Raw genomic sequence first — 57671 nt, forward strand, 5'->3', positions numbered from 1 at the left:
CCGTCTTTTAACATCTCCCCATGTGAGGAAATGGATTATTCGGTATTAGCCCCGGTTTCCCGGAGTTATCCCAATCTACAGGGCAGGTTGCCCACGTGTTACTCACCCGTCCGCCGCTAAATCAGAAGAAGCAAGCTTCTTCGTCATTCGCTCGACTTGCATGTATTAGGCATGCCGCCAGCGTTCGTCCTGAGCCAGGATCAAACTCTCCATAATAGTTCACTTTCAGTATGCAGAGCAAATTGAAAGCGAACAAATTAGAACTAGTTTAAAAGCTCATTTTGTTTTGCTGGCATCATCATTAAATGATGTCCAAAATTGTTTTGCTATCATCCTAACAAGTTAGTTGAAAGCTATGTTTCTTAACGTTTTGCATGTTCAGTTTTCAATGTTCATGTTGTTTAAGTGTCGTCTTGTTTCAGCGACCTTTGTATCTTAACATCTTTTTAACATTAATGTCAACACTAAATCATAAAATTAATTAAAACGATTTGAAAAGGTGTGTGTCCCTTGAAAAAATTAGCTGTATTAGTTGGTTTAGTAATAGTTTTAGGATTGGTTTTATTTAATGTACCAAAACAAATGCCATCGCTGCTCCCTGTTTTTCAGCTCACAGAAAAACCTGCTGTTATTTCAAAAGGTTCGTACGGCAATACAATTACAATAGATTTAACTTTTGGAAGGGATGACGTAGAAAAGTTTGTAACCGAATTACAAGCTCCTTATCCACATTTTTTTATAAGTATCGAATGGATTGAGCGATCTGAGGAAATTATAGAAGTAATGAAAGATAAAAATATACCTATCAGCCTCTTAGGCAAAAATGGATCAACTTATATAGAAAATCCCACTTTGTTTAAAAAAGAGGTTAAACAATTCGAACAAGTAATTGGGGAAAAACCACTGTGGTTTAGAACAATCGATTATGAGTTTCCTATTGAATTACAAAAGGACGCGTGGGGACAGGAAGTAAATTTGCTTAGTTCTAGTAAGTACTGGTCCAACAAAGTTCCAAGTTTTGAAAAGGGAGACATTCTATCTATTCCTCTACACCAAAACGAACGAATTGATATTCAACAATTAACAAAGATCGTTCAATCTACAGAAATGATTACCATTGAACAAAATATATTTGGCTTAAAAGTAAAAACTAAAACCTTTCCAAATTAAAAATTAATTAGCACAAAGAAAAAAATAATAATATAAAAGTTGCTCCGACAATCAGTCGGAGCAACTTTTATTAGTTCTTAGCAGATGCTGCTTCTCTTCTTTTCTTTCTTCGTTCTTCTAATTTCAACCGATCCACTTCTGACTGAGCATTATATTTTGGCAAAGCCAGTAATTGGTATGCATTCACAGCAAGAATTGGGAATAATAAAAGTGTAACCCAACTATCGACATTATCTGCTCGTACCATTAATACCGGTAGCCACTCCAAAGTAGAAATGACAATCATAAAAAACAAAGCAGAGATGAGTGCATGCTTTTTCGTTAGATTTGCTTTAACGACTGCTACTACTACTGATGTAATGATTAAGACCGCAAGTAAGATAACGTATAGCCATATTTGAGCAGTAGTTTCTGCATTAGGTCTAAAACGGAACATGATCAAATCAAAAATAACGAATGCAATAATTAATAACTGTACCCAATTCCACAAAGTAAGAGTTCTAAAAATATTTACTCCCATTTGGTGAACGGTTAGATAGGCAAAGAAACCCATTTGAGCAATTACACTTATTGTAAAGCCCATTACTACCATAAAGGCAAAGGCAGCAAAGAATTCACTCCATTGTCCCGCTTCAAAATATACGGAAAAAGCATCATCCCAACGTATAAATAAACCAAAAATACCTGTGATTAAACCACCAATTAACAAGGCATTTAGAAAGAATTTGAACCAATTTCTAATAGTCACTGCAATATTTCCTCCATCTTTTCTATTTCCTTTATAAAGTGTAACAAGCCTTTTAGGAAAAATCTATTTCTTCCTACTGACTATACATATTTCCAAACCAAATGTGAACAATAATCGAAAGGATGGTGAACGGATATATGAAATACTTCGCACTATTATTAATGAGTATTGGATTTCTTGCTAGTTGTAGTTCTCCCGCTGCTCAGCCTTCTTATGAAGAAAACAAAAAAATGTTCATCGATGCTCTACAGACAGAGGATGGTAAAAAAGCGATTCGCACATTATTATCAGATCCTCAATTTAAGGAACTACTTGTATTGGACAGCGAACAAGTGAAAACTTCGGTGGAAGAAACGATGCTTTCAAAAGAAGCAGAGGACTTTTGGAAGGAAGTTTATTCGGACCCCAAATTTTCAGAAACAATGGCTAAGAGTATGGTTAAGCAACAAGAGGAATTGATGAAAGCCTTAATGAAGGACCCTACTTATTTAAAGGACTTAGAAAGCTTTTTTGGTTCAGCAGAGATGAAAAAAGAATTAGGAAAAGTATTGGAATCCAGCGATATGAGAAAAGAAATACAAAAAGTAGTGGAAGAAACTATTCAAAGCCCATTGCTACAAGCTAAATGGCAAAAACTAGTCGAGGAAGCTGGAGGTAAATCTGAAAAAGGTGGAGCTGAAGGAGGAGGAGGAGAATCAGGGTCCTCTGAAGAAGATAAGAAAAAAGAAGAAGAAAAATAAGGCCGCTCCACTAAGGAAACGGCCTCTTTTTTATGCTTTTTCAATAACTTTTTGTGCAATTTCCAGATAGATTTTCCCTGTATTATGTGTTTCATCATAAACGGATGGAGCAAAATCAATGTCGTTCCAGTCCGGTTGCCCTAAAGGTAGTTGCCCAAGTAATTCAGTACGAAGCTCATCGGCAAGCTTTGGACCTCCACCTTTACCAAACACAAATTCTTTTTCCCCTGTAGATTTAGACTCATACCATGACATATTCTCTATTACACCGAGAATTTCATGGTCTGTTTGAAGAGCCATTGCCCCTGCTCTAGCGGCAACGAATGCAGCTGTCGGATGTGGTGTAGTTACGACGATCTCTTTTGATGTAGGTAGCATTTGGTGAATATCTAAAGCCACATCTCCAGTACCTGGTGGTAAGTCTAGTAGAAGAAAGTCTAACTCTCCCCATTCAACATCTTTGAAGAACTGGTCCAGTACTTTTCCAAGCATAGGCCCTCTCCATACTACTGGTGTATTATTCTCTACAAAGAAGCCCATAGAGATTACTTTAACGCCTTTGCGTTCTACCGGAATGATCCGATCTTCAATGATTTGCGGGATATCTTTTACGCCCATCATATCTGGTACACTGAATCCATAAATATCCGCGTCTACAAGCCCTACTTTTTTACCTAATCGAGCAAGTGCCACAGCTAAGTTAACGGATACGGTAGATTTACCTACGCCACCTTTACCAGAAGCTATAGAAATAATTTTAACTTTGCTGTTTGGAGAAAGAATGTTTTCATTATCACTTTCTTTTGTTTTCCCTCGGAATTGTTCCAGTACCTCTTTAGGTAATTCCTCAAAACGAATACCTACTGTTGCTGCTCCAGCTTCTTTTAAAACTTCCACAACTTTTCCTTGTAGTTGCATTTGTTCAGCAGAATTTATTTTAGCTATAGCTAACTTTACACTTACATGATTTTTTTCTTCTTTAATTGACACTTCGGATATCCCGTTTGTTTCTTCTAATGTTCTATGTAAAAACGGGTCGTTTAATGCTCCTAGCAATGTACGAACTTGTTGCTCATTAATCATCTGTAGACACTCCCCTTAAGTTTAACTATTCGCCTCATAGTATACCATAATAGAGTGTCTACAATACGCTACTTTGTCTTAGTAAATATTATCCTCAACAAATTGAACTACACCTTCAGATATAGCTTCCACCATTTGCTTTTGATACTTTTCAGACTTTAGTAATTCCCGCTCTTCGTTATTACTTAAAAAACCAGTCTCTACTAATACTGCTGGTGCATTTGCTTTCTTCAAAATATATACCTGCTTAATCGCTAGTGCTTCTCGTTCTGTGTTTCCAATCTTTTCTCTAATAGAACCTTGGATAGATTTAGCTAATAATTCGCCACCCGCGTGCCCTTCCGCATGATAAAAGACTTGAGCACCTCTCCATCTTTCCTCTGGAACTGCGTTCACGTGCAAACTTATGACTATGTCCGCCTCTGAGTTATTCATAATTTCTTCACGTAACAATAGGTCGGCAACCTTTCTAGCTCTCGTAGTCGGAAAATCTTCATCCGGCTTGTGCTCAGCTATAGCATCACCTTCTTTGCTGCGCGTCATAATTACTGTTGCACCCTGTGACTTTAACTTTTTCTCTAGCTTCAATGACATAGCGAGTGTTATATCTCGCTCAACTGTATCCCCGTTACTAGCCCCACCATCAATTCCCCCATGCCCTGGATCAATGACAATTCTTACTCCACTCATAGGTTCAGGCAAGAAGAAACCAATATCACTCGCTTTTGTTCCATACACAACTGCAAGAAGGGATATCAAAAACAAAACCAAGATAATTAGCCATTTTTTCAGGTTCATCGCTCCTTTTTCACTCATTATACGTACAAAGGACAAATAGTATGATTAGAATTGTCCACGTATTTTTGAACTATAATAGAACGATGGGATTGCCAGTAAAGTAACTACTGAAATGATGAAAAAGACTAAAGCACCGCTGCTCATCGTATCTAACAGTACTCCACCTAGGCTCGGACCCACTATTCGACCGACAGACTTTACACCGGAAAGAGCGAAGTAAGTCCCCTTCTCCTGATCCTCACACATTCCATCCAAATGGATATCGACCATGGTAAATACTAATACTTCGCCAGCAGTAAAAATAACCATCGCGGCTATCAACCATATAATTGAATCACTTTGCCCAAAGAAAAATAATCCCATAGACAATAACCCACTTCCAATCATTAAGGAAGTAGTGGTGCTTATCAATTCTCCAAGCTTGTAAACGAAGTACTGAATGACTAATACAGTAATAGCATTTGTAGTTATGAGCCAAGCATAATATTGTATCGCTAGTTCATGGTGAAAGGACTTCCCTAAGTATTGACTAAAAGTGGAGTCAAACTGACTATATCCGAAGCTAATAAATATCAATGCCAACACAAAAATTAAAAAACTAGTATCCTTTTTAAAAACATGAAACGAATGAAATATTGACGGTTTCGTTGTGCTGATCGGATTCAGTTTCAACGGGTACCTTTTAAATATAATGATGAAGATCAATATATTAAGTAAGAAAATAAAACCGACAATAAAAAATAAGTTCGCCATTCCATACTGTTGAAAGTATACAGAAGTAAGCGGTGCAATTGCCGCAGATATATTAATCAAAAAGTAACGGATATTAAATATTAACCGTCGATTTGCCGGCTCTGTATATAAACTCAGTAATACTCGATAAGTAGGCTCCACCACCGCTTGACTTACTCCAAGCAAAGCAGCAAATGCGATAAACCCTGAATAATGCTCGATGAAAGGGAAATAAAAATAACAGATTAAATATCCAATAAGCCCAATAATAATGACTTTGTTTTTCGGATACTTATCAATATATGGTCCTACAAAAAAACTCATTACCAAATTGGATAGAGCCAAAGTCGATATAATCGTTCCAATTTGCATGCCCGAGTAGTGGAATTCGTCGAGCAGAAAAAGCGTTAAATAAGGCAACACTAAAAACGTTCCAAAACGAGCAATAAAAATACTAACAAGAATTGTGCTCGTGACAATATTAAATTTGCTTCTCATACATTTCCTCTTTTTCTTTCTATATCATTACTTTTTTTGATATGTATACACACTAACTTCTTTACCCTTTAAGATTACTTCTTTCTCTAAATGCATTCCATTTTTGTTGGCTATAAGGATAGACCTGGTGTTTTCTGGCTGAATAAGAGAGATTAGACGTGTTAAACCTAACTGTTCAATTCCTCTGTTAAGTAGAGCACTTGCTGCTTCTATTGCGTAACCATTTCCCCAAAATTCTTTAGCGATCCAATAGCCAATTTCTAGTTCATCTTCTCCATCAATTTGTTGTGGTATTATTCCCGCATGTCCCACTGGAACTCCATCTTTTTTACGAATTAGTAGCTTTAAGCCATACTCTCCATTCTTCTTGTAGTGACTTTGAATTCTTTCTAAAAAGGCATGTGATTCTTCTCTATTCCGCGTATTGCCATTCCCTATATACTTCATCATCTGGGAATCGCTTAACATCGAATATAAAAAGTCCATGTCCCCTTGCTCATATAGACGAAAAATTAATCTTTGTGAGGTAAACTCCATATACTCCTCTCCTTCATAGGTATTATTGTTTTTAAATATACACCTCTCAAAATATACACACAATCACTTTTTAAACAATTGGACAATCATCTATTTTCCCTAAAGACTAATAAAAAAAAGCACTCCCCGAGAAATCTCGAGAAGTGCTTTGAACTGATAATATAATATTAACGTTTTGAGAACTGAGGTGCACGACGAGCGCCTTTAAGTCCTGGTTTTTTACGTTCTTTCATACGTGGATCACGTGTTAAGAATCCTGCTGATTTCAATGCTGGACGGAAATCAGGATCTACTGTAAGTAGTGCACGTGCAATACCATGACGGATTGCTCCTGCTTGTCCTGTGAATCCACCACCGTTAACGTTTACGTGTACATCGTAGCTACCTAAAGTTTGAGTAGTTACTAATGGTTGTTTAATAATTTCACGTAAAGTTTCGTATGGTACGTAGTCTTCTACGTCACGTTTGTTGATAACGATATTTCCTTCGCCCGGTACTAAACGTACACGTGCTACTGAACTTTTACGGCGACCAGTGCCGATATATTGAACTTGTGCCAAGTGAATGTCCTCCTCTTAATTATTATCCGCGAAGCTCATATGCTTCTGGTTTTTGTGCTGCATGTGGGTGTTCTGCTCCAGTGTATACATGAAGCTTGCTGAACGTTTGACGACCTAAAGAGTTTTTAGGAAGCATTCCTTTAATAGCTAGCTCAAGCATTTTTGTTGGGTACTTAGTACGCATTTCTAAAGCTGTACGTTGTTTAAGTCCACCAGAGAATTGAGTGTGACGGTAGTAAATTTTGTCATTTAGCTTGTTCCCAGTTAAATGAATTTTTTCTGCATTAAGAATGATCACATGATCACCTGTGTCAACATTCGGTGTGAATGTTGGTTTGTTTTTTCCACGTAAAATAGCTGCAACTTCTGAAGCTAGACGACCAAGTGTTTGGCCTTCAGCGTCTACTACTAACCATTTACGTTCTACTTCGTGACCCTTAGCCATGAATGTTGTACGCATGTATTTTGTCCTCCTAATTCAATCATAATCGATCTAAAATTTTCTATATCCTCATACCAATAAGTTTCGGGGCTTATATTGTGGGGTTAAGAAATACCATACATCATCATACCCCGGAAACAACAATTAGTCAAGCGTTTTTCGTAAAACACCTGGTGATGTTGTTTCATCCACCATACGCTACTTTTTCAAGGTATAAACCGTGTGCTGGCGCGGTTTTCCCTGCTTCCTTTCTGTCACACGATGAGAGGATCTTGGAAATACTCTCCACACTTTTTTTTTGAATGCCAACTTCCCATAATGTACCCGCAATTATACGCACCATATTATATAAAAACCCACTTCCACTAATGACCATTTGAAGTTGTTGAGTTTCTTTTTTCACTTCAAAGTTAATAGAGTAAATAGTTCTCACAAAGTCATTTACATTCGTCTTCGCTGCACAAAAACTTGAAAAATCATGGGTTCCCAGTAAATGTTGAGCTGCTTCCTGCATCAATGCAATATCTGGTTTGTAACGATCTGCATGGACGGAAAAATCACGCTCAAAAGGACTATGTATTTCACTAAGTGACCATATATAACGATACGTTTTTCCAACAGCATGGTATCTGGCATGAAAATCATCCGATACTTGCTCAATCGACAAAATACGAATATCTCTAGGAAGTTGAACATTCAAAGCAGTGCTCCAACGATCTACCGGAAATGTTAGTGGACTATCAAAGTGAATAACTTGTCCTGTTGCATGAACACCAGCATCTGTTCTTCCACTCGCAACTATTTTCACAACTGTGCCTTTATGAATCGTTTCTAAGACACGCTCTATTTCTAATTGAACAGTCCGTTTCCCTGGTTGAATTTGATAACCAGAAAACTGACTTCCATCATAACTAATAATCGCTCGAAGTCTCATCCTACCCCCTCCTCATCAGTTTCTAAAGTAAACCAGTATTACAGCTAGTACGACGAGCGTAAGGAGGGTTAGCGTGTCTCTGAGTGCCCATTCTAGCTTCCGGTATCTCGTGCGACCTTCGCCCCCTCTATACCCTCTTACTTCCATCGCTGTTGCTAAGTCTTCTGCTCGCTTAAAAGCACTAACAAACAACGGGATAAGAAGTGGTACAATTGCATTCATTCTTTCCTTCATATTCCCCGTTGTCATATCAGATCCTCTAGCCATTTGTGCTTTCATAATCTTATCCGTCTCATCCATTAAAGTTGGAATAAATCTTAACGAAATAGACATCATAAGTGCCAATTCATGTACAGGTAATTTCCATTTTTTTAATGGATTCAACAAGATTTCTAATGCATCTGTTATCGAAATAGGTGTAGTAGTTAATGTGAGAATTGATGTTAAAATAACGAGTACGGTAAAGCGAATTGAGATGAATATCCCTTGCTTCAAGCCTTCCTCATAAATTTTGATAAACTTCCAATCCAATATAATTGGACCTTCTCGAGTGAAAAACAAATGCAATAAAAACGTAAATATAATTAAAAAAACGACCGGTTTTAACCCATTAATCAAAAAATATAGTCTAATTTTCGATAGTTTAATGATAAGAAAAGTAAACACCAATAAGATCCCGTAGGTAATCCAGTTATTTGCAATGAAGACAACCATAATAAAGAAAAATACAAATAATAACTTTGCACGAGCGTCTAAACGGTGTATAAAAGAATCCCCCGGAATATAGCGACCAAATATCATTTTCTCTAGCATTAGATTTCACGCTCCTTTTTCAACAGGCGTGCAAGTTCCTCTGCTAAGGCCTCTTCCGTTAAACAAAGACTTGGCAGTTTTTTGTTCATCATCTCTTCTAGTTTCTTTTGAAACTTAATAGATTGAGGTAATTCTAAACGATAATCCATTAAACGATCCTCATCAGAGAATATCTCTTTTGGTATTCCTTGCAGCACACATCGACCATTATGCATAATTGCAATTCGATCTGCATATCTTGCCGCATCTTCCATGCTATGCGTTACAAGAATAGTCGTTAAGCCTTTTTCTATATGGAGTTTATAAAACAGGTCCATAATTTCTTTCCGACCTCTTGGATCAAGCCCAGCTGTCGGTTCATCTAATACTAATACTTCCGGATTCATCGCAAGGACTCCCGCAATAGCAACTCTTCGCATTTGCCCACCAGAGAGGTCAAAGGGTGACTTTTCCATTACCTCTTCAGGCAACCCAAGTAACCTCACTAATTCAATAGCACGTTGTCTTGCTTCCTCTTCTGGCACCCCAAAGTTCATAGGTCCAAACATAATATCCTTTAAAACTGTTTCATCAAATAATTGATGCTCGGGAAATTGAAAGACTATCCCTACCTTTTGTCTAATTTCTCTTAGTTTTTTGTTCTTTTTACCTGCCACAACTTCCGTGCCACCTATACAAATAACACCTTCTGTAGGCTTCAGCAAAGCATTTAAATGCTGTAGCACTGTAGACTTCCCTGAGCCTGTATGACCAATGATAGCTTGATAAGAACCTGAGGGAATTAGTAAATCTACATCGTATAAAGCTCTTTTTTCAAATGGTGTATCTTTGGCATACGCATAACTTACTTGTTGAAGTGAGATGTCCATAAATCATTCACCAACTCTTCTTCTGACATATGGTCTGCTACAAGTTGCACACCTTGCGCTCGCAGTAGCCTAGACATATTCATTGCAAAAGGAAGATCCAATCCTAAATCGATTAGCTCCTGCCCTCTTTCAAATACCTCATGTGGTGACCCTGTTGCATATTTCTCTCCCTGGTTCATAACAATTACACGATCAGCGAGAAGTGCTTCTTCTAAATCATGTGTGATAGAGATTACTGTTAGATCAGTTTCTTTCCTTAACTCGTGCACTGTCTGAAGTACCTCTTCTCTCCCCTGAGGATCTAACATAGAAGTTGCCTCGTCTAACAGCAAAATACTTGGTTGAAGCGCGATAGCTCCCGCAATGGCAACTCTTTGCTTCTGTCCACCAGAGAGATGGTGCGGCTCACTATTCATAAAGTCACTCATTTTCACTTTTGCTAATGAAGCATGTACTCGTTCCACCATTTCCTCAAAGGGGATGCCGTTATTTTCTAACGCAAATGCAACATCATCTTGAACTGTTGCTCCTACAAACTGGTTATCTGGATTTTGAAATACCATTCCCATTTTAGAGCGTGTGTCCCATAAATTATGTTCGTTTAATGGTTCTCCAAATATCCGTACTGTTCCCGTCTGAGGAAATAGAAGACCATTCATTAATCGTGCTAATGTCGATTTGCCAGACCCATTATGGCCAACAATCGCCACCCATTCACCTTCATTAATAGTATAAGAGACATTCTGTATAGCTGGGCGTATACCGATATCTTCCTCTGCATATGTAAAAGTAACTTCCTGTAAAGAAATAATTTCGCGTTTCATCCTTTACCTCCTCTGCTCAACTCAGCTGTGCTAATAGTTTACAACATTTTACGATAAATTAAAAAAGCGCGCACCTCATTTTGAGAAATGCTCTCTTCTATAACTTATTTCTTGATTGGTTGCTCAAGACCAACCAGAAAATGAGGTGCGTAGAGCTAGACGAGACGCCACTTCTTAAAATTCAAAAAATTTCATAAGCCCGCTCATCGTAACACTCTGCTTTTATATTGTCGTATAAATCTGTTTGAAAAAAAGAGGGCGGTAGAAACCCACCAAATACCCTCTTCAATTTGGCAGACGAATAAACGTCTGAAAATTAAATTAAACTAACTCAATTACTACTACTGGTGCTCCGTCTCCGCGACGAGGTCCAGCTTTCATAATACGAGTGTAACCGCCTTGACGATCAGCATAGCGTGGTGCTACATCATCAAACAATTTTTGTAAAGCATAGATTGTTGATTCGTTTCCTTCTTCATCAGTAGAAGTAACGACCTCACGACGAATGTAAGCCGCAGCTTGACGACGAGCGTGTAAATCTCCGCGTTTACCTAAAGTGATCATTTTTTCAACAACAGAACGTAATTCTTTTGCACGTGCTTCAGTAGTTTGAATACGCTCATTAATAATTAGGTCCGTTGTTAAGTCACGTAACATCGCTTTACGTTGAGAACTTGTACGTCCAAGTTTTCTGTAACCCATGGATGTTTCCCTCCTTTGGTGAATAATTCAAGTCTTGCTATATCAAAACCCGTTTAGTCTTCTTTACGTAATCCTAAACCAAGCTCATCTAACTTCGCTCTTACTTCTTCTAAAGATTTACGTCCAAGGTTTCTTACTTTCATCATATCGTCTTCTGACTTGCTTGCAAGCTCAAGTACTGTATTAATACCAGCGCGTTTTAAGCAATTATAAGAACGAACAGAAAGATCAAGTTCTTCAATAGTCATCTCTAAAACTTTTTCTTTTTGATCTTCTTCTTTTTCGACCATGATTTCAGCAGTTTGTGCCTCGTCTGTCATCCCTACAAAAATATTTAAGTGCTCTGTTAAAATTTTCGCTCCAAGAGAAATCGCCTCTTTAGGACCTGTGCTGCCATCTGTCCACACATCAAGTGTAAGCTTATCGAAGTTGGACATTTGCCCAACACGAGTATTTTCCACTTGGAAATTCACGCGTGAAACTGGAGTATAAATAGAGTCGATCGGGATTACGCCGATAGGAAGATCCTCACGTTTGTTTTGAACAGCAGGAGTGTAGCCACGGCCTCGACCTGCGTACATACGCATACGGAAATGACCATTTTTGCTGATTGTAGCAATATAGAGTTCCGGGTTTAAAATTTCTACGTCACTGTCATGTGTAATGTCAGCGGCAGTAATCATTCCCTCACCTTTAACATCAATCTCAATGACTTTTTCCTCGTCAGAGTAGATTTTTAAAGCTAGCTTTTTCACATTCATAATAATAGATGCTACATCTTCCACTACGCCTTCAATAGTTGAAAACTCGTGTAAAACGCCATCAATTTGAATAGAAGTAACTGCAGCTCCTGGTAAAGACGACAGAAGGATGCGTCGTAAAGAATTTCCCAAAGTATTTCCATAGCCACGTTCAAGCGGTTCTACAACAAATTTACCAAACTTGGTATTTTCGCTGATTTCTACACTTTCAATCTTTGGTTTTTCGATTTCGATCATTCCAATTTACCCTCCCTCAAAACATCGAATGTATAGGTTCTTTCCATCATGAATTCGATCGTTAACTGATTGCTGTTAATACAACCTCAGTCTGTACAATAAATGATGTTCTCAAACAAGTTGAGTATCACCTATTAAACGCGACGACGTTTTGGTGGACGGCAACCATTATGTGGTACTGGTGTTACGTCTTTAATTGCTGTAACTTCTAGACCTGCAGCTTGAAGTGCGCGAATTGCCGCTTCACGACCAGCTCCTGGTCCTTTAACTGTTACTTCTAAAGTTTTAATACCATGTTCCATTGAAGTCTTTGCAGCAGCTTCTGCAGCCATTTGTGCAGCGAATGGAGTAGATTTACGAGAACCTCTAAATCCAAGAGCTCCAGCACTTGACCAAGAAAGTGCATTTCCTTGCATGTCTGTGATAGTCACAATTGTGTTGTTAAATGTTGAGCGAATGTGAGCAATACCGGATTCGATATTCTTTTTCACACGACGCTTACGTGTTTGTTGTTTACGTGCCATGTTAAGAAGAAACCTCCTTTACCGATTATTTTTTCTTGTTAGCTACTGTTTTACGTGGACCTTTACGAGTACGTGCATTGTTCTTCGTATTTTGTCCGCGTACTGGTAAGCCTCTACGATGACGGATACCACGGAATGAACCGATTTCCATCAATCGTTTAATGTTTAGTGATACTTCGCGACGAAGGTCACCTTCTACTTTATATACACCGATTTGTTCACGGATTTTGTTTAGTTCGTCTTCTGTAAGATCACGTACACGTGTTTCTTCAGAAATACCAGCTCCCGCTAATACTTTTTGAGAAGTCGTTTTACCAATACCGAAAATGTATGTTAATGCAATAACAACGCGTTTGTCGCGTGGAATGTCAACACCAGCAATACGTGCCATATGTGTCGTGCACCTCCTTCTTATTATCCTTGTCTTTGTTTGTGTTTAGGATTTTCACAGATTACCATTACTTTACCGCGTCGGCGAATTACCTTACATTTTTCGCAGATCGGTTTCACAGATGGTCTCACTTTCATCTAACCTAACCTCCTTAGTAGTCCGGAGTGCAAAAGATTATTATTTAAAACGGTACGTAATACGACCGCGAGTTAAATCGTAAGGAGAAAGTTCAATTGTGACTTTATCTCCAGGTAAAATACGGATGAAATGCATACGAATTTTACCCGATACATGCGCAAGAATCGTATGACCGTTTTCTAATTCTACCTTAAACATCGCGTTTGGCAAAGTCTCAACAACTGTTCCTTCGACTTCAATTACATCATCTTTCGCCATCAACCCTGTCTCCCTTCTATATACAAATCAGGTTCTCATCAATACTCAAACGTAATTTGCTGTTAGTATAGCCTCAATAGGAACGAAACTATTCGTTCAAGCATATGTTTGGAAATCATGAGAGATGTTCGAAAGACACTCGTAAGGTTTCGCTTATAGCAATCCACGGAGTAGACCGTCTCCCTCATGTCAACATGTTCGTACGAATGTGTTGGATGAGTTCCATAGTACCCGTTCGTTACACAGATGCTTCCACGAAACCCATTATACATCGTAAGTATTTTAAATGCACGTGGACAAGGGAGTCCGCGCTTTTGATGCATTCCTTTTCCTCCGAACGTATACCGGGCGCAATATGCTTTTGCAGCTCTCGAAAAAAACATTTTCGTTCTTTGCATACTACCCGGGTATTCAGTCGTCTGCGACAGGCACCGGGCAATTATATGCGGTTGCCCTGTAACAGAGCATCAAGATCAGCGAATACTAGTTTAATATCCTGCTGTCCATCTATATTAGATAAAACACCTTTGTCTTCATAAAAATCAAGCAAAGGTTGTGTTTGCTTCATATTTACTTCCAGACGGTTAGTTACCGTTTCCGGATTATCATCAGCACGTTGATAAAGCTCTCCACCATCTTTGTCACATACCCCATCTTTAGCAGGTGGATTAAAGACTAAATGATAAGCAGTTCCACATTCTTTACAAATGCGGCGACCTGTTAGACGTTTGATTAATTCTTCTTGTTCTACTTGAATATTAAGCACATGCTCAATAGATTTGTCGATATCCGAAAGCAAAGCATCTAGTGCATCTGCTTGTGGAACTGTACGAGGAAATCCATCAAGTAGGAATCCTTTTTCACAGTCTGGTTTACTTAATCTTTCGCGGACAATACCAATCGTTACTTCATCAGGTACCAAGGCACCTTGATCCATAAACGATTTTGCTTTTAAACCTAGTTCCGTACCATCTTTAATAGCTGCACGAAACATATCGCCTGTAGAAATATGAGGGATTGCGTACTTCTCAACAATTTTATCTGCCTGCGTACCTTTACCAGCACCAGGTAAACCCATTAAAACGATATTCATACGAAAATGCCCCCCAGGACTATATAGTTGATTTTTAGGAACATTAACGTCCCTAAAAATCCACCTTATTTCATAAAGCCTTTATAATGACGTTTAACTAGTTGGGATTCTAGCTGTTTCATCGTTTCGAGTGCAACCCCAACTACGATTAACAAACTTGTTCCGCCAATTTGTGCTGATTGCGGTAAATCCGCATACTTCACAAATAGCATCGGCATGATTGAAATAATAGCTAAGAATATAGCTCCAACAAATGTTAAACGATACAAGACGCTAGTTAAATAGTTTTGTGTATTGATCCCTGGACGAATTCCAGGAATATACGCACCTTGCTTTTTCAAATTGTCTGCTACATTTTCTGGGTTCACTTGAATGAACGCATAGAAGTAAGTAAAAGCAATGATCAAAGCAATATAAATTGTCATACCAATAGGTTGTGTATAATCTAATGCTCTCGTAATAGCATCGGTAGTGTTATTCTGACCGAAGAATAAAACGATTGACTGAGGCGCCATAAGAAACGCTGATGCAAAGATTACCGGGATTACTCCCGCAGCATTAACTTTTAAAGGTAAGTGAGTCTGTTGACCGCCTGTTTGAGCAGCACCAGAAACACGTTTCGCATATTGAATTGGAATTTTACGCAACGCTTGTTGAACGTAAATTACTCCAACTGTTACTGCGATAATCGCCAATAAAAGTAGAATGATGATTACTATATTGATAAACAGTGCATCTCCTGCACCTTCAATTTGTTGCGCATACACTTGGTTAACTGCGTTTGGAATGGCAGCAGCAATACCAGCGAAGATAATAATAGATATACCATTACCAACACCTTTAGCGGTAATTTGCTCTCCTAACCACATTAAAAATGCAGTTCCGGCTGTCAAAACAAGTGCAATAACTAAGTATGTCAATATACCGTCATCTTTTATTAAAGAACCACTATACATACGGTTGAAACCGTAAGACATAGCAATTGCTTGAACAAAAGCTAACACAATTGTGAAGTATCGAGTGAATTGTGCAAGTTTCCGTCTTCCGACTTCTCCTTGTTTTGCCCACTCAGTAAACTTCGGAACAACATCCATTTGTAGTAATTGTACTATGATGGATGCAGTGATGTAAGGCATGATACCCATTGCTAAAATAGAAAAGTTAGCAAGGGCTCCGCCACCGAATGTATTAAGGAAACCAATCAAACCCATTTGGTCTGTTTGTTTTAATACATCAGCATCAACGTAAGGTACTGGAACAAATGTCCCAATACGGAAGACGATTAACATCAATAAAGTAAAAATGATTTTATTTCTTATATCTCTAACACGCATAAAGTTGGAGATTGTCTGAAACATTAAACCACCTCTGTTGATCCGCCAGCGTTCTCAATTGCTTCTTTTGCTGATGCAGAGAATTTATGAGCTCTTACAGTTAACTTTTTACCAAGAGTTCCATTACCTAGAATCTTGATACCAGATTTCTCACTGCTCACAACACCTGTTTCTATTAATAGAGCAGGTGTAACTTCTGTGCCGTCTTCGAAACGATTTAATGTGTCAAGGTTCACAATTGCGAATTCTTTACGATTAATGTTCGTAAATCCACGTTTTGGTAAACGACGGAATAACGGGTTTTGACCGCCCTCAAATCCTGGACGAACGCCTCCGCCTGAACGAGCGTTTTGACCTTTATGACCTTTACCTGATGTTTTACCAGTTCCAGACCCGATTCCACGTCCGATACGCTTGCGCGAAGAACGAGAACCTTCTGATGGCTTTAACTCATGAAGTTTCATATGGTGGCACCTCCTTATTCTTAAAATAAAACTTATATTTCTTTAGTTGTTACTAGATGAGCTACTTTTTTAACCATGCCACGAATAGCGACATTGTCTTGATGCTCAACTGTTTGATGCATTTTACGTAATCCAAGAGCTTCTACTGTTTTGCGTTGAGTTGGTTTAGTACCAATCAAGCTTCTAGTCAGGGTAATTTCTAGTTTAGTTGCCATTGTAATTTCCCCCCCTTATCCTAACAGTTCTTCTACTGATTTACCACGCAATTTAGCAACGTCTTCAGCACGTTTTAACTGAGTTAAACCTTGTACTGTAGCACGTACCATGTTAATTGGTGTATTAGAACCAAGTGATTTAGAAAGAATATCTGTAATACCAGCTAATTCAAGTACTGCACGAACTGGTCCACCAGCAATAACTCCTGTACCAGGCGCTGCAGGTTTAACTAGAATAGAACCGGCACCAAAATGTCCTACAACTAAATGAGGAGTAGTCCCTTTAACTCTTGGTACTTCTATTAAGTTTTTCTTCGCGTCTTCAACAGCTTTACGGATAGCATCTGGAACTTCTTGTGCTTTACCAGTACCAAATCCTACATGTCCATCTTTGTCACCGACAACTACTAATGCAGTAAAACGGAAACGACGTCCACCTTTTACAACTTTAGCAACACGGTTGATCGTTACTACGCGTTCTTCAAGTTCAAGTTTGTTTGGGTCAATACCACGCATGAAATATGTCCCTCCTTCTTCTTAAAATTCTAAGCCGTTTTCACGTGCAGCTTCAGCTAACGCTTTAACACGTCCATGATATAAGTAACCGCCACGGTCAAATACAACAGATTTGATGTTTTTTTCTGTAGCGCGTTTTGCGATTGTTTCACCGATCAATTTAGCAGCTTCTACATTTCCAGCTGTTCCATTGAAATCTTTATCCATAGTGGATGCACTTGCGATTGTAACACCTTGAGTATCATCAATCAGTTGTGCGTATAAATGTTTATTAGAACGGAATACATTTAAACGAGGACGTTCAGTAGTACCCGTGATTTTTGTACGAACACGTACATGACGTCTCTTACGAACTTGATTTTTGTCTTGTTTCGTAATCACAGTGGTCACTCCTTTCTAATGCGAAAAGCATTATTTACCTGTTTTACCTTCTTTACGGCGTACAACTTCGCCTTCATAACGAATACCTTTACCTTTATACGGCTCTGGTGGACGAACTTGACGAATGTTAGATGCTAAAGCACCAACACGTTCTTTATCAATACCGCGAATGATAATTTTTGTATTTGCAGGAACTTCAACTACTAGTCCGTCTTCAGGAGTGAACTCAACTGGATGTGAGTACCCTACATTAAGTACAAGTTTAGTTCCTTGTAATTGTGCACGGTAACCTACCCCAACTAATTCAAGTGCACGTTCAAATCCTTGAGAAACACCCGTGATCATGTTAGCTAGCAAAGCGCGAGTTGTACCATGAATCGTACGGTGCTCTTTTGAATCCGAAGGGCGTACTAAAGTTATTACAGTACCTTCTTGCTCAATTTTAATATCTTGGTTAAAAGATTTTGTTAATTCACCTTTTGGTCCTTTTACAACTACTGTGTTTTCAGCGCTAACTGTTACAGTAACTTCTGCAGGAACCTCTATTGGTTTTTTACCTACTCGAGACATTTTGTTGCACCTCCATTCGTTTGTTGATTATTACCAAACGTAAGCTACGATTTCTCCGCCAACTTGTTTAGCGCGAGCTTCTTTATCTGTTAATAAACCATTTGAAGTAGAAACTAAAGCGATTCCTAAACCGTTCAATACTTTAGGTACTTCGTTTGTTTTAGCGTAAACGCGTAGACCAGGTTTTGAAATACGTTTCAAACCAGTAATAACGCGCTCGTCATTTTGACCATATTTTAAGAAGATACGGATGATACCTTGTTTGCTATCTTCTACATATTCAACATCACGGATGAAACCTTCGCGTTTTAAAATCTCCGCGATTTCCTTTTTCAGGTTTGAAGCAGGAACTTCTAATTTCTCGTGACGAACCATGTTAGCATTACGAATGCGTGTAAGCATATCTGCAATTGGATCTGACATTGTCATTACATTTACCTCCTTCCCAGTTATAGGGGATTACCAGCTTGCTTTTTTAACGCCAGGAATTTGTCCCTTGTATGCAAGTTCACGGAAACAAATACGGCAAAGCTTGAATTTACGATATACAGAGTGCGGACGTCCACAACGCTCACAGCGTGTGTATGCTTGCACTTGGAACTTTGGCGTACGTTGTTGTTTAACGATCATTGATTTTTTAGCCACGTTTTCGCCTCCCTTATTTTACTTTTGGAATGGCATACCGAATTGTGTTAATAACTCGCGAGCTTCTTCGTCAGAATTCGCAGTTGTTACAATTACGATGTCCATACCGCGTACTTTCGAAACTTTATCATAATCGATTTCAGGGAAGATCAATTGCTCTTTGATTCCTAGAGTGTAGTTACCGCGACCGTCGAATGCTTTTTTAGAAACACCACGGAAGTCACGTACACGCGGAAGAGAAATAGCGATTAATTTATCCAAGAAGTCATACATACGTTCTCCACGTAGAGTGACTTTTGTACCGATTGGCATACCTTCACGTAGACGGAATGTAGCGATCGATTTTTTAGCTTTCGTAACTACAGGTTTTTGTCCTGAAATAATTTGTAATTCCTCAACAGCTGCGTCAAGCGCTTTTGTATTAGAAACAGCATCACCAACACCCATGTTGATAACAATTTTATCAACTTTAGGTACTTGCATTACTGATTTATATTCAAATTTGCTCATTAGAGCAGGAGAAACTTCCTTAAGATACTTTTCTTTTAGGCGGTTCATGTGTGTACCTCCCTTCTCTTTACTTATTTAATAATTTCACCGGATTTTTTCGCAACACGAACTTTTTTGCCATCTTCCACTTTAGAACCTACGCGAGTCGGCTCGCCGGTTTTAGGGTCAATTAACATAACATTCGATACGTGGATTGCAGCCTCGTGGCTTACAATTCCTCCTTGCGGATTAGCTTGGTTTGGCTTCATATGTTTTTTGATGATGTTTACACCTTCAACTAACACACGGTCTTTCTTAGGAAAAGCAGTAAGAACAACACCTGTTTTACCTTTGTCTTTACCTGAGATTACCATTACTTTGTCGCCTTTTTTAACATGCATTCTTGTCGCACCTCCTTGATTGGCACTTTCATGTAAATTAAAGAACTTCTGGAGCTAATGAAACGATTTTCATAAAGTTGCTGTCGCGTAATTCACGAGCAACTGGTCCGAAGATACGAGTTCCACGCGGGCCTTTATCATCTTTGATAATAACGCAAGCATTTTCATCAAATTTGATATAAGTTCCGTCTTTACGGCGTACGCCGCTTTTAGTGCGAACGATTACAGCTTTAACGACGTCACCCTTCTTGACAACGCCACCTGGTGTTGCTTTCTTAACTGTACATACGACGATATCGCCGATATTAGCAGTCTTACGTCCAGTACCACCAAGTACTTTAATAGTTAAAACTTCGCGTGCACCTGAGTTGTCAGCAACTTTCATACGAGTTTCTTGTTGGATCACTTAGGTAACCTCCCTTCGGAATATATTAGTTCCGAACTTATTATTAGATAATAACCGCTTTTTCTACAACTTCCAATAGGCGGAAACGTTTAGTAGCTGATAGCGGACGAGTTTCCATGATACGGACGATATCTCCGATTTGGGCTTCGTTCTGCTCATCATGAGCTTTAAATTTCTTAGAATACTTAACACGTTTACCGTATAACTTGTGTTTTTTATGAGTTTCAATTAAAACAGAAATTGTTTTATCCATTTTATCTGATACCACACGGCCAGTGTATACTTTGCGTTGATTACGCTCAGTCATGCCAGAAAACCTCCTTTATCAGTTGTTTGCACTGATTTCTCTTTCACGAACCACAGTTTTCATACGCGCGATCGCTTTACGAACTTCGCGAATGCGAGCTGTGTTTTCTAATTGACCAGTCGCCAATTGGAAGCGTAGGTTGAAAAGCTCTTCTTTCAGTGATTTTACCTTTTGTTCTATTTCTGCAGTAGTAAGGTCACGGATGTCATTAGCTTTCATTAGATTCACCACCAATTTCTTGACGTTTGATTATTTTACATTTAATCGGAAGCTTATGTGATGCTAATCTCAATGCTTCACGAGCAACTTCTTCAGAAACGCCAGCTATTTCAAACATAATTTTTCCAGGTTTTACAACTGCTACCCATCCTTCAGGAGCACCTTTACCTGAACCCATACGTACCTCAAGAGGCTTTTTCGTATAAGGTTTGTGAGGGAATATTTTAATCCATACTTTACCGCCACGTTTCATGTAACGTGTCATTGCAATACGGGCTGCTTCAATTTGACGACTTGTGATCCAGCTTGCTTCAGTTGCTTGTAAACCAAACTCACCGAATGCTATTTCTTTGCCGCCTTTTGCTTCACCACGCATTTTCCCACGGTGTTCACGACGATATTTAACGCGTTTAGGCATTAACATATTATTTGCCTCCTTCCTCAGAGTTCTTCTTAACTGGAAGGACTTCACCACGATAGATCCATACTTTAACGCCAAGCTTACCATAAGTTGTGTCAGCTTCAGCATGTGCATAATCAATGTCAGCACGTAATGTATGAAGTGGTACAGTTCCTTCGCTGTAATGTTCAGCACGAGCAATGTCAGCGCCGCCTAAGCGTCCAGATACTTGAGTTTTAATACCTTTAGCGCCAGAACGCATTGTGCGTTGAATTGCTTGTTTTTGAGCACGACGGAAAGATACGCGCCCTTCTAGTTGGCGTGCAATACTTTCTGCTACTAATTTAGCATCTAAGTCAGCTCGTTTTATTTCAACAATATTTATGTGTACACGTTTACCAGTTAAATCGTTCAAGTGCTTGCGAAGTGCTTCCACTTCCGTACCACCTTTACCGATTACCATACCTGGTTTAGCTGTGTGAATTGAAACATTAACACGTTTTGCAGCGCGTTCGATTTCTACAGTAGAAACAGAAGCTTCTTTCAAACGAGTTTCGATGTACTTACGGATTTTCAAGTCTTCGTGTAGTAGAGTTGCATAGTCTTTACCAGCGTACCATTTTGACTCCCAGTCACGAATGATGCCTACTCGTAATCCTATAGGATGTACTTTTTGACCCACGAATTATCCCTCCTTCTTCTCTGATACCACGATTGTGATGTGGCTAGTACGTTTGTTAATAGCACTTGCACGTCCCATAGCACGTGGGCGGAAACGTTTTAATGTTGGACCTTCATCAACAAAGACTTCAGAAACAACTAGGTTATTTACATCTAAATCATAATTGTGCTCAGCGTTGGCAACTGCGGATTTTAATACCTTTTCAACTACAGGCGATGCTGCTTTTGGAGTAAGTTTTAAAATTGCAACTGCTTCACCGATTTGCTTACCTCTGATTAAATCAACGACTAATCTTACTTTACGAGGGGCAATGCGCACTGTTTTAGCAATAGCTTTTGCTTGTGACATTTTAATGACCTCCTCTCAAATTAGCGTCTTGTTTTCTTATCATCAGAACCATGACTACCTATAGCGCGTGTTGGTGCAAACTCGCCAAGTTTATGACCTACCATATCTTCAGTTACGTATACAGGAACATGTTTGCGTCCGTCATATACAGCGATTGTTAACCCGATAAAAGTAGGGAAAATTGTAGAACGGCGAGACCAAGTCTTAATCACTTGTTTTTTCTCAGAGTCCTTTTGTGCATCGACCTTCTTAATTAGATGATCGTCTGCGAAAGGTCCTTTTTTCAAGCTACGACCCATGCTGAAACCTCCCTCCGTGATGACACCACGGTTCTATCTGCGAACCGTAGTAAGACCACTTTATTTTTTACGACGACGAATGATAAGTTTGTCGGATTTGTTTTTCTTGTTACGAGTTTTGTATCCAAGAGTTGGTTTACCCCATGGAGACATTGGTGACTTACGACCGATTGGAGTTTTACCTTCACCACCACCATGTGGGTGATCGTTCGGGTTCATTACTGATCCACGTACAGTTGGGCGTTTACCTAACCAACGATTACGACCAGCTTTACCAATGTTCACAAGTTCGTGTTGTTCGTTTCCTACTTCACCGATAGTTGCACGGCAAACACCTAGGATTAAACGAACTTCACCAGATTGTAAACGTACGATTACGTACTTACCTTCTTTACCAAGTAATTGAGCAGATGTACCAGCAGAACGAACTAACTGACCACCTTTACCAGGTTTCATTTCAATGTTATGGATAGTAGTACCCATTGGGATGTTTTGTAATGGAAGAGCGTTTCCTGCTTTGATATCAGCTTCTGGTCCTGACACGATTGTCATTCCCACTTCTAAGCCTTTAGGAGCTAGGATGTAACGTTTTTCCCCATCCGCATAATTAATTAATGCGATATTCGCAGTACGGTTTGGATCATATTCAATAGTAGCAACGCGTCCTGGTATACCATCTTTATTTCGTTTGAAATCAATGATACGGTATTGACGCTTATGTCCACCACCATGATGACGAACAGTAATTTTACCTTGATTGTTACGGCCGCCTTTACGTTTCACAGGAGCAAGTAGAGATTTCTCTGGCTTGTCAGTTGTGATTTCAGCGTAATCTAATGAAGTCATGTTACGACGTCCGTTTGTCGTTGGTTTATACTTTCTAATCGCCATGTTATTCCCTCCTTCTTGATTATTAATTCCTTTTTATAAGGATTAGATTTCGAATAACTCGATTTCTTTACTTTCTAGAGTTAACGTAACAATAGCTTTACGACGCTTGTTCGTATACCCACCAAATTTACCTACGCGTTTGTATTTCCCTTTGTAGTTCATGATGTTAACTTTCTCAACATCTACTCCGAAAATTTCTTCAATTGCGTATTTAACTTGAGTTTTATTGGCACGAGTGTCCACTTCGAAAGTGTACTTTTTATCTGCCATTACTTCAGAAGAACGCTCGGTAATGACCGGACGTTTAATAATATCACGTGCTTCCATTATCCAAGCACCTCCTCTACTTTTTCTACTGCTGCTTTAGTCATTACAACTTTGTTATGACCGATTAAATCTAAAACGTTAATGCCTGTTGCAGACACTACTGTGATTCCAGGGATGTTACGAGCAGCTAATGCTACTGTTTCATCTAAATCAGCAGTTACGAATAACGCTTTTTTATCGATTGAAAGGTTAGATAACACTTTCACGAAGTCTTTTGTTTTTGGTGCATCAAATGCTAAACCTTCAAGTACTACGATACTTTCTTCACGAGCTTTTGTTGAAAGCGCTGAAAGAAGTGCTAAACGACGTACTTTTCTAGGTAATTTGAAGCTGTAACTACGTGGAGTTGGTCCGAAAACAACACCACCACCACGCCATTGTGGAGAGCGGATAGAACCTTGACGAGCACGTCCAGTTCCTTTTTGTTTCCATGGTTTACGTCCACCACCAGCAACTTCAGAACGGTTTTTCACTTTGTGATTACCTTGACGAAGTGAAGCGCGTTGAGAAATGATAGCGTCAAATAAGACAGATTCATTTGGTTCGATACCGAAAATTTTATCGTTCAATTCGATTTCGCCAACTGAAGTTCCTGCTTGATTGAATAATGATACTTTTGCCATTCCTGTTTCCTCCTTTCTTTAGAGAATTATTTCGATTTAATAGCAGCTTTAACTACTACTAATGATTTACGAGAACCAGGAACATTACCTTTTACTAATAATAGGTTACGTTCAGCATCCACTCTTACGATTTCTAAGTTTTGGATTGTTACTGTATGTCCACCCATTTGACCAGGTAATTTCTTTTGTTTGAATACACGGTTCGGAGCAACTGGCCCCATTGAACCTGGACGACGGTGGTAACGAGATCCATGGGCCATTGGTCCACGAGATTGTCCGTGGCGTTTAATAACACCTTGGAAACCTTTACCTTTAGTAGTACCTGTTACATCAATTACATCGCCTTCTGTAAAACTTTCTACCTTGACTTCTTGACCAACTTCGTAATTAGCTGTATCCAAGCCGCTGAATTCGCGGATGAAGCGCTTAGGAGCAGTGCTTGCTTTAGCTACGTGCCCTTTCGCAGGTTTGTTAGAAAGCTTTTCGCGCTTGTCTTCAAAACCTAACTGAATAGCTTCGTAACCGTCTGTTTCAACTGTTTTCTTTTGAAGTACTACGTTTGGAGTAGCTTCAATAACAGTTACAGGGATTAAGTCACCGTTCTCAGCAAATACTTGCGTCATACCGATTTTTCTACCTAAGATTCCTTTGGTCATCCGTCACACCTCCTATAATAATTTGTGTTTTTTATTTTTTACCATTAAAGTTTGATTTCAATATCAACGCCAGATGGTAAATCAAGCTTCATTAACGCATCAACAGTTTGTGGTGTTGGGTTAACGATATCGATAAGACGTTTATGCGTACGCATTTCGAATTGCTCACGAGAATCTTTATACTTATGAACAGCACGAAGAATCGTATAAACAGATCTTTCAGTCGGAAGTGGAATCGGACCCGATACACTTGCACCTGAACGTTTAGCAGTTTCCACAATTTTCTCAGCAGATTGATCCAGAATTCTATGATCATACGCTTTTAAACGGATACGAATTTTTTGTTTTGCCATTACTTTCCCTCCTTTTCGCCTATTTTCTAGACATTCTCCACGAAAATTTTCCGTACACTCGCCATGGCAAAGCGGCCGGGTGTGTCGGTAACCTCTCGCTTCATCGCAGTCAAAGACCAACATTCAACATTATACACATTAAAAAAATATTTCGCAAGTGTTTTTTACGAAATTATTTTTAAAGTTATAACCGCATTACTTTTCTATAATACTTATGTTTTTCTAAGCCGTTTTCTAGTATATAAAATTCTAGTGAAAATAGCAACTGTTAACCATAATAATATATACGCAACACGCATACTCTTCTGCAAGCTCTTTAAAGTTACTATAACAAAAAGGGGTATCTCTTCTATAGAGATATCCCTTTCTAGTTATTACTATAGAACAAACACAACTGCAATCCATCCGAAAAGCACGAGCGGAATATTATATGCAACAAACGTGGGAACACAAGTATCCCATATATGGTTATGCTGTCCATCTACATTCAATCCTGCAGTTGGGCCAAGCGTTGAGTCAGAAGCAGGTGACCCGGCATCACCTAAAGCACCTGCTGTGCCTATTAATGCAATTGTTGCTAATGGACTTAATCCAAGTTCCATTGCAAGCGGTACAAAGATGGCAGCTATTATAGGGATAGTAGCAAATGATGAACCGATCCCCATCGTTACAACCAAGCCTACTATTAACATAATCAGCACTGCTATACTCACATTACCCTGTAGTAATCCCGAAGATGCTTCTACAAGACTTTCTACATGCCCCGTAGCATTAATAACCGCTGCAAATCCATTTGCTGTGATCATAACGAATCCTACAAAGGCCATCATACGCATGCCTTCAGTGAGAAGTACATCCGCTTCTTTCCTTTTTAATGCACCACTGACATAAAGGACAACGATACCAGCAAGCGCTCCGGCAATCATAGAATCGGTTTCAACTTGAACTGTCAAAGCCGCAAGCAAAGAAATAATAGTAAAAACTATACTACTTTTCTTTACATCTACTTTTAGATCATTCACTTCTACTTCTTGCTGCTTATAACTTCTGGGTTTCCGAAACAAAACAAATGCCATTACAAGTCCAAATACCATTCCTAGAGCTGGAACTGCCATCGCCTTAGGAATATCGCTTAAAGCTATTTCTAATCCTGATAACCCCATCTGTGTAGCAACGATGTCTTGATAAATTGCACCAAACCCGTATGGCAAAAACATATACGGGGTAATTAAACCGAAAGCTAAAATACAAGCTATCAATCTTCGATCCACTTGCAACATATTTAACACTTTTAAGATGGGTGGTACCAGTAATGGGATGAAGGCAATATGAATCGGAATTAAGTTCTGCGAGAATACAGCCATCATAAGTAACAACAAGAATACTAAAGCTTTCACTAGCCCTACTTTATTGGAGTCTCCTTTACTCTTTACTAACTTCAAGATGGCTAACACTAATAACTCAGGTATACCAGTCTTGGAGATAGCGATGGCAAAGCCTCCTAGTAACGCATAGCTAAGTGCTATGGTCGCCCCAGCTCCTAACCCACCTGTAAATGCATCAATGGTTTCCGCAACGGATAAACCGGCTGTAAGGCCTCCTACAAGGGCCCCTATAATTAAGGAGAATACTACGTTGATACGAAGTAAACTCAATACTAACATGACTATTACCGCTATTAAGACAGCATTCAATTTTACCACTCACTTTCACGCACTAGATTACTAATAGGTAGAAGTTTATATTTTTTTAATGAAAATGTCAATAGATTATATAATAATCTAAATCACTTTTAAAACTAACCTTGTCGGAATGAACAATTCTATCTCCTGAGCACAAACCTGTACTAATAAAATATTACTCATTCAATATCTATGAAAAACTCTATGCAAAAACAAAAGCCTGACCTCCAAATGGAAATCAAGCTTTTGTATTATAAGGCTGCTTCTACTACCTTTCGATAATAACCTGCTGAAAGAATCGCAAAGATGGAGTAAAGAACAATATATATACCCATTGTGATTAATAAGGGAGCAACCAACTCGGTGCCAAATAAAATCCAACCCGATTTTACTGCAAAATAACTATGTGCTAAGCCTATTATTAATGGAAAACCGAAGTTAAACAACTGCTTACGTCGGATCCCTCTCATAATCTCATTAGTAGTAAAGCCCATTTTGCGTAAAATTTTATAGGTTCCTTTTTCTTCATCCGCCTCAGACATTTGTTTAAAGTACAGAATACTACCTGTAGCTATTAAAAACGCTAAGCCTAAAAATCCACTTATAAAAATGGTCATTCCAAGTGAATCTAACATATTTATGCGATAATCTTCCTGTGATTGTACACTGACTGTGTTTGTTGCTCGATCATTACCTGGAATTGGCATTTCCACTGACACTTTATTTGCTTCAAATACTTCTTGCGCCTTTATTAATTGATTTTCTTCCTTCAAATCCATACCAACTATTTTTTGGTTCTTAGTAAGAGGGTCATTAAGTAGCTTCTGAAAATAGGTGTCTGACACTACGACTGTAAAAAAACCAAAATAGTGATAATCAGGTATTAGTCTATCCTCTATAACTTCCTTAATAAATATTTCACCTTTACCTGTAGAAGTATTAAACTGTATAGGTTTTTGTCCTTCTATTCTTATGTTTTCTGCGCTCAAACTATCGTAACCTATTATATAACCTTCCTCTTCTTGTAATTGAAGATTAGGAAGCTTTTTTTGAATTGCCTTTAGGCTAACAACTTGTACACCTAACTCGGTGGATAAAGTTTTATCTAACGCAGCTTTCTTGATCAATAAAGTACGGACATCTGATGGAACCGCTAGTATGTCAATATCATACCTAGTATATTGAATTCCTTCTTTATCAAATTCTCCAACCATTTCAAAACCAGTATCCTCATACATTATAAAATCATAAGGTACTGCTTGATTCGCTACTGAGTCCGTTGAATAGTAGGAGATGTAGGTTAATGTTAATATTGCTAGCGTAGTCGCGGACAATACTGTAATAGTAGTCAGAGACATCGCATTGGCTTTCATTCGATGCATGATCGTTGATAACGATAATACATCTTGAATAGATAGCAAACCTTTTTTACTTTTTCTTATAAGGTTTAGGATTAACGCTACCGAAAATCGAAATACAAAATAGGTTCCACCAACCGTTAAAGCAAGTATAGAAACCATTTTGAATAACAGTATATTGGCAGAAGGTAAGTTATCCAAGTCTAATAGTGTCGTCGATAAATAGTAGCCATACCCTATAGAAATCAACCCTACAAATCCTAAAAACATCTGAAAGGCATTAAACTTTTTGACCCTTTCATCTGCGACTGCGGTTGTTGTAATTAGAGCTAGTAGAGTTACTCTTTTAATTCTTATTGCGGTTTGCAAAATTACTATCAATAAAAGTACCGAGAAAACAACTACAGTAACCATTAACGCTTCCATAGAAAATGAGAGCTCTACAAATACATCCTTTTCTACTATTTTTAAGAGTATCATTACAAATATTCTTGAGGTAAGTAAACCTACTAATACACCAATGACAATAGCACTGAACCAAAGAATAATATTCTCAATTGCTATTAGTCTAGCCACTAAGCTTTTGGACATGCCGACTAGCTGGTATAAACCAATTTCCTTGCTCCGTCTATTCATGAAGAGCTTATTAGCATAGAGTACAAAGAAAGTTACGATAAATAATAATAAATAGGAAGCTGCTTTTAATGCAGCTGAAGATCTACCAGTACCGATTTCATTAACGATTGCTGGATTGTACTGTAAAGTGACAAAAGAATAATATAATGAAACACTGAATACTAAAGCAAAAACATAGAGATAATAACTCTTTATATTTTTCCTCATACTTCTTAAAACCAATTGATTAAGCGTCATAGCCATCACCACTCAATACACCTTGGGTATTCATGATCTCTTGGAAAAATTGTTTGCGATCCTTGTCACCCTTATACAACTCAGAATATATCTGTCCGTCCTTTAAAAATAGAACACGTGAGCAAAAGCTTGCCGCTACAGAGTCGTGTGTTACCATCATAATCGTGACTTTCTTTTCTTTGTTTATTTTTTCCAAATTACTTAACAATGCAGTAGCAGATTTGGAATCTAGAGCTCCAGTTGGCTCATCTGCAAATACAATAGAAGGATTACCGACTAGTGCCCTTGCCGCAGATGTTCTTTGCTTTTGTCCACCAGATATCTCATTAGGGTATTTGTTTAATATATCTTCAATTCCTAAAAGAGCTGTAATCTCCCTTATCTTGTCCTCCCCCTCGCTCTTAGAGGTTTTTCCTACAGATAATGGAAGATAAATATTTTCTTTAACTGTTAGCGTATCCAACAAATTATAATCCTGAAAGATAAAACCAAGCTGTTCTCTTCTAAATTTGGAAAGCTTCTGTTCTTTCATTTTTTGAAGATTATTATTGTTAATCTCAATTATTCCAGATGTAACTTTATCAATTGAAGCTAAGACATTTAATAGGGTTGTTTTCCCTGAGCCCGAAGGTCCCATAATCCCAACAAATTCCCCTTCTCGTACTTCTATGTCAATATCCTTTAACACTTCCTGAGTATTGGATTTTTTACCAAATACTTTTTTAATCTTTCGACCTCGTAAAATAACCATGGTCTACCTCCTACCTTTTATTAACTTCATTTTACCCATTATTTCAAGATTAATCGTTCGTTTTAGGTGACAAACAAAGAAAGTAGATGACATTTTCGTCACCTACCTAGTATTTCTTGCATCTCATTTTGTATGGGGAATTGTAAGGAAAAGGTAGAACCAACACCTATCTCCGAAGTAACGTTTATATTAATCCCAAGTTTTTCCGCAGAATTCTTAGCTAAGTATAGCCCCATTCCAGTTGAGGCAGCACTTTCTCTTCCAACCCTACCGGTAAAGGACTTTTCAAAAATTCTAGGCAAGTCCGCTTGCGATATTCCTACCCCTTCGTCTTTTATAGAAAGGACTAGATGACCCAAATTGTCTATTGTTGTACTTATATGAATTTCTTTGTGCTCTTTGCTATATTTCACAGCATTTGATACGATCTGCCTTACAATAAATGCTAGCCACTTGTGATCAGTAAGTGTTGTTTTATCTAACCCTTCTGTTTCAAATCCAATATTCCGTTGCATACACCACGGCTTCAATTCTTTAATTTCCCGGAATATAACTTTTTGCAGATTTACTTTTTCTATAACGTTATCTTTCTCAATAAATGGTAGTCGTGTTTTATGAAGTTGTTGGTCTAATAGCATATGCATTCTAAGCCATTCTACTTCTAGTTGTTTCTTAAGGATCGAATCTTCTACATTATCTATCATTAGCTTCATACTCGTAAGCGGTGTTTTCATCTCATGTATCCAAGAAAGGGTCTGGTCCTTTTCTTCTAGAAAAAGTATATGGGAACCATTGAGCTCATGTTTTCCTGATTGAATAATTTCTTGTATCTCATCCATCATCATCTTATCAAAAAGGGATTGTCCGTCAGGTAGTCTAGCTATAAGCTGATCGAACGTCGAATCACCACGATTGACCTTTAATACATTTTTAATAAACTTTGTTTCCCTAAAATACCTCCATAAAAAGAATACTAAAAATAAAAGTAGATTAGTACTATTCATATATAGAATAGAAGTATTAGTAAAGTTCACGTCTAATGTAAGGAGAATATTTAACCATAGCTGTAGAAAACTAAAAAATAAAATCCAAGCTGATCGTTCTTTTATATATAATAGAAACAGCCTCATAGCCCCTCCTTTGTTATTGCTATATAACCTAATCCCTTTTTGGTCACGATGACTTCTTCCAACCCAATTTGCTCTAGTTTTAAGCGCAATCTATTAACGTTTACAGAAAGTGTATTGTCATTCACAAACTTTTCGTCATCCCATAATCTTCTCATAAGCTCATCTCTTGAAACAATTTTATCTAAAGACTGAACTAACACTCTTAGGATAAACAACTCATTTTTAGTAAGTTCAACCTCTTGATCTTCTCTGGAAATAGCGCTTCTAGAATAATCAATGATAGCATTATTCCAATGGACAATATCTAATTGCTCATCCCCATAATCATAAGTTCTTCGAAGTATTGCTTGGATTTTAGCCAATAACACTTCCATATTAAAAGGTTTTTGTACAAAATCATCTGCACCCATTTGCATTGCCATAATCATGTCCATTGGATGATCTCTAGATGAAAGAAAAATAATAGGAACTTTCGAGTGTCGACGAATTTCTCGGCACCAATGAAAACCATCATATGCTGGAAGTTGAATATCTATAATAACCAACTGTGGTTTCTCTTCTAAAAAAGTAGGAAGTATTTGCTGGAAATTAATTGGGCCAATTACTTCAAATGACCAATGAAGAAAATGATCTTTTATCAAATTGAATATAGAAATATCATCTTCTATTAACAAAATTTTTTGCATTTTATACACCCCTTTACTCAGTGTACACAATTTTAGGCATAAAAAAAACCATCTCGTCGTCACGAGATGGTTTTTATATAAGAATTATAGATTACTTAGTAATAGTAGCAACTACACCAGCGCCTACAGTACGTCCACCCTCACGGATAGAGAATTTAGTACCTTCTTCGATAGCGATTGGTGAAATTAGAGATACTGTCATTTCGATGTTGTCTCCAGGCATAACCATTTCTACGCCTTCTGGTAAGTTACAAACACCAGTTACATCAGTTGTACGGAAGTAGAACTGAGGACGGTAGTTTGAGAAGAATGGAGTATGACGTCCACCCTCTTCTTTAGAAAGAACATAAACTTCAGCTTTGAAGTCTGTGTGTGGAGTAATTGTACCTGGTTTAGCTAAAACTTGACCACGTTGGATATCTTCACGAGCTACCCCACGAAGAAGAGCTCCGATGTTGTCTCCAGCTTCTGCATAGTCAAGAAGTTTACGGAACATTTCAACACCAGTTACAGTAGTTGATTTAGCTTCTTCTGTAATACCGATAATGTCTACAACGTCACCGATTTTAACTTGTCCACGTTCAACACGTCCTGTTGCAACTGTACCACGACCAGTAATTGAGAATACATCCTCAACTGGCATCATGAATGGTTTGTCAGTTTGACGTTCTGGTGTTGGGATATAGCTATCTACAGCATCCATTAATTCAACGATTTTTTCTTCCCATTCTGCTTCGCCTTCAAGAGCTTTAAGAGCAGAACCTTTGATTACTGGAATGTCGTCGCCTGGGAAATCGTATTCAGAAAGAAGATCACGAACTTCCATTTCAACTAATTCTAGTAATTCTTCGTCGTCTACCATATCACATTTGTTCATGAATACAACTAGGTATGGAACACCTACTTGTTTAGATAAAAGAATGTGCTCACGAGTTTGTGGCATTGGGCCATCAGCAGCAGATACTACTAAGATCCCACCATCCATTTGTGCTGCACCTGTGATCATGTTTTTAACATAGTCAGCATGTCCTGGGCAGTCAACGTGTGCGTAGTGACGAGTTTCAGTTTCATATTCAACATGTGAAGTATTGATAGTGATACCGCGTTCTTTTTCTTCAGGTGCATTATCGATATCAGCGTAAGACTTAGCTGTTCCACCCATTTTTTTAGAAAGAACTGTTGCGATAGCAGCAGTTAGAGTTGTTTTACCATGGTCAACGTGTCCGATAGTACCAACGTTAGCATGTGTTTTGGAGCGGTCAAATTTTTCTTTAGCCATTAGAGAAGTCCTCCTCAGTAATTGTATGATTTTTTATTATAAAAGTAAGGGACTAAACGCCCCTTAACTTTCATAGACTACAAATTAGTTATACTTTAAATTTGGTGATAATTCAATTATTCACCTTTATTTTTTTTGATAATTTCTTCAGAAATTGATTTCGGAACATCTTCATAGTGATCGAATGTCATTGAGAAGACTCCGCGTCCTTGCGTATTAGAACGTAAAGACGTTGCATATCCGAACATTTCAGCAAGCGGAACCATTGAACGCACTACTTGTGCATTTCCGCGAGCGTCCATACCTTCAACGCGTCCACGACGAGAAGTGATATCACCCATGATGTCTCCTAAATATTCTTCAGGAATAACAACTTCAACTTTCATGATAGGCTCAAGAATTACTGGGTTTACTTTAGATACAGCATTTTTCAATGCCATAGAAGCAGCAACTTTGAAGGCCATCTCATTGGAGTCAACGTCATGATATGATCCGTCGTATAATTTTGCTTTAATATCGATTAATGGATATCCAGCAAGTACACCATTGTTAAGTGAGTCACGAAGACCTGCCTCAACAGCTGGAATGTATTCACGTGGAACTACCCCACCGACAACAGCATTTTCAAACTCAAAGCCTTTTCCTTCTTCGTTTGGAGAGAATTCGATCCAAACGTGTCCGAATTGACCACGTCCACCTGATTGACGTACGAATTTACCTTCAACTTTAGCTGAAGAGCGGAAAGTTTCACGGTAAGATACTTGAGGAGCACCTACGTTAGCTTCTACTTTAAATTCGCGACGCATACGGTCAACTAAGATATCAAGGTGAAGTTCACCCATACCAGCGATAATAACTTGACCAGTTTCTTGGTCTGTATGAACGCGGAATGTAGGATCTTCTTCTGCTAATTTAACAAGAGCAGCACCCATTTTATCTTGGTCAGCTTTAGATTTTGGCTCAACTGATAACGAAATAACTGGCTCTGGGAATACCATAGACTCTAGAATTACTAAAGCTTTTTCATCACAAAGTGTATCACCAGTAGTAGTATCTTTTAGACCTACTGCTGCTGCGATATCTCCAGCATGTACTTCTGAAATCTCTGAACGAGAGTTCGCATGCATTTGTAGAATACGTCCTACACGCTCACGCTTACCTTTTGTTGAGTTTTGAACATATGATCCGGCTTGTAACGTACCAGAATATACACGGAAGAATGTTAGTTTACCAACATAAGGATCCGTCATAACTTTAAATGCTAATGCAGAGAAAGGTTCTGAGTCATCCGAATGACGTAAAATTTCATCTTCGCTATCTGGGTCAGTACCAACCATAGCAGCAATATCAAGTGGTGATGGAAGGTATGCAACAACTGCGTCTAGAACTTTACGAACACCTTTGTTTTTGAATGCAGTACCACACACTACTGGATAGAACTCTACGTTTAGGGTACCTTTACGAATACCGTTAACTAATTCTTCGTTCGTGATTTCTTCACCATTTAAATATTTATCCATTAAGTCTTCGTCAAGTTCAGAAACCGCTTCAACTAGTTTTTCACGGTATTCTTGTGCTTGAGCTTTGTACTCTTCTGGAATTTCTATTTCTTCCATATCAGTTCCTAAGTCATTAGGATACATAGTTGCTGTCATCGTAATTAAGTCAATAATTCCGTTGAATTCATCTTCTGCACCGATAGGTAATTGAATTGGATGAGCGTTAGCTTGTAAACGATCATGAAGCGTTCCTACAGAATAAAGGAAGTCCGCACCCATTTTATCCATTTTGTTAATGAAAACAATACGTGGTACGCCATAAGTTGTAGCTTGACGCCATACTGTTTCAGTTTGTGGTTCAACACCAGATTGAGCATCTAGTACTGTAACCGCACCATCAAGTACACGAAGTGAACGTTCAACTTCAACAGTGAAGTCTACGTGTCCAGGTGTATCGATGATATTTACACGGTGATTATCCCAAGCAGCTGTTGTTGCAGCAGAAGTAATCGTAATTCCACGTTCTTGTTCTTGCTCCATCCAGTCCATCTGTGATGCACCTTCATGAGTTTCCCCGATTTTGTGGATTTTACCAGTGTAGTATAGAATACGCTCCGTAGTAGTAGTTTTACCAGCATCGATGTGAGCCATGATACCGATATTACGTGTTTTTTCTAAGGAGAACTCTCTAGCCATATTGTATTTCTCCTTCCATAGTCGGATTAGAGTATAGTTTTATAATAATGTTAAAAAAGATTCTACCAACGGTAGTGAGCGAATGCTTTGTTAGCTTCAGCCATTTTGTGTATATCTTCACGTTTTTTAACTGATGAACCAGTATTGTTAGATGCATCAAGAATTTCGTTAGCTAAACGTTCTTCCATCGTTTTTTCTCCACGAAGACGTGAATAGTTTACTAAGTAACGAAGACCTAGTGTTGAACGACGATCAGGACGTACTTCAACTGGTACTTGATAGTTAGCACCACCAACACGGCGAGCACGAACTTCTAGAACTGGCATTACATTGTTTAGGGCAGCTTCAAATACTTCTAATGGATCTTTACCAGAACGTTCTTTTACAAGTTCAAACGCTCCGTATAGAATTTTTTGAGAAGTACCTCTTTTACCATCAACCATCAATTTATTGATTAAACGAGTTACTAGTTTTGAATTGTAAATTGGATCTGGTAACACGTCACGTTTGGAAACAGGACCTTTACGAGGCATGTGTTTTCCTCCTTTCGACGAATGTCAAATTATTAATTATATTATTTTTTTGCTGCTTTAGGGCGTTTAGCGCCATAAAGTGAACGACTTTGCATACGACCAGTAACACCAGCTGTATCAAGAGCACCACGTACGATATGGTAACGTACTCCTGGTAAATCTTTTACTTTTCCTCCGCGGATAAGTACAACACTATGTTCTTGTAGGTTGTGTCCTTCTCCTGGAATATAAGCAGTAACCTCTAACGTATTAGTTAAACGTACACGCGCATATTTACGAAGTGCTGAGTTAGGTTTTTTCGGCGTCATAGTACCAACACGAGTACAAACCCCACGTTTTTGTGGAGAGTTTAAGTTAGTACCAGCCTTTTTGAAGCTGTTATAACCTTTCCCTAGTGCAGGAGACTTTGATTTCGTGATTTTGGATTGACGAGGCTTACGTACTAATTGGTTAATTGTAGGCATCGATTATTCCTCCCTTCATTTGTTCTTGTTAATACCACACATCCAGGTGGTTCATTTTTTGGGTAAAAACAAAGTCTTTGTGATTTACACAAAAACTGTTACACAGTAATAGCTACTACTGACGCCGCTAAGCGCAGTCCACAAGCCTTACCAAGATCTACTTTAGACTCAACATAGTTAATTGAAACATTGTTTTCTTGTGCTGTTGTTCTTGCTAGTTCAATGATTCTCTCTTCTATATCTAGTGCAATATAAACTTCTTTGACAAGCCCTTTTTTCATTGCTTTTACTGCTTGCTTTGTACCTATGATTGTTTCTTTCGCTTGTTTCACTTTTTCATAAGACATTTGCATATCCTCCAAAGGGTACAAGTCAAATAACTATCAACCTTAAATATATTATCACTCATTGAAAAATGTGTCAACAGTAATTATAAAATATTAGGGAGAAATAAAACTTCTTCTCCCTAACATTCAATTGTTTTACTCTGTAACTAACTCTTTTCCAGAATCTGCTTCGTTGTCCGTAATTTTAATTTGGCGATAACGTTGCATACCTGTACCAGCTGGAACTAGTTTACCGATAATTACGTTTTCTTTCAAGCCTAATAATTCATCACGTTTCCCTTTAATCGCTGCGTCTGTTAAGACACGAGTCGTTTCTTGGAACGATGCTGCAGATAAGAATGATTCTGTTTCAAGTGAAGCTTTAGTAATACCAAGGATAACTGGACGACAAGTTGCAGGGATTTTACCTTGTAAAACTGCTTCTTTGTTCGCTTCAGCAAATTGATGGATATCTAGTAGTGATCCTGGAAGTAGGTCTGTTTCCCCAGCTTCAATCACACGTACTTTACGAAGCATTTGGCGTACCATAACTTCGATGTGTTTATCACCGATTTCTACCCCTTGCATACGGTAAACTTTTTGTACTTCTTTTAATAAGTACTCTTGAACAGTTGAAACATCTTTAACTCTCAACAATTCTTTAGGATCTATAGAACCTTCTGTTAAAACTTGACCACGATGCATTGTATCGTTTAGTTGTACTTTTAAACGAGCATTGTATGGTGCCAAATATTTACGAGTTTCTACATTCCCTTGTATTGTAATTTCTTTTTGGCCTTCTCTAATTTCATCAATTTCAGTAACAGTTCCTGAGATTTCAGATATAACAGCTTGCCCTTTAGGATTACGTGCTTCAAAAATTTCTTGGATACGCGGAAGACCTTGAGTAATATCGTCTCCTGCAACCCCACCTGTATGGAATGTACGCATTGTTAACTGAGTACCTGGTTCACCAATTGATTGAGCTGCTATAATACCAACTGCTTCTCCTACTTCAACTGTGTCACCTGTAGCTAAGTTTAAGCCGTAACATTTTTTACAAACACCATGTTTTGTATTACAAGTAAATGCTGAGCGAATTGTTAACTCATTAATACCTGCTTCTTCAATAACACGAGCGACGTCTTGTGTGATTAACCCGTCTTTTTCTAGAATCAGTTCATTTGTAGTTGGATGGAAAATTGTTTTCTTCGTATGACGACCGACAATACGTTCGCCAAACTCTTCAATAACTTCCGTACCTTCCATAAGTGAACCAATTAATAATCCGCGGTCCGTTCCACAATCTTCTTCACGTACAATAACATCTTGTGCAACGTCTACTAGACGACGAGTTAAGTAACCTGAATCGGCAGTTTTAAGAGCTGTATCGGCAAGACCTTTACGAGCACCATGTGTAGAGATGAAGTATTCAAGTACTGTTAAACCTTCACGGAATGATGACTTGATCGGAAGTTCAATAATACGACCGGCCGGATTGGCCATAAGTCCACGCATACCTGCAAGTTGAGTAAAGTTAGATGCATTACCACGGGCACCTGAGTCACTCATCATGTAGATTGGGTTCATATGATCTAGTGTTTTCATCAGTCTATCTTGAATAACTTCTTTTGCTTTACTCCAATGTCCAATAACACTTGCATAACGCTCTTCTTCCGTGATTAGACCACGACGGAATTGCTTGATAACTTTATCTACTTTACTTTGTGCTTCTTCAAGAATTTCACCTTTATCTGGAAGTACTACGATATCAGAAATACCAATTGTAATACCAGCTTTAGTAGAGTATTTAAATCCTAGGGCTTTCATGCGATCAAGCATTTTCGACGTTTCTGTAATATGGAAACGTTTAAATACTTCTGCGATGATATTTCCAAGAATTTTCTTCTTGAATGGCTCTACAAGTTCCATAGACTCGATATGCTTTTTAACATCTGTAATTGTTGGAACAAAATATTTCTCCGGAGTTTCAATTTGTAGATTGAAATCTGTCGGTTCATTAATGTATGGGAACGTTGCTGGAAGTATTTCATTGAAAATTACTTTACCTACAGTCGTTAACAATAGCATCTTGTTTTGTTCTTCTGTAAATGTTTGATTTTTTACAGATGCTGCTGATATTGCAATACGTGTATGCAAATGCACATGACCAGTATTATAAGCAATAAGCACTTCTTCTGGCCCGTAGAACGTTGTACCTTGGCCCATTGCACCTTTACGCTCAAGTGTTAAGTAATAGTTTCCTAAAACCATATCTTGAGATGGTGTAACAACTGGTTTACCATCTTTCGGGTTCAAAATGTTTTGTGCTGCTAGCATTAGTAAACGAGCTTCAGCTTGCGCTTCAGCAGATAAAGGTACGTGAACAGCCATTTGGTCACCATCAAAGTCAGCATTATATGCTGTACATACTAGAGGATGAAGGCGAATTGCGCGTCCTTCTACTAATGTTGGTTCAAAAGCTTGAATACCAAGACGGTGAAGAGTAGGGGCACGGTTAAGTAGCACCGGATGCTCTCTAATAACATCTTCTAATACATCCCATACTTCAGCATGCATACGTTCAATTTTACGTTTTGCACTCTTAATGTTGTGGGCTAAACCACGTTCAACAAGTTCTTTCATCACAAATGGTTTGAATAATTCAATCGCCATTTCTTTTGGAAGTCCACATTGATACATTTTCAAGTTTGGTCCTACTACGATAACCGAACGACCAGAGTAGTCAACACGTTTACCTAGTAGATTTTGACGGAAACGACCTTGCTTCCCTTTTAACATATGTGAAAGTGATTTTAATGGACGGTTACCTGGTCCAGTTACTGGACGGCCACGACGACCATTATCAATCAATGCATCTACAGCTTCTTGTAACATACGCTTCTCATTTTGAACAATAATATTAGGAGCGCCAAGATCTAATAGACGTTTTAAACGGTTATTACGGTTAATAACACGACGATATAAATCATTTAAATCTGATGTAGCAAAGCGTCCACCATCTAATTGAACCATCGGACGTAATTCTGGAGGAATTACTGGTAGAACATCTAAAATCATCCAGTCAGGTTTGTTTCCTGAGTTACGGAAAGATTCTACAACTTCTAAACGTTTAATCGCACGTGTACGACGTTGACCTTGAGCTGTTTTCAACTCTTCTTTTAAATGCTCTGTTTCACTTTCTAAATCAATTTCAGTAAGTAAACGCTTGATAGCTTCAGCACCCATTGCAGCTTGGAATTTAGTACCAAACTTATCGCGATATGCACGGTACTCTTTTTCTGAAAGCAATTGTTTCTTTTCAAGAGGCGTGTCTGCTGGTTCTATTACTACGTAAGAAGCAAAGTAAATTACTTCTTCTAGTGATCTTGGAGACATATCCAAAAGTAGACCCATACGACTTGGAATCCCTTTGAAATACCAAATATGTGACACAGGAGCAGCTAGTTCGATGTGACCCATACGCTCACGACGTACTTTTGAACGTGTTACTTCTACTCCACAACGATCACATACAACACCTTTATAACGAACGCGTTTATATTTTCCGCAATGACATTCCCAGTCTTTTGTAGGACCAAAAATACGTTCACAGAACAAACCGTCTTTTTCAGGTTTTAATGTACGATAGTTAATTGTTTCAGGTTTTTTTACTTCTCCATAAGACCATGAACGGATTTTATCAGGTGAAGCTAAACCAATTTTCATATACTCAAAATTATTAACGTCTATCAAGGAGCCTACCTCCCTTTAGTCTTGTGTCTTTTAAAAGACTTTTCCAAGTAGCTCTGCATTATGCAATTTTATACGGAAACACGGACAGGCATCACCTGTCCGGTTTTTATTATGCTATCTATGCGCAATTACGCTTTTTTATTCTACTGTACTAACTGGTTCCTCTTCTGTTGCAATCGGTAGTATACCAAGTGCATCAGCTGCTGGAATGTCATCATCTTCATCTAAATCGCGAAGCTCAATTTCTTCTTCGTCAATTGTAAGCATTTTAACATCCATACCTAGACTTTGTAGCTCTTTTATCAATACTTTGAATGATTCAGGAACTCCTGGTTCTGGTACACTCTCCCCTTTAACGATTGCTTCATATGTTTTCACACGTCCAACAACGTCATCGGATTTAACTGTTAAAATTTCTTGTAACGTATAAGCGGCACCATAAGCTTCTAGTGCCCATACTTCCATTTCACCGAAACGTTGTCCACCAAATTGCGCTTTTCCTCCTAGAGGTTGTTGCGTAACAAGTGAATAAGGTCCAGTAGAACGTGCATGTAACTTATCATCTACCATGTGGGCAAGTTTAATCATATACATAACCCCAACAGATACGCGGTTATCAAATGGTTCACCTGAGCGCCCGTCATACAGGATAGTTTTACCGTCACGATTAAGTCCAGCTTCTTCCATTGTGTTCCAAACGTCTTCTTCGTTAGCACCATCAAATACTGGTGATGCCATATGAACGCCAAGTAATTTAGAAGCCATACCTAAATGGAGTTCTAGTACTTGCCCGATGTTCATACGAGAAGGTACCCCAAGTGGATTTAACATGATATCTACTGGTGTGCCGTCTGGAAGGAATGGCATATCTTCTTCAGGAAGAATACGCGAGATAACACCTTTGTTACCATGACGTCCGGCCATTTTATCCCCAACGGAGATTTTACGTTTTTGAACGATATAAGCACGAACTAATTGGTTAACACCTGGAGATAACTCATCGCCATCTTCACGATTAAATACTTTTACATCTAATACAATCCCGCCAGCACCATGTGGAACACGTAGGGATGTATCTCGAACTTCGCGAGCCTTTTCACCGAAAATTGCGTGCAGTAAACGTTCTTCAGCTGTTAGTTCTGTAACACCTTTAGGCGTTACTTTCCCAACAAGAATGTCTCCGTCACGAACTTCTGCACCAATACGGATAATTCCACGGTCGTCCAAGTTACGCAATGCGTCTTCACCGACATTTGGAATATCTCTCGTAATTTCTTCTGGCCCAAGCTTTGTATCACGTGATTCTGATTCATACTCTTCAATATGCACTGAAGTATATACATCATCTTTCACTAGACGTTCACTCATAATTACTGCATCTTCATAGTTGTATCCATCCCATGTCATGAAAGCTACTAGAACATTACGTCCTAAAGCAAGCTCTCCTTGTTCCATAGAAGGACCATCTGCAAGAATATCCAGAGGTTTAACACGATCACCAATTTTTACAATTGGACGTTGGTTTATAGATGTCCCGTGATTTGAACGCTCAAATTTATGAACTTTATAAGATGTTAAATCTCCTTTAACTTCTTTGCCATCCACTTCTTCGATACGTCTAACACGAATTTCTTTTGCCTCTACGTGTTCAACAATACCATCGAATTTTGCAATAACTGCAGCACCTGAGTCACGAGCGTTTACATGTTCCATACCAGTTCCAACAAATGGAGCTTCTGGGTTTAATAATGGAACAGCTTGACGCTGCATGTTCGCTCCCATAAGAGCACGGTTGGAGTCATCGTTTTCCAAGAACGGAATACATGCTGTCGCAGCAGAAACAACTTGTTTCGGCGAAACGTCCATGTAGTCAATTTGTTCTTTTCTAAATACGGTGTTATCTCCACGGAAACGACCTACTACTTCTTCTTTAAGGAATGCTCCTTCTTCAGATAATGGAGAGTTTGCTTGTGCTACCACATAGTTATCCTCTTCATCCGCAGTTAAATAGTCGATTCGTGATGTAACTAAGCCGGTCTCAGGATCAACACGGCGATATGGTGTTTCTATAAATCCAAACTTATTTACTTTCGCAAAACTGGAAAGTGAGTTTATAAGTCCAATATTTGGTCCCTCAGGCGTTTCAATTGGACACATACGACCATAGTGAGAGTAATGTACGTCACGTACTTCAAATCCTGCACGCTCACGTGTTAAACCACCGGGTCCAAGCGCCGATAGACGACGTTTATGTGTCAACTCAGCTAGTGGGTTTGTTTGATCCATAAACTGAGATAATTGCGAGCTACCAAAGAATTCTTTAATAGATGCAATAACTGGACGTATATTGATTAGTTGTTGTGGGACGATAGATTGTGTGTCGTTAATAGACATACGCTCACGTACTACACGTTCCATACGTGAAAGACCAATACGGAACTGATTTTGTAGTAACTCGCCTACAGAACGTAAACGACGGTTACCTAGATGATCAATATCATCCGTGTTCCCAACGTTAAATAACAGGTTAAAGAAGTAACCAATTGATGAAACAATGTCAGCTGGCGTAATATTTTTCACTTCTGTTTCTACATAAGCGTTACTTATTACGTTAACTTCTTTTTGTTCTTCATCATTCGGCGCATAAATTTTAATCGATTGGATTGTAATATCATCCTCTAAGACACCACCTACTTGAGATAATGTTTTAAAGCCAATACCATTTTCAAGATGAGGAATTAGGCGATCTAGTACACGACGATCAATTAATGTACCCGCTTCTACTAAAATCTCTCCTGTTTCCGGATCCACTAGCGTTTCCGCTATTGTTTGGTTAAACAAGCGATTTTTAATATGCAATTTTTTATTCATTTTGTAACGACCAACGTTCGCTAAATCATAGCGTTTTGGGTCAAAGAAGCGAGAGTATAGTAAGCTCTTTGCACTTTCCACAGTTGGTGGTTCACCAGGACGTAGACGCTCATAGATTTCCAATAACGCTTTTTCAGGCGTTTCTGTATTATCTTTTTCTAGCGTGTTACGTAAATATTCGTTGTCACCAATTAAATCGATAATCTCTTGATCTGTTCCAAAGCCTAAAGCGCGAAGTAAAACAGTAACAGGTAATTTACGTGTACGATCAATACGAACGTATACTACATCTTTTGCATCAATTTCGTATTCTAACCAAGCACCACGGTTAGGTATTACTGTTGATCCAAAACCTTTTTTACCATTTTTGTCTGTTTTATCATGGAAGTAAACACTTGGTGAGCGGACTAACTGAGATACGATTACGCGCTCAGCTCCGTTAATAACGAAAGTTCCAGTTTCAGTCATTAGTGGGAAATCACCCATAAAGACATCTTGTTCTTTCACTTCGTCCGTTTCTTTGTTGTGGAGACGTACTTTTACGCGAAGTGGTGCTGCGTATGTTGCGTCACGTTCTTTGGATTCGTCGACCGAATACTTCGGTTCATTTAAACTATAGTCGACAAATTCAAGTGATAGATTGCCTGTAAAGTCCTCGATTGGTGAAATATCCTTAAACATTTCACGTAAACCTTCCTCAAGGAACCATTCATAAGATGCCGTCTGAATTTCAATTAGATTCGGAAGTTCTAGCACCTCACTAATACGCGCAAAACTTCTGCGCTGGCGGTGTTGTCCGTATTGAACTAGTTGACCTGTCAACTCATTCACCCCTCAATTAAAGCGATATTAGGTCTTTTCGATATGAACATTTTGGTGTATGATATCGAAAGACAAAAAGAAAACGAGTTCTTAACAAGAGCTCATTTTCGATTAACCAAACTTTTTCTCGGCCAGTATACCCATTTGTATGACTTCTCATTCAAAAGGGCCAAAAGGGCATACGTCCTCAAAATAATAATTTTGCATTTTCTTATAATATCATAGCGATTTTGTCAAGTCAATCTTTGTAGCTTTGATAATCCAATAACCTCTAGCCTTATCAACAAGGTCTACTTGACCAAAAATCTCTTCTAAATAACTAAAAGTTGATGGTGCCCCTTGTTTCTTTTGAATCACAATCCACAATTCTCCCTTTGAAACTAACTTTTCATAAGATTCATTATAGAAACGAAAAATAGTTTCTTTCCCAGCGCGAATCGGTGGATTAGTTATAATAGCCGCAAAGTTCGCAGTGTCAACCGCTGACAATCCATCACTTTCATAGATTCGTACATTTTGTATCCCGTTAGCAGCAGCATTTTTTTCTGCAAGTTGGATTGCACGTGTGTTAACATCTACCAAATGAACTGTTCTTCTCTCATTTGCTTTTGCAATAGAAAGACCTATCGGGCCATATCCACAACCTATATCTAAAATTGGACCTTCTAGATCTGGAGCTTCAAAAGCATCGATTAATACACGGGAGCCAAAATCTACTTCGCTCTTACTAAATACACCTGCATCTGTTTCAAATCGAAAATTATGCCCAAGCAATGTGAAATTCCAATGGCGTGGTTTGCTTTCCGTTTGAGGTTTCCTAGAGTAATAATGATCAGACACCAAATCACCCTCCATAATACATACGAAGAAAAGCCCGTCGTTTGCAGACGAGCTTTTTTCTTCGAACTGTACAAAAATTACTTAACTTCTACGCCTGCGCCAACTTCTTCAAGTTGTGTTTTGAAAGCTTCTGCTTCGTCTTTAGAAATGCCTTCTTTAAGTGCTTTAGGAGCATTGTCAACTAATTCTTTAGCTTCTTTTAATCCTAAACCAGTGATTTCACGAACCACTTTGATTACTTTAATTTTTTGATCTCCAGCAGATGTAAGAAGTACATCAAACTCAGTTTTTTCTTCAGCAGCAGCAGCTCCGCCACCAGCAGCCATTGCCATTGGAGCAGCAGCAGTAACACCGAATTCTTCTTCAATTGCTTTTACTAAGTCGTTTAATTCAAGAACTGTCATTGATTTGATAGCTTCTAAGATTTGTTCGTTATTCATTTTATTTTCCTCCTATTATAGGTAATTTTAGGCTGTAAGCCCTTTTGTAGTTATTAAGCCGCGTAATAAATTATGCGCCTTGTTCTTCTTTTTGTTCTGCAACAGCTTTTGTTGCAAGCGCAAAGTTGCGCATTGGAGCTTGAAGTACTGAAAGAAGCATAGAAAGTAGTCCTTCGCGTGATGGAAGTTCCGCTAATGCTTTCACATCTTCAGCAGATGCTACAGTTCCTTCGATAATCCCAACTTTAATTTCAAGTTGTTCATTCTTTTTAGCAAAATCATTAATGATTTTAGCTGGTGCAATTACGTCATCGTTAGAAAATGCTACTGCGTTTGGACCAACAAGACTTTCGTTAATCCCATCAACTCCAGCAATTTCAGTTGCACGGCGTGTAAGTGAGTTTTTGTAAACTTTGAATTCCACACCTGCTTCACGAAGTTGTTTACGTAATTCTGTTACTTGTGACACGTTCAAACCGCGGTAGTCAACAACTACTACGGAAGCAGCAGCTTTAAACTTCTCTGCAATTTCTTGAACTTTTACTTTTTTCGTTTCGATTGCTTTGTTCATCTTGGCACCTCCTATAAGAATTGGCCATTTATACCGACAAAAGAAAAGCCTCTGTTCTACGAATAGACACAGAGGCAGAAAGTCATCATCTAAAAAGAATCTGAATTTACTTGTCCTCGGTAGGAAATTAAGCGATCTATCGCCCCTACTGTCTTCGGTACAAACGTATATTTAACAACAAAAGTCATCTTAACAGATAATCTTTTGAACGTCAACTATTATTTGATTGATTGAGCGTCAACTTTTACAGCTGGTCCCATAGTAGTCGTGATATTCACAGACTTCATATAAACACCTTTAGATGCTGCTGGCTTAGCTTTTTGAACTACTTCAAATACAGCTAAGAAGTTTTCTACTAATTTATCGTCTTCAAAAGAAACTTTACCGATAGGAGCGTGAATAATCCCTGCTTTGTCAGCACGGTATTCTACTTTACCAGCTTTAATCTCTTCGATAGCTTTAGTTACATCAAATGTAACTGTACCAGTTTTAGGGTTTGGCATTAAACCTTTTGGTCCAAGTACACGACCGATTTTACCAACTTCACCCATCATGTCAGGTGTAGCAACGATTACATCGAAGTCAAACCATCCTTGTTGGATTTTGTTAATATACTCAGTATCGCCTACATAGTCTGCTCCAGCAGCTTCTGCTTCTTTAAGCTTTTCGCCTTTAGCGAATACTAATACACGTTGAGTTTTACCAGTTCCGTTTGGAAGTACTACTGCTCCACGGATTTGTTGGTCATTTTTACGAGTATCGATTCCTAAACGGAAAGCAACTTCTACAGTTGCATCAAAGTTAACTGTGCTTGTTTTTTTCGCAAGCTCAACAGCTTCTTTAGCTGAATATAATTTTGAAGCTTCTACTAATTTAACTGCTTCTTGTAATTTTTTACCTTTGTTAGCCATTATAAATGTCCTCCTTGATAGTGGTTTTAGCGGAATAAACCTCCCACGTGTAAAGGTTGTAGTTATCCTTTATGAACAACTACAACCTCCCAAAAAACAATGCGTCATATCAAAATGCACATCAAGTATTAGTCTTCGATCGTAATACCCATGCTACGTGCAGTACCTTCAACCATTAACATAGCTGCTTCAACAGATGCTGCGTTTAAATCTGGCATTTTTTGTTCTGCAATTTCGCGAACTTTTTCACGTTTCACTGTCGCCACTTTTACGCGGTTTGGTTCACCTGATCCAGATTGAATACCTGCTGCTACTTTAAGTAACACTGCTGCCGGCGGAGTTTTTGTAATGAAAGTAAATGAACGATCTTCAAATACAGAAATTTCAACCGGAATGATTAGACCTGCTTGATCAGCAGTACGTGCGTTGAACTCCTTACAGAATCCCATGATGTTAACACCTGCTTGACCCAATGCTGGACCAACCGGCGGTGCTGGATTTGCTTTACCAGCAGGAATTTGTAATTTAACAACTTTAATCACTTTTTTAGCCACGAGACACACCTCCTTAAGTCCGTGATGTGGTAATTGGGTTGCCCCTCCCACTCAAATATCTGTCTCTCAGCTCTGCGCTGATAACATTAGAAAAATTAATACAGACTTATTTTCAGTCTGACCTTTGAAATGATATCATTCTTTTCCACCTTTAGCAAGTGGAAACGAAAATTATATTTTAATAACTTGTTCGAAGTCTAGTTCCATATTAGTTTCGCGACCAAACATGTCTACAGACACAGTTACTTTGCCTTTATCTAGATCAATCACTTCTACCTTGCCTTGGAAGTGCGCAAACGGTCCTTCTAATACTTCTACCAATTCTCCAACCGTGAAGTCTACTTCTACTACGCGATCAGCGTCACCCATTTGTTTCAACATAGATTGAACTTCTTCCGGAGCTAAAGGTGTTGGTTTTGTTCCGCCACCTGAAGAACCAAGGAATCCAGTTACACCCGGCGTATTTCTAACTACATACCAAGCATCATCTGTCATTATAAGTTCTACAAAAACATATCCAGGAAAAGTTTTTCTTACAACTACACGCTTTTTACCATCTTTAAAGTCTGTTTCTTCTTGTTCAGGGATATATACTCGGAATATCTTATCCGACATACCCATTGTTTCTACTCGTTTTTCTAAGTTCGCTTTTACTTTGTTTTCATAACCAGAGTACGTATGAACCACATACCAATTTTTTTCCATAGTGTCAGGACTGATCGTCCGTCCCCTCCTTTTCTCAAGACAAATGAAAAAACCCGTTCGTTTAGTAGACGGGCTATTTTCAAATATTTACATACTAGTTATTATAACGCTAAATACCAACGGAACAATTCAGAGATACCTAAGTCTACCACAGCAAAAAATACAGCCGCCGCTACTACAGTAGCAAGCACAATAACAGTGTATTTAGAAAGCTCTTTACGTTTAGGCCAACTTACTTTTCTCATTTCACTCATTACATTTTTGAAAAACCCACCAACATTAGCCATTTAGCTAAACCCCCACACAAAAAATCTATCTTATTTTCTATTCATAACGTTTGTTTGTGAAGCGTATGCGCATTGCAATGTGCACAATACTTTTTCCGTTCAACTCGGATTACATTTTCTTTAGATAAAGGAATCGTATAATTACGATTGCCACATTGGACACAGCTTAAGACAGTCTTTTTTGCCATATTATCACCTTTTTTAAGCATATAAGTCTTTTTCAAGATTATCATCTTACACATACCATGTCAACAAAATACCAATTAAGCGTAATTACTATCAATCTCCATATAACGTTCTAGTTTACGCTTCACTCGTTGTAATGCATTGTCAATCGACTTAACATGACGATTCAATTCTTCAGAAATTTCTTGATAAGATTGACCGTCCAAGTATAAAGTAAGTACTTGTTGTTCTAATTCACTAAGTATTTCTGCCATCTTGCCTTCCATATAATCGAAGTCTTCTCGATTAATGATTAATTCCTCCGGATCATCTACAACTGAACCAGCAATCATATCCATCAATGTTCGATCAGATTCCTCATCATAAATAGGCTTATCCAATGATACATAAGAATTTAGCGGAATATGTTTTTGTCGAGTGGCTGTCTTAATAGCAGTTATTATTTGGCGGGTGATACATAGTTCGGCAAATGCCCGAAAAGAAGCAAGTTTCTCCTCTTTAAAATCTCGGATTGCCTTATACAACCCAATCATACCTTCCTGGAGGATATCTTCTTTATCGGCCCCTATTAAAAAGTATGACCTTCCCTTCATGCGGACGAAGGAACGATATTTTGTTATTAAAAAGTCTAGCGCTTCAGTGTTTCCTTGATGTACCATCTCTACAAGCTCTTCATCTAGTAAACTATCTAATTGTAGATTCTGCTCTGTCTTTTCCAATGAAGTCACCTCAGCTAACAAGAATATTATTCCAAGTATACAGGAAGGAAATTTATAGCGTCAATGAATCATTTCATTCCTCTTCGCCATTTTTCGAAAATTTCCGCAACTTCTGCTGTTAATGGGATATTAGAAGCGGGTTTGTCATCCTGAATAGTTTTCACTTTTTTTGTTATTTTGGAGGAAATCGACAACATCTCAATTTCTAATTCTCTAGCTGACTTTCTAAGGGCCCCTTGGCCAAATATGACCCTTTGCTCAGTCAGATCAGATGTAGCTACGTAAATCTGGACTCTTCTACCACTCAATTCTTTCGTTAACTTTTCAATACGCTCATCTGCAATTTCGTTTTTTCTCGTATAAATAACTTCTACGTTATATTGTTTCTTTTTATTTTCAATACCAGGCACCAAGTGTGCATCAAAAACTACAATGACTCGGGTACCTGTATATGCTTTGTATTCTGCCATTAGCTCGATCAAGCGGTCTCTAGCTTCTAGTAATTTCACTTCTTTTAACTTTCTTAACTCGCTCCATGCGCCGATGATATTATATCCATCGACAAGTAAAATTTGCATCTTGTTAGCCTTTTAAGGGATTTCTGACGCGCCATATTTCGTATAACAACACAGAGGTCGCTACCGAAGCATTAAGACTCGTCACATGACCGACCATTGGCAAATAGTAAAGAAAATCGCACTTTTCTTTTAACAGTCGACTCATACCTTTACCTTCACTACCGATAATGAGTGCCAAGGGAAGGGTAGCATCCATATTTCGATAATCAGTAGACTTTGCCGCATCAGTGCCCGCAATCCAAACCCCACGCTCTTTTAGTTCATCTACCGTTTGTGCCAAATTAACCGCTCGGTAAACTGGAATATGCTCAATAGCTCCTGTAGACGCTTTTGCAACTACCGCTGTAAGTCCAACCGCTCTTCTTTTCGGAATAATAATTCCGTGGGCTCCAACAGCATCTGCCGTCCGCATGATAGAACCAAGATTATGAGGATCCTCAATTTCATCTAAAATAATAAAAAGAGGATCCTCTTGTTTGCTAGCTGCTAGGTCAAACAAATCATCTAATTCCGCATAACGGTATGCGGCAACTGAAGCAACTATTCCCTGGTGATTTGCATCTGTTAAGTTATCCAGCTTTTTTTTAGGTACGAACTGTACAATTATTCCAGCATCTCTTGCTAATTGAATAATTTCTGTTACCCCACTTTTTTGAATGCCTTCTGCAAGCCAAACTTTGTTCATATCTCTACCTGCTCGTAGTGCTTCTACTACAGGATTTTTCCCTGCAATAAGTTCTCCAGTTTGTTCACTTTGATCGTTTATCTCTGTCATTTATTTTTTCGCCCCTTTCTGTTCATCTATAAAGTTAATAGAGAAATCCAGTACTTCTTGCAAACGCTCTGTTTGTCCACTCAAGTATAGACTACCGATTACTGCTTCAAACGCTGTACTGTGATGATAAGTAATAACATCTGTATTTTTGGGAACTGAACCAGACTTTGCATTACGACCTCTTCGTAGGACAGCTTGTTCATCTTCCGATAAAAAGTCCTTTTCCATCATTTCTCTTACTAACGTTGCTTGCGCTTTAGCTGACACATATCTAGTAGCTTCTTTGTGCAAGATATTCGGTCTGACTCGTCCAGAAAGGATGAGGTGTTCTCGAACGACTTGTTCGAAAACAGCATCACCCATATAGGCAAGTGCTAAGGAATTTAGTTGTTTTACATCGGATGGTTTTAAATTTTCCACCAGTTTATCCTCTTTTCCATCGGATACCCTGTGCAGTATCTTCCAAAATAATATTTAACTCTTTTAATTGATCTCTAATTTCATCGGCACGAGCAAAGTTACGGTCTTTCCTAGCTTGATTGCGTTCTTCAATCAATGCATCAATTTCTTCATCCAGTACTTCCTTTTCCTTCGCAAACGTTAATCCCAGAACAGCATTCAAATCATCCATAACTAAGATAAATTGTTTTAATACAATTTCAGATGTTTGTTTTTCTAGTAAATACGTATTCGCAAGTTTCGACAATTCGAAAATAGCCGCAATACCATTCGCTGTATTAAAGTCATCATCCATAGCTGTTTCAAACTGTACTTTTACATCTGCAATTTTTTGTAACCAAATGTCATCATGATCCCCTAAATTTGCAGTGGTACTTAATCTGTGAACTAAGTTATCATAAGCTGTCCGTATTCGATCCAAACCTGCCTCCGCTTGCTCCACTAATTCTTTTGAATAATTAATGGGATTTCGATAGTGAACACTCAGCATGAAAAGACGTAATACTTGTGGATCTATTTGCTGACGAATATCATTTACCAATACAAAGTTGCCGAGTGATTTCGACATTTTTTCATTGTCTATATTTATATACCCATTATGCATCCAATATCTCGCAAATGTCTTACCGGTTCTCGCCTCGGACTGTGCAATTTCATTTTCATGATGTGGAAAAGTTAAGTCTTGCCCACCCGCATGAATATCAATCGTGTCTCCCAGTATTTCTCGGGCCATGACAGAGCATTCTATATGCCATCCTGGACGACCTTTCCCCCAAGGACTTTCCCAATAGATTTCTCCTGGTTTTGCTGCTTTCCAAAGTGCGAAATCTAGTGCATCCTCTTTTTTGACACCCGTTTCAATTCTAGCTCCGACTTTTAAATCGTCTACCGATTGATGAGAAAGTTTACCGTATCCAACAAATTTTCTCGTACGATAATAGACATCTCCATGCGATTCATATGCATAGTCTTTTTCCTCTAATACTTTAATAAATTCAATAATTTGATCCATATGATCTGTAACTCGTGGATGTGAATCTGCTCGATTGCAGCCCAATGCCTCAACATCCGCAAAATAAGCGTCGATAAAACGTTCCGTGAGCTCTGAGACTTCTTCTCCCAGTTCATTGGCCGCTTTAATAATTTTATCATCTACATCTGTGAAGTTTGAAACATATGTCACTTCATATCCACGGTATTGTAAATACTTCCTTACCGTATCATAGACGATTACAGGCCGCGCATTCCCAATATGAATATAATTGTAAACAGTTGGTCCACATACATACATCTTAACTTTGCCTTCTTCAAGCGGTATAAACGGTTCTTTTTCACGTTTTAGCGTATTAAAAATTTGGATTGTCATGACTATTTTCCCTCTTTTCTTTCTTCAATTGGTCAATTTCTTTTTGGAGCTTCTCTATTTTGTTTTCCATTTGTTTACAATGGTCCATAAATGGATCTGGTAGGTCCTGATGATCTAAATTTCGCTTCACTTTTATACCATCTTGAATTACGACTACACCTGGGATCCCAACAACAGTAGAGTTAGTAGGTACATCTTTTAGTACAACAGAACCTGCCCCGACCTTACTATTTTCACCAATGATAATAGATCCTAATACTTTTGCTCCAGTAGCGACTAGCACATTATTATGAAGAGTAGGATGTCTCTTTCCCTTTTCTTTTCCGGTACCACCTAGTGTGACGCCTTGGTAGATCGTGCAATCATCTCCAATTTCACAGGTTTCTCCAATGACCACCCCCGAGCCATGATCGATAAAAAAGCGTCGCCCAATTGTCGCCCCTGGGTGAATTTCGATTCCTGTAAAAAATCTACTAATTTGTGATATGGCGCGTGCTAAGAAAAAGAATTTCTTTTTAAATAAGGCATGTGCAACTCGGTGACTCCAAATTGCATGTAGACCTGCATAAGTTAAAATAACTTCTAACTTGCTATGTGCTGCTGGATCCTGTTCAAATACTACCGCAATATCTTCTTTCATTCGTTCGAACACATGATTACCTCCTTTCATTTACTCCATAAAAAAAGTCCCTGTCTATAAATATAGACAGAGACGCAATAGCGTGGTTCCACTCTGATTGGAAAACAGAAAAAATTTTCCCACTTAGCATCTTTAACGCAGATGATACGTTCAGCCTACTTAAAAGTTCGGCATGACGCTCTAAGGTGCATTTCAGTAACTCATAAGCTCAGACCACTTTCAGCCGGTGATGGTCCTCTCTAAAGAACGTGCGTTACTTACTTCTCCTCGTCTTCGCTTGCTATTCATTTTGCTTTCGAATTTGTAACACCATTTTCACACCTTGGTAGAGGAAAGTCAATCTTATTGTTTTGCAAATTTGGCAACACGAGCGATTACTATTTCTTTACCAATTAGACTGATTGCATCAGCTAGTTCAGGACCGTGCATTTGACCAGTTGTTACTACACGAATTGGCATGAAAAGATTTTTCCCTTTATGTCCAGTTTCCTTTTGTACCGCTTTAATAGCAGCTTTAATCTCCGCTGGTTCAAATGTCTCTAAGCCCTCTAGCTGTACTTTAAATGCAGCCATTACTTCAGGAACCTGTTCTCCGGCCAATACTTCCGTCGCTTCTTCAGTATATGCAATGTCGTGATCAAAGAATAGTGATGATAATTCAACAATCTCCGCTCCAAAACTCATTTGATCATGGTAAAGTGCAATAAGTTTTGTTGCCCACGTAAGTTCTTCTTCTGATAATTCAGTTGATAGCAATTCTGCTTTTTGTAAATGTGGCAATGCTAACTCAACTACTTTTTCTAATGGCAACTGTTTAATATATTGGTTGTTCATCCAAGTAAGTTTTTGTTTGTCGAACATTGATGGTGATTTAGAAAGACGTGATACATCAAAGTTTTTAATGAATTCTTCTTTAGTGAAGATTTCATCCTCCCCTTCAGGAGACCATCCTAATAGGGCAAAGAAGTTAAACATTGCTTCTGGTAAATACCCTAGATCTTTGTACTGTGTAACAAATTGGATGATTGACTCGTCACGTTTTGAAAGCTTTTTACGGTTTTCATTGATGATTAACGTCATATGACCATACTTAGGATATGCCCATCCGAACGCATCAAAAACCATCAATTGTTTTGGTGTGTTCGATAAATGTTCTTCCCCGCGGAATACATGAGAGATTTCCATAAAGTGATCATCTAATACTACAGCATAGTTATAAGTTGGAATTCCGTTTGCTTTCACTAATACCCAGTCACCAACATCTTTAGATTCAAAAGTAACCTCTCCACGAACTAAATCTTCAAAGGTATAAGTTACATTTCCCGGTACACGCATACGAATCGTGTAAGCTTGTCCTGCTTCTTCTTTTGCTTGCACTTCTTCTGCTGATAAATGACGGCATTTACCATTGTACATTGGAGCTGCAATACCTTTTTCTTTTTGTATTTCACGTTCTGCTTCTAGTTCCTCTGATGAACAGAAACATTTATACGCATGGCCTTTTTCTAACATTTCTTCTGCATGCTTTTTATATATATCTAAACGCTCCATTTGGCGGTAAGGTGCATAAGGTCCACCAATATCTATGGATTCGTCATATTCGATTCCTAACCATTTTAAGTTTTCAAGTTGAGATAACTCGCCACCCTCTACATTACGCTCAATATCCGTATCTTCTATACGAACGATGAATTTCCCGTTATGGTGACGTGCATATAAATAGTTAAATAATGCTGTACGCGCTCCTCCTATATGTAAAAATCCTGTTGGACTGGGTGCGTAACGTACGCGAACTTCTTGTGTCATAAGTGTATCCTCCTAGTTTTCTTTCCATCAAATTAGCCTTGGTGCAGTTGCACTTATTTAAAGTATAAGGCAACTAACAATGACTTTAACTTAATCCATTCTACCACTGGTTATACGTTTATTAAAGTTAGTCCTTTTTCAGAAGTAATATTGTTGCCATCGATGCTATTCCTTCTTCACGTCCTGTAAATCCAAGTTTCTCGGTTGTTGTAGCTTTCACATTTACCTGAGAAACATCTGCTTGAAGCAACTCAGCTACACGCGCACGAATTGTTTCGATATGTGGTGCCATTTTTGGCTTTTGTGCAATTATTGTACAATCGATATTTCCTAACTTATACCCACGAGCGTCTACTAGTTTCCAAATATGTTCTAGTAGCTTGGCTGAATCTGCGTCTTTAAAGTCTGGATCTGTATCCGGAAAATGTTTGCCGATATCTCCTTCTCCTATTGCACCTAAAGCAGCATCAGTAATTGTATGTAGTAATACGTCTGCATCTGAGTGACCAATTAGTCCTCGTTCATAAGGAATATCAATTCCTCCTATTATTAACGGACGATTATCCGCAAATTCATGTACATCGAATCCTTGTCCAATTCTCATCATATTAATATTCCTCCTGCTCTCGCTTATTTAATATTGCTTCTCCGTATAGAAGATCTTCACTCGTTGTCATCTTGACATTATCATAGGTACTTTCAACAATATGAACACGCTCTCCTAATCTTTCTACGAGCATTGCTTCATCCGTCCCAAGAAAATTATCCTTCTCAGCTAATCTTTCCGCTTTTTCTAATATTGTATACCGAAAAGCTTGAGGCGTTTGAATAATCCATAAGCTCTCTCGATCGACCGTTTCTTGAATTATACCATTTTCTACTTTTTTCATCGTATCTTTTGCCCGAACAGCTGCAACTGCTGCTCCAGACGTGTTTGCCTTTTCCACTAATTGTTGTATCACTTGCTGATGAATAAATGGTCTTGCCGCATCATGAACAAGGATGATTCCTTTAGATGAGCTAACTTTTAATGCAGCATATACACTATGCTGGCGCTCTTCTCCACCTTCTGCGATGTCGGAAACCTTTGTAATACAATGCTCTTTTAGAAGCTGTTCAATAAAAGCCTTTTCCTCTTTCTTTACGGCTAATACTATTCGCTCACAATTAGGATCTCTTTCAAAAACGCGTAAAGTGTGTATCAAAATAGGAATATTACGTAGCTCTAAAAACAATTTATTTTGACCAGCACCCATTCGCTTCCCACTACCCGCAGCTGGCAATAAAACAGTATATTTCATATTATTGGACCTCCGTTACATAGAAAAAGGGCGTATTCCTTTTGCAAAGGAAACAACCCTTCTTCGTTATTTCGAGTCTTGTGGTTTCGCAAATATCATTCGACCAGCCGACGTTTGAAGCACACTTGTCACTTCTACATTTATAGCCTGTCCAATGTATGCTTTACCGCCTTCTACAACAATCATCGTTCCATCATCTAGGTATGCAACGCCCTGATTGTGTTCTTTTCCATCTTTAATAACGACAACATGCATTATTTCCCCGGGAATAACAACAGGTTTCACTGCATTTGCCAAGTCATTAATATTTAAAACTCTTACTTGATGCAGGTCACAAACCTTATTTAAATTGAAATCATTCGTTACAACAATTCCATTCATCTTTTTAGCTAGACGAACTAATTTCAAATCTACCTCTTGTATATCTTCAAAATCCTCTTCCACGATTAATACAGCAGAAGATCGTTCTGTTTGAAGTTTTTTTAATACATCTAAACCACGACGACCTCTAGTTCGTTTAAGCGTATCCGAAGAATCCGCAATATGCTGTAACTCCGTCAAAACAAATTGAGGAACGACTAGAACACCTTCGATAAATCCAGTTACCGATATATCTGCAATGCGACCGTCAATAATAACACTAGTATCTAGCAACTTATAAGTTCCTAAACTCAATTCTTGGGTATCGTCGTCCATAGTTTTCTTCTTGCTAGTACTTTGCTTAGAAGGAGTGAAAACTTGAAGAAGTTCATCGCGCTTTTTAAAACCGACTTGGAAACCTAAGTAACCTAACACAATCGATAACAGCACGGGTACTACTGATCCAATTCCTGGTATAGCAATATTATTAAGTGCAGAACCTAGGAAAAAGGCAACAATTAAACCAATAACTAGTCCGAGCGTTCCGAATAACAAATCTCCAATTGGCGCTTTTAATAACCGTTCTTCCATCCATTTGATAAAATTAATCAAGTAGTCGGTCATAAACAATGCAGCCACGTACAACAAAATTGCTCCTACTAAAACAGATACATACGGATTGTGAATCCAAGGGTTGTTAGATAAATTAAAAAGCTCATATAAGTGCGGTAAGAATAGTAACCCCAATGTTCCACCAATTAAAACAAAAGCAATTTGGATAATCCATTTTAACAAGCATGCCACCTCCATTAATTTCATTATACTTGCATCTTTCCCAATAAGTCTAATCAGACAAGCGCAGTTGCCCACTCTATTCCCAAAAATAATGGAAGAATGCTGGATAAAGGCTTCCTTTGCCTTTATCCGGCATTTTGAAAAGACTCGATCGGTTGGACACCAGAGCTAGACATATAGAATGCCTTATTATTATGAAAATGCTTCTTTCATCGCTTCGTTAACTGTTTCGATTCCTATAATTTGAATGCCCGGAGGGTAATCCCATCCTCCG

The 57671-nt window shown here is 38.4% G+C and carries 73 protein-coding genes, 1 rRNA gene and 2 other annotated features (1 of these 76 running past the window's edge); of the genes, 2 read left to right on the top strand and 72 right to left on the bottom strand.

Features of this window, described 5'->3' with window-relative positions; all coding sequences use genetic code 11:
- Positions 1-216: ribosomal RNA gene (locus BM260_RS13210) — 16S ribosomal RNA — on the bottom strand; the annotation flags it as partial.
- 294 nt (positions 217-510) lie between these two features.
- On the opposite strand from BM260_RS13210, the gene BM260_RS13215 reads away from it, so the two are divergent.
- Complete coding sequence (locus tag BM260_RS13215) at positions 511-1170, top strand: polysaccharide deacetylase family protein (RefSeq protein ID WP_093537829.1); 660 nt, start codon at positions 511-513, stop codon at positions 1168-1170.
- A gap of 70 nt (positions 1171-1240) precedes the next feature.
- Here the strand turns inward: BM260_RS13215 and BM260_RS13220 are convergent, their stop codons facing one another.
- A complete protein-coding gene (locus tag BM260_RS13220) occupies positions 1241-1918 on the bottom strand; it encodes a KinB-signaling pathway activation protein (protein WP_093537830.1) in 678 nt (225 codons plus the stop codon).
- A 137-nt stretch (positions 1919-2055) separates the two neighbouring features.
- On the opposite strand from BM260_RS13220, the gene gerD reads away from it, so the two are divergent.
- A complete protein-coding gene (gene gerD / locus BM260_RS13225) occupies positions 2056-2658 on the top strand; it encodes a spore germination lipoprotein GerD (RefSeq protein ID WP_093537831.1) in 603 nt (200 codons plus the stop codon).
- Positions 2659-2688: 30 nt separating this feature from the next.
- On the opposite strand, the gene BM260_RS13230 is transcribed toward gerD, so the two are convergent.
- From BM260_RS13230 to radA, 70 genes are all read right to left on the bottom strand, one after another.
- The gene (locus BM260_RS13230; protein ID WP_093537832.1) at positions 2689-3741 is read right to left on the bottom strand and encodes an Mrp/NBP35 family ATP-binding protein; all 1053 of its coding nucleotides are present in this window, start codon (positions 3739-3741) and stop codon (positions 2689-2691) included.
- Between the two features lie 78 nt (positions 3742-3819).
- Positions 3820-4533 (bottom strand): N-acetylmuramoyl-L-alanine amidase, encoded by a 714-nt coding sequence (locus BM260_RS13235; protein WP_093538023.1) that lies wholly within the window; start codon positions 4531-4533, stop codon positions 3820-3822.
- A gap of 51 nt (positions 4534-4584) precedes the next feature.
- Positions 4585-5769: an MFS transporter gene (locus BM260_RS13240; RefSeq protein ID WP_093537833.1), complete on the bottom strand. Its 1185-nt coding sequence runs from the start codon at positions 5767-5769 to the stop codon at positions 4585-4587.
- A gap of 27 nt (positions 5770-5796) precedes the next feature.
- On the bottom strand, positions 5797-6306 hold the full coding sequence (locus BM260_RS13245) for a GNAT family N-acetyltransferase (protein ID WP_093537834.1): 510 nt from the start codon (positions 6304-6306) through the stop codon (positions 5797-5799).
- A 167-nt stretch (positions 6307-6473) separates the two neighbouring features.
- A complete protein-coding gene (gene rpsI, locus BM260_RS13250; protein WP_093537835.1) occupies positions 6474-6866 on the bottom strand; it encodes a 30S ribosomal protein S9 in 393 nt (130 codons plus the stop codon).
- 22 nt (positions 6867-6888) lie between these two features.
- Positions 6889-7326: a 50S ribosomal protein L13 gene (gene rplM / locus BM260_RS13255; protein WP_093537836.1), complete on the bottom strand. Its 438-nt coding sequence runs from the start codon at positions 7324-7326 to the stop codon at positions 6889-6891.
- Positions 7327-7492: 166 nt separating this feature from the next.
- Entirely contained in the window at positions 7493-8242 is a 750-nt protein-coding gene (gene truA, locus BM260_RS13260) for a tRNA pseudouridine(38-40) synthase TruA (protein WP_093537837.1), read from the bottom strand.
- 15 nt (positions 8243-8257) lie between these two features.
- On the bottom strand, positions 8258-9055 hold the full coding sequence (locus tag BM260_RS13265; RefSeq protein ID WP_093537838.1) for an energy-coupling factor transporter transmembrane component T family protein: 798 nt from the start codon (positions 9053-9055) through the stop codon (positions 8258-8260).
- Positions 9055-9924 (bottom strand): energy-coupling factor ABC transporter ATP-binding protein, encoded by an 870-nt coding sequence (locus BM260_RS13270; protein ID WP_093537839.1) that lies wholly within the window; start codon positions 9922-9924, stop codon positions 9055-9057. The genes BM260_RS13265 and BM260_RS13270 overlap by 1 nt, the downstream gene beginning before the upstream one ends.
- Positions 9900-10748: an energy-coupling factor ABC transporter ATP-binding protein gene (locus BM260_RS13275; protein ID WP_093537840.1), complete on the bottom strand. Its 849-nt coding sequence runs from the start codon at positions 10746-10748 to the stop codon at positions 9900-9902. Before BM260_RS13275 ends, BM260_RS13270 begins: the two co-directional genes overlap by 25 nt.
- Before the next feature lie 321 nt (positions 10749-11069).
- A complete protein-coding gene (gene rplQ / locus BM260_RS13280; RefSeq protein WP_093537841.1) occupies positions 11070-11450 on the bottom strand; it encodes a 50S ribosomal protein L17 in 381 nt (126 codons plus the stop codon).
- A 53-nt stretch (positions 11451-11503) separates the two neighbouring features.
- Complete coding sequence (locus BM260_RS13285; RefSeq protein WP_093537842.1) at positions 11504-12448, bottom strand: DNA-directed RNA polymerase subunit alpha; 945 nt, start codon at positions 12446-12448, stop codon at positions 11504-11506.
- Positions 12449-12582: 134 nt separating this feature from the next.
- Positions 12583-12972 carry a 30S ribosomal protein S11 gene (rpsK, locus tag BM260_RS13290; RefSeq protein WP_093537843.1) on the bottom strand — a complete coding sequence of 130 codons (390 nt, stop codon included), beginning with the start codon at positions 12970-12972 and terminating at the stop codon, positions 12583-12585.
- Between the two features lie 25 nt (positions 12973-12997).
- Complete coding sequence (gene rpsM, locus BM260_RS13295) at positions 12998-13363, bottom strand: 30S ribosomal protein S13 (protein WP_093537844.1); 366 nt, start codon at positions 13361-13363, stop codon at positions 12998-13000.
- Between the two features lie 23 nt (positions 13364-13386).
- Positions 13387-13500: a 50S ribosomal protein L36 gene (gene rpmJ, locus BM260_RS13300; protein WP_003247619.1), complete on the bottom strand. Its 114-nt coding sequence runs from the start codon at positions 13498-13500 to the stop codon at positions 13387-13389.
- Positions 13501-13540: 40 nt separating this feature from the next.
- Positions 13541-13759 carry a translation initiation factor IF-1 gene (gene infA / locus BM260_RS13305; RefSeq protein WP_016429904.1) on the bottom strand — a complete coding sequence of 73 codons (219 nt, stop codon included), beginning with the start codon at positions 13757-13759 and terminating at the stop codon, positions 13541-13543.
- 439 nt (positions 13760-14198) lie between these two features.
- Positions 14199-14852, bottom strand: coding sequence for an adenylate kinase (locus BM260_RS13310; protein WP_093537845.1), 654 nt, complete (start codon positions 14850-14852; stop codon positions 14199-14201).
- A gap of 65 nt (positions 14853-14917) precedes the next feature.
- Positions 14918-16210: a preprotein translocase subunit SecY gene (gene secY, locus BM260_RS13315; RefSeq protein WP_093537846.1), complete on the bottom strand. Its 1293-nt coding sequence runs from the start codon at positions 16208-16210 to the stop codon at positions 14918-14920.
- Complete coding sequence (gene rplO / locus BM260_RS13320; RefSeq protein ID WP_093537847.1) at positions 16210-16650, bottom strand: 50S ribosomal protein L15; 441 nt, start codon at positions 16648-16650, stop codon at positions 16210-16212. The genes secY and rplO overlap by 1 nt, the downstream gene beginning before the upstream one ends.
- Positions 16651-16682: 32 nt before the next feature.
- Positions 16683-16865, bottom strand: coding sequence for a 50S ribosomal protein L30 (gene rpmD, locus BM260_RS13325; RefSeq protein WP_093537848.1), 183 nt, complete (start codon positions 16863-16865; stop codon positions 16683-16685).
- Positions 16866-16880: 15 nt separating this feature from the next.
- Positions 16881-17381, bottom strand: a complete 501-nt coding sequence (gene rpsE, locus BM260_RS13330) for a 30S ribosomal protein S5 (RefSeq protein WP_093537849.1) — start codon at positions 17379-17381, stop codon at positions 16881-16883.
- Positions 17382-17402: 21 nt separating this feature from the next.
- On the bottom strand, positions 17403-17762 hold the full coding sequence (gene rplR / locus BM260_RS13335; protein ID WP_093537850.1) for a 50S ribosomal protein L18: 360 nt from the start codon (positions 17760-17762) through the stop codon (positions 17403-17405).
- A gap of 30 nt (positions 17763-17792) precedes the next feature.
- Positions 17793-18332, bottom strand: a complete 540-nt coding sequence (gene rplF / locus BM260_RS13340) for a 50S ribosomal protein L6 (RefSeq protein WP_093537851.1) — start codon at positions 18330-18332, stop codon at positions 17793-17795.
- Positions 18333-18362: 30 nt separating this feature from the next.
- Positions 18363-18761 (bottom strand): 30S ribosomal protein S8, encoded by a 399-nt coding sequence (rpsH, locus tag BM260_RS13345; RefSeq protein ID WP_090567854.1) that lies wholly within the window; start codon positions 18759-18761, stop codon positions 18363-18365.
- Positions 18762-18791: 30 nt separating this feature from the next.
- The gene (locus BM260_RS13350; RefSeq protein ID WP_093537852.1) at positions 18792-18977 is read right to left on the bottom strand and encodes a type Z 30S ribosomal protein S14; all 186 of its coding nucleotides are present in this window, start codon (positions 18975-18977) and stop codon (positions 18792-18794) included.
- Between the two features lie 18 nt (positions 18978-18995).
- On the bottom strand, positions 18996-19535 hold the full coding sequence (rplE, locus tag BM260_RS13355; protein WP_093537853.1) for a 50S ribosomal protein L5: 540 nt from the start codon (positions 19533-19535) through the stop codon (positions 18996-18998).
- A gap of 23 nt (positions 19536-19558) precedes the next feature.
- Positions 19559-19867: a 50S ribosomal protein L24 gene (gene rplX / locus BM260_RS13360; protein WP_090567845.1), complete on the bottom strand. Its 309-nt coding sequence runs from the start codon at positions 19865-19867 to the stop codon at positions 19559-19561.
- A gap of 37 nt (positions 19868-19904) precedes the next feature.
- Positions 19905-20273 carry a 50S ribosomal protein L14 gene (gene rplN / locus BM260_RS13365; protein WP_053591327.1) on the bottom strand — a complete coding sequence of 123 codons (369 nt, stop codon included), beginning with the start codon at positions 20271-20273 and terminating at the stop codon, positions 19905-19907.
- Positions 20274-20316: 43 nt separating this feature from the next.
- Positions 20317-20580, bottom strand: a complete 264-nt coding sequence (gene rpsQ, locus BM260_RS13370) for a 30S ribosomal protein S17 (RefSeq protein WP_090567844.1) — start codon at positions 20578-20580, stop codon at positions 20317-20319.
- An 18-nt stretch (positions 20581-20598) separates the two neighbouring features.
- Positions 20599-20799, bottom strand: a complete 201-nt coding sequence (gene rpmC / locus BM260_RS13375; RefSeq protein ID WP_093537854.1) for a 50S ribosomal protein L29 — start codon at positions 20797-20799, stop codon at positions 20599-20601.
- Positions 20789-21223, bottom strand: a complete 435-nt coding sequence (gene rplP, locus BM260_RS13380) for a 50S ribosomal protein L16 (protein ID WP_093537855.1) — start codon at positions 21221-21223, stop codon at positions 20789-20791. Before rplP ends, rpmC begins: the two co-directional genes overlap by 11 nt.
- Position 21224: 1 nt before the next feature.
- On the bottom strand, positions 21225-21881 hold the full coding sequence (gene rpsC, locus BM260_RS13385) for a 30S ribosomal protein S3 (protein WP_093537856.1): 657 nt from the start codon (positions 21879-21881) through the stop codon (positions 21225-21227).
- 3 nt (positions 21882-21884) lie between these two features.
- Positions 21885-22229: a 50S ribosomal protein L22 gene (rplV, locus tag BM260_RS13390; protein ID WP_093537857.1), complete on the bottom strand. Its 345-nt coding sequence runs from the start codon at positions 22227-22229 to the stop codon at positions 21885-21887.
- A 20-nt stretch (positions 22230-22249) separates the two neighbouring features.
- Positions 22250-22528 (bottom strand): 30S ribosomal protein S19, encoded by a 279-nt coding sequence (rpsS, locus tag BM260_RS13395; protein ID WP_093537858.1) that lies wholly within the window; start codon positions 22526-22528, stop codon positions 22250-22252.
- A gap of 60 nt (positions 22529-22588) precedes the next feature.
- Positions 22589-23419 (bottom strand): 50S ribosomal protein L2, encoded by an 831-nt coding sequence (rplB, locus tag BM260_RS13400; protein WP_093537859.1) that lies wholly within the window; start codon positions 23417-23419, stop codon positions 22589-22591.
- A 42-nt stretch (positions 23420-23461) separates the two neighbouring features.
- A complete protein-coding gene (rplW, locus tag BM260_RS13405; protein WP_093537860.1) occupies positions 23462-23746 on the bottom strand; it encodes a 50S ribosomal protein L23 in 285 nt (94 codons plus the stop codon).
- Positions 23746-24369: a 50S ribosomal protein L4 gene (rplD, locus tag BM260_RS13410; RefSeq protein WP_093537861.1), complete on the bottom strand. Its 624-nt coding sequence runs from the start codon at positions 24367-24369 to the stop codon at positions 23746-23748. Before rplD ends, rplW begins: the two co-directional genes overlap by 1 nt.
- Positions 24370-24395: 26 nt before the next feature.
- A complete protein-coding gene (rplC, locus tag BM260_RS13415) occupies positions 24396-25025 on the bottom strand; it encodes a 50S ribosomal protein L3 (RefSeq protein ID WP_093537862.1) in 630 nt (209 codons plus the stop codon).
- A gap of 44 nt (positions 25026-25069) precedes the next feature.
- Positions 25070-25378 carry a 30S ribosomal protein S10 gene (rpsJ, locus tag BM260_RS13420; protein WP_042478628.1) on the bottom strand — a complete coding sequence of 103 codons (309 nt, stop codon included), beginning with the start codon at positions 25376-25378 and terminating at the stop codon, positions 25070-25072.
- A 377-nt stretch (positions 25379-25755) separates the two neighbouring features.
- Positions 25756-27072, bottom strand: coding sequence for a Na+/H+ antiporter family protein (locus tag BM260_RS13425; protein ID WP_093537863.1), 1317 nt, complete (start codon positions 27070-27072; stop codon positions 25756-25758).
- Positions 27073-27311: 239 nt separating this feature from the next.
- The gene (locus BM260_RS13430; RefSeq protein ID WP_175496302.1) at positions 27312-29261 is read right to left on the bottom strand and encodes an FtsX-like permease family protein; all 1950 of its coding nucleotides are present in this window, start codon (positions 29259-29261) and stop codon (positions 27312-27314) included.
- Between the two features lie 19 nt (positions 29262-29280).
- A complete protein-coding gene (locus BM260_RS13435) occupies positions 29281-30042 on the bottom strand; it encodes an ABC transporter ATP-binding protein (protein WP_093537865.1) in 762 nt (253 codons plus the stop codon).
- A gap of 98 nt (positions 30043-30140) precedes the next feature.
- The gene (locus tag BM260_RS13440) at positions 30141-31172 is read right to left on the bottom strand and encodes a sensor histidine kinase (RefSeq protein ID WP_245762732.1); all 1032 of its coding nucleotides are present in this window, start codon (positions 31170-31172) and stop codon (positions 30141-30143) included.
- A complete protein-coding gene (locus tag BM260_RS13445; RefSeq protein WP_093537866.1) occupies positions 31169-31858 on the bottom strand; it encodes a response regulator transcription factor in 690 nt (229 codons plus the stop codon). Before BM260_RS13445 ends, BM260_RS13440 begins: the two co-directional genes overlap by 4 nt.
- 91 nt (positions 31859-31949) lie before the next feature.
- Positions 31950-33137, bottom strand: coding sequence for an elongation factor Tu (gene tuf, locus BM260_RS13450; protein WP_093537867.1), 1188 nt, complete (start codon positions 33135-33137; stop codon positions 31950-31952).
- 116 nt (positions 33138-33253) lie between these two features.
- Positions 33254-35332, bottom strand: a complete 2079-nt coding sequence (fusA, locus tag BM260_RS13455) for an elongation factor G (protein WP_093537868.1) — start codon at positions 35330-35332, stop codon at positions 33254-33256.
- A gap of 62 nt (positions 35333-35394) precedes the next feature.
- Complete coding sequence (rpsG, locus tag BM260_RS13460; protein ID WP_093537869.1) at positions 35395-35865, bottom strand: 30S ribosomal protein S7; 471 nt, start codon at positions 35863-35865, stop codon at positions 35395-35397.
- Positions 35866-35906: 41 nt separating this feature from the next.
- A complete protein-coding gene (rpsL, locus tag BM260_RS13465; protein WP_093537870.1) occupies positions 35907-36329 on the bottom strand; it encodes a 30S ribosomal protein S12 in 423 nt (140 codons plus the stop codon).
- Positions 36330-36427: 98 nt separating this feature from the next.
- Positions 36428-36676 (bottom strand): ribosomal L7Ae/L30e/S12e/Gadd45 family protein, encoded by a 249-nt coding sequence (locus BM260_RS13470; protein WP_093537871.1) that lies wholly within the window; start codon positions 36674-36676, stop codon positions 36428-36430.
- A gap of 135 nt (positions 36677-36811) precedes the next feature.
- Positions 36812-40411 carry a DNA-directed RNA polymerase subunit beta' gene (gene rpoC, locus BM260_RS13475; RefSeq protein ID WP_093537872.1) on the bottom strand — a complete coding sequence of 1200 codons (3600 nt, stop codon included), beginning with the start codon at positions 40409-40411 and terminating at the stop codon, positions 36812-36814.
- Positions 40412-40549: 138 nt separating this feature from the next.
- Positions 40550-44104 carry a DNA-directed RNA polymerase subunit beta gene (gene rpoB, locus BM260_RS13480; protein WP_093537873.1) on the bottom strand — a complete coding sequence of 1185 codons (3555 nt, stop codon included), beginning with the start codon at positions 44102-44104 and terminating at the stop codon, positions 40550-40552.
- 219 nt (positions 44105-44323) lie between these two features.
- On the bottom strand, positions 44324-44944 hold the full coding sequence (locus BM260_RS13485; RefSeq protein WP_093537874.1) for a class I SAM-dependent methyltransferase: 621 nt from the start codon (positions 44942-44944) through the stop codon (positions 44324-44326).
- A 77-nt stretch (positions 44945-45021) separates the two neighbouring features.
- A complete protein-coding gene (gene rplL / locus BM260_RS13490; RefSeq protein ID WP_093537875.1) occupies positions 45022-45384 on the bottom strand; it encodes a 50S ribosomal protein L7/L12 in 363 nt (120 codons plus the stop codon).
- 70 nt (positions 45385-45454) lie between these two features.
- Positions 45455-45955 (bottom strand): 50S ribosomal protein L10, encoded by a 501-nt coding sequence (gene rplJ, locus BM260_RS13495; protein ID WP_093537876.1) that lies wholly within the window; start codon positions 45953-45955, stop codon positions 45455-45457.
- 32 nt (positions 45956-45987) lie between these two features.
- Positions 45988-46131: a sequence feature (ribosomal protein L10 leader region), on the bottom strand.
- Positions 46132-46173: 42 nt separating this feature from the next.
- Entirely contained in the window at positions 46174-46866 is a 693-nt protein-coding gene (gene rplA, locus BM260_RS13500; RefSeq protein WP_093537877.1) for a 50S ribosomal protein L1, read from the bottom strand.
- Between the two features lie 128 nt (positions 46867-46994).
- Positions 46995-47420 (bottom strand): 50S ribosomal protein L11, encoded by a 426-nt coding sequence (rplK, locus tag BM260_RS13505; RefSeq protein WP_139176005.1) that lies wholly within the window; start codon positions 47418-47420, stop codon positions 46995-46997.
- A gap of 171 nt (positions 47421-47591) precedes the next feature.
- A complete protein-coding gene (gene nusG, locus BM260_RS13510; RefSeq protein ID WP_093537878.1) occupies positions 47592-48125 on the bottom strand; it encodes a transcription termination/antitermination protein NusG in 534 nt (177 codons plus the stop codon).
- Between the two features lie 101 nt (positions 48126-48226).
- Positions 48227-48412, bottom strand: coding sequence for a preprotein translocase subunit SecE (secE, locus tag BM260_RS13515; RefSeq protein ID WP_093537879.1), 186 nt, complete (start codon positions 48410-48412; stop codon positions 48227-48229).
- Positions 48413-48453: 41 nt separating this feature from the next.
- Positions 48454-48654 (bottom strand): 50S ribosomal protein L33, encoded by a 201-nt coding sequence (gene rpmG, locus BM260_RS13520; RefSeq protein WP_407691715.1) that lies wholly within the window; start codon positions 48652-48654, stop codon positions 48454-48456.
- A gap of 21 nt (positions 48655-48675) precedes the next feature.
- The gene (gene sigH, locus BM260_RS13525) at positions 48676-49317 is read right to left on the bottom strand and encodes an RNA polymerase sporulation sigma factor SigH (RefSeq protein ID WP_407691716.1); all 642 of its coding nucleotides are present in this window, start codon (positions 49315-49317) and stop codon (positions 48676-48678) included.
- Positions 49318-49385: 68 nt separating this feature from the next.
- Positions 49386-49895 (bottom strand): NYN domain-containing protein, encoded by a 510-nt coding sequence (locus tag BM260_RS13530; RefSeq protein ID WP_093537880.1) that lies wholly within the window; start codon positions 49893-49895, stop codon positions 49386-49388.
- Between the two features lie 4 nt (positions 49896-49899).
- Positions 49900-50670 (bottom strand): 23S rRNA (guanosine(2251)-2'-O)-methyltransferase RlmB, encoded by a 771-nt coding sequence (gene rlmB, locus BM260_RS13535; RefSeq protein ID WP_093537881.1) that lies wholly within the window; start codon positions 50668-50670, stop codon positions 49900-49902.
- Positions 50671-51090 carry a Mini-ribonuclease 3 gene (locus BM260_RS13540; protein WP_093537882.1) on the bottom strand — a complete coding sequence of 140 codons (420 nt, stop codon included), beginning with the start codon at positions 51088-51090 and terminating at the stop codon, positions 50671-50673.
- 4 nt (positions 51091-51094) lie between these two features.
- The gene (gene cysS, locus BM260_RS13545; RefSeq protein ID WP_093537883.1) at positions 51095-52495 is read right to left on the bottom strand and encodes a cysteine--tRNA ligase; all 1401 of its coding nucleotides are present in this window, start codon (positions 52493-52495) and stop codon (positions 51095-51097) included.
- Positions 52476-53147 carry a serine O-acetyltransferase gene (cysE, locus tag BM260_RS13550; protein ID WP_093537884.1) on the bottom strand — a complete coding sequence of 224 codons (672 nt, stop codon included), beginning with the start codon at positions 53145-53147 and terminating at the stop codon, positions 52476-52478. The genes cysS and cysE overlap by 20 nt, the downstream gene beginning before the upstream one ends.
- A gap of 53 nt (positions 53148-53200) precedes the next feature.
- Positions 53201-53418: a binding site (T-box leader), on the bottom strand.
- Positions 53419-53477: 59 nt separating this feature from the next.
- Positions 53478-54941, bottom strand: coding sequence for a glutamate--tRNA ligase (gene gltX / locus BM260_RS13555; RefSeq protein ID WP_093537885.1), 1464 nt, complete (start codon positions 54939-54941; stop codon positions 53478-53480).
- 127 nt (positions 54942-55068) lie between these two features.
- Positions 55069-55548 (bottom strand): 2-C-methyl-D-erythritol 2,4-cyclodiphosphate synthase, encoded by a 480-nt coding sequence (gene ispF / locus BM260_RS13560; protein WP_093537886.1) that lies wholly within the window; start codon positions 55546-55548, stop codon positions 55069-55071.
- Between the two features lies 1 nt (position 55549).
- A complete protein-coding gene (gene ispD, locus BM260_RS13565; RefSeq protein ID WP_093537887.1) occupies positions 55550-56242 on the bottom strand; it encodes a 2-C-methyl-D-erythritol 4-phosphate cytidylyltransferase in 693 nt (230 codons plus the stop codon).
- Between the two features lie 66 nt (positions 56243-56308).
- Complete coding sequence (locus BM260_RS13570) at positions 56309-57397, bottom strand: PIN/TRAM domain-containing protein (protein WP_093537888.1); 1089 nt, start codon at positions 57395-57397, stop codon at positions 56309-56311.
- Between the two features lie 192 nt (positions 57398-57589).
- Positions 57590-57671: the final stretch of a DNA repair protein RadA gene (gene radA / locus BM260_RS13575; RefSeq protein WP_093537889.1), read on the bottom strand. The gene runs 1289 nt beyond the window's last position; 82 of the gene's 1371 nt are visible here — the last part of the coding sequence; its start codon lies beyond the right edge, outside the window — the gene reads right to left on this strand; its stop codon occupies positions 57590-57592.

Source organism: Psychrobacillus psychrotolerans, assembly GCF_900115805.1.
Lineage (GTDB): Bacteria > Bacillota > Bacilli > Bacillales_A > Planococcaceae > Psychrobacillus > Psychrobacillus psychrotolerans.

Coding starts and splice junctions, on each gene's coding strand:
- BM260_RS13310 (WP_093537845.1), bottom strand. CDS start 14,852: ATGAATATCGTTTTAATGGGTTTACCTGGTGCTGGTAAAGGTACGCAG.
- rplP (WP_093537855.1), bottom strand. CDS start 21,223: ATGTTAATGCCTAAACGCGTTAAATATCGTCGTGAACACCGTGGGAAA.
- BM260_RS13270 (WP_093537839.1), bottom strand. CDS start 9,924: ATGGACATCTCACTTCAACAAGTAAGTTATGCGTATGCCAAAGATACA.
- cysS (WP_093537883.1), bottom strand. CDS start 52,495: ATGACAATCCAAATTTTTAATACGCTAAAACGTGAAAAAGAACCGTTT.
- BM260_RS13265 (WP_093537838.1), bottom strand. CDS start 9,055: ATGCTAGAGAAAATGATATTTGGTCGCTATATTCCGGGGGATTCTTTT.
- rplB (WP_093537859.1), bottom strand. CDS start 23,419: ATGGCGATTAGAAAGTATAAACCAACGACAAACGGACGTCGTAACATG.
- rplM (WP_093537836.1), bottom strand. CDS start 7,326: ATGCGTACAACATTCATGGCTAAGGGTCACGAAGTAGAACGTAAATGG.
- BM260_RS13470 (WP_093537871.1), bottom strand. CDS start 36,676: ATGTCTTATGAAAAAGTGAAACAAGCGAAAGAAACAATCATAGGTACA.
- truA (WP_093537837.1), bottom strand. CDS start 8,242: ATGAGACTTCGAGCGATTATTAGTTATGATGGAAGTCAGTTTTCTGGT.
- BM260_RS13445 (WP_093537866.1), bottom strand. CDS start 31,858: ATGCAAAAAATTTTGTTAATAGAAGATGATATTTCTATATTCAATTTG.
- BM260_RS13285 (WP_093537842.1), bottom strand. CDS start 12,448: ATGATCGAAATCGAAAAACCAAAGATTGAAAGTGTAGAAATCAGCGAA.
- rpsE (WP_093537849.1), bottom strand. CDS start 17,381: ATGCGTGGTATTGACCCAAACAAACTTGAACTTGAAGAACGCGTAGTA.
- BM260_RS13430 (WP_175496302.1), bottom strand. CDS start 29,261: ATGAGGAAAAATATAAAGAGTTATTATCTCTATGTTTTTGCTTTAGTA.
- rpsM (WP_093537844.1), bottom strand. CDS start 13,363: ATGGCACGTATTGCTGGTGTTGACATTCCACGCGACAAACGCGTTGTT.
- rpmD (WP_093537848.1), bottom strand. CDS start 16,865: ATGGCAACTAAACTAGAAATTACCCTGACTAGAAGCTTGATTGGTACT.
- gerD (WP_093537831.1), top strand. CDS start 2,056: ATGAAATACTTCGCACTATTATTAATGAGTATTGGATTTCTTGCTAGT.
- rplW (WP_093537860.1), bottom strand. CDS start 23,746: ATGGAAGCACGTGATATTATTAAACGTCCGGTCATTACCGAGCGTTCT.
- rplD (WP_093537861.1), bottom strand. CDS start 24,369: ATGGCAAAAGTATCATTATTCAATCAAGCAGGAACTTCAGTTGGCGAA.
- nusG (WP_093537878.1), bottom strand. CDS start 48,125: ATGGAAAAAAATTGGTATGTGGTTCATACGTACTCTGGTTATGAAAAC.
- BM260_RS13530 (WP_093537880.1), bottom strand. CDS start 49,895: ATGCAAATTTTACTTGTCGATGGATATAATATCATCGGCGCATGGAGC.
- tuf (WP_093537867.1), bottom strand. CDS start 33,137: ATGGCTAAAGAAAAATTTGACCGCTCCAAAACACATGCTAACGTTGGT.
- rpmJ (WP_003247619.1), bottom strand. CDS start 13,500: ATGAAAGTGAGACCATCTGTGAAACCGATCTGCGAAAAATGTAAGGTA.
- rpmC (WP_093537854.1), bottom strand. CDS start 20,799: ATGAAAGCTAATGACATCCGTGACCTTACTACTGCAGAAATAGAACAA.
- rplJ (WP_093537876.1), bottom strand. CDS start 45,955: ATGAACAAAGCAATCGAAACGAAAAAAGTAAAAGTTCAAGAAATTGCA.
- rpsL (WP_093537870.1), bottom strand. CDS start 36,329: ATGCCTACAATTAACCAATTAGTACGTAAGCCTCGTCAATCCAAAATC.
- gltX (WP_093537885.1), bottom strand. CDS start 54,941: ATGACACAAGAAGTTCGCGTACGTTACGCACCCAGTCCAACAGGATTT.
- rplX (WP_090567845.1), bottom strand. CDS start 19,867: ATGCATGTTAAAAAAGGCGACAAAGTAATGGTAATCTCAGGTAAAGAC.
- rpsQ (WP_090567844.1), bottom strand. CDS start 20,580: ATGACTGAGCGTAATCAACGCAAAGTATACACTGGCCGTGTGGTATCA.
- rplA (WP_093537877.1), bottom strand. CDS start 46,866: ATGGCTAACAAAGGTAAAAAATTACAAGAAGCAGTTAAATTAGTAGAA.
- BM260_RS13440 (WP_245762732.1), bottom strand. CDS start 31,172: ATGAGGCTGTTTCTATTATATATAAAAGAACGATCAGCTTGGATTTTA.
- rplE (WP_093537853.1), bottom strand. CDS start 19,535: ATGAACCGCCTAAAAGAAAAGTATCTTAAGGAAGTTTCTCCTGCTCTA.
- rlmB (WP_093537881.1), bottom strand. CDS start 50,670: ATGACAGAGATAAACGATCAAAGTGAACAAACTGGAGAACTTATTGCA.
- BM260_RS13275 (WP_093537840.1), bottom strand. CDS start 10,748: ATGAAACGCGAAATTATTTCTTTACAGGAAGTTACTTTTACATATGCA.
- ispF (WP_093537886.1), bottom strand. CDS start 55,548: ATGATGAGAATTGGACAAGGATTCGATGTACATGAATTTGCGGATAAT.
- rplO (WP_093537847.1), bottom strand. CDS start 16,650: ATGAAACTTCATGAGTTAAAGCCATCAGAAGGTTCTCGTTCTTCGCGC.
- fusA (WP_093537868.1), bottom strand. CDS start 35,332: ATGGCTAGAGAGTTCTCCTTAGAAAAAACACGTAATATCGGTATCATG.
- BM260_RS13245 (WP_093537834.1), bottom strand. CDS start 6,306: ATGGAGTTTACCTCACAAAGATTAATTTTTCGTCTATATGAGCAAGGG.
- ispD (WP_093537887.1), bottom strand. CDS start 56,242: ATGAAATATACTGTTTTATTGCCAGCTGCGGGTAGTGGGAAGCGAATG.
- rpsG (WP_093537869.1), bottom strand. CDS start 35,865: ATGCCTCGTAAAGGTCCTGTTTCCAAACGTGACGTGTTACCAGATCCA.
- rpsK (WP_093537843.1), bottom strand. CDS start 12,972: ATGGCACGTAAACAACAAACACGTAAGCGTCGTGTGAAAAAGAATATC.
- BM260_RS13230 (WP_093537832.1), bottom strand. CDS start 3,741: ATGATTAATGAGCAACAAGTTCGTACATTGCTAGGAGCATTAAACGAC.
- secY (WP_093537846.1), bottom strand. CDS start 16,210: ATGTTTCAGACAATCTCCAACTTTATGCGTGTTAGAGATATAAGAAAT.
- rpsJ (WP_042478628.1), bottom strand. CDS start 25,378: ATGGCAAAACAAAAAATTCGTATCCGTTTAAAAGCGTATGATCATAGA.
- rplV (WP_093537857.1), bottom strand. CDS start 22,229: ATGTCACAAGCAAAAGCTATTGCTAAAACAGTGCGCATTGCCCCTCGT.
- rplF (WP_093537851.1), bottom strand. CDS start 18,332: ATGTCTCGAGTAGGTAAAAAACCAATAGAGGTTCCTGCAGAAGTTACT.
- rpsS (WP_093537858.1), bottom strand. CDS start 22,528: ATGGGTCGTAGCTTGAAAAAAGGACCTTTCGCAGACGATCATCTAATT.
- BM260_RS13435 (WP_093537865.1), bottom strand. CDS start 30,042: ATGGTTATTTTACGAGGTCGAAAGATTAAAAAAGTATTTGGTAAAAAA.
- BM260_RS13240 (WP_093537833.1), bottom strand. CDS start 5,769: ATGAGAAGCAAATTTAATATTGTCACGAGCACAATTCTTGTTAGTATT.
- rpsH (WP_090567854.1), bottom strand. CDS start 18,761: ATGACAATGTCAGATCCAATTGCAGATATGCTTACACGCATTCGTAAT.
- infA (WP_016429904.1), bottom strand. CDS start 13,759: ATGGCGAAAGATGATGTAATTGAAGTCGAAGGAACAGTTGTTGAGACT.
- rplQ (WP_093537841.1), bottom strand. CDS start 11,450: ATGGGTTACAGAAAACTTGGACGTACAAGTTCTCAACGTAAAGCGATG.
- rplC (WP_093537862.1), bottom strand. CDS start 25,025: ATGACCAAAGGAATCTTAGGTAGAAAAATCGGTATGACGCAAGTATTT.
- rpmG (WP_407691715.1), bottom strand. CDS start 48,654: ATGTGTAAGATGATAATCTTGAAAAAGACTTATATGCTTAAAAAAGGT.
- secE (WP_093537879.1), bottom strand. CDS start 48,412: ATGGCTAATGTTGGTGGGTTTTTCAAAAATGTAATGAGTGAAATGAGA.
- rplL (WP_093537875.1), bottom strand. CDS start 45,384: ATGAATAACGAACAAATCTTAGAAGCTATCAAATCAATGACAGTTCTT.